Annotated in this window: 56 protein-coding genes and 1 riboswitch (2 of these 57 only partly in view); of the genes, 40 read left to right on the top strand and 16 right to left on the bottom strand. The window is 73.0% G+C overall.

Annotated features, from left to right (window positions below; translation table 11 throughout):
• Together JOD48_RS00525 and JOD48_RS00520 are read right to left on the bottom strand one after the other, a co-directional pair.
• Window positions 1-578 carry the 5' portion of a SulP family inorganic anion transporter gene (locus tag JOD48_RS00525; protein WP_204810196.1) on the bottom strand. 1183 nt of this gene lie to the left of the window's left edge, so 578 of the gene's 1761 nt are visible here — the first part of the coding sequence; it begins with the start codon at window positions 576-578; its stop codon lies off the left edge, out of view.
• Between the two features lie 98 nt (window positions 579-676).
• The gene (locus JOD48_RS00520) at window positions 677-1063 is read right to left on the bottom strand and encodes an ArsR/SmtB family transcription factor (RefSeq protein WP_204806687.1); all 387 of its coding nucleotides are present in this window, start codon (window positions 1061-1063) and stop codon (window positions 677-679) included.
• 89 nt (window positions 1064-1152) lie between these two features.
• Here JOD48_RS00520 and JOD48_RS00515 point away from each other — a divergent pair, with 89 nt between their 5' ends.
• Window positions 1153-1722, top strand: coding sequence for a GNAT family N-acetyltransferase (locus JOD48_RS00515; RefSeq protein ID WP_307823894.1), 570 nt, complete (start codon window positions 1153-1155; stop codon window positions 1720-1722).
• 239 nt (window positions 1723-1961) lie between these two features.
• On the top strand, window positions 1962-2402 hold the full coding sequence (locus JOD48_RS00510) for a DoxX family membrane protein (RefSeq protein ID WP_307823893.1): 441 nt from the start codon (window positions 1962-1964) through the stop codon (window positions 2400-2402).
• Between the two features lie 73 nt (window positions 2403-2475).
• Here the strand turns inward: JOD48_RS00510 and JOD48_RS00505 are convergent, their stop codons facing one another.
• Window positions 2476-3834 (bottom strand): FNR domain-containing protein, encoded by a 1359-nt coding sequence (locus JOD48_RS00505; RefSeq protein WP_204806682.1) that lies wholly within the window; start codon window positions 3832-3834, stop codon window positions 2476-2478.
• Window positions 3835-4030: 196 nt separating this feature from the next.
• On the opposite strand from JOD48_RS00505, the gene JOD48_RS00500 reads away from it, so the two are divergent.
• From JOD48_RS00500 to JOD48_RS00480, 5 genes are all read left to right on the top strand, one after another.
• Complete coding sequence (locus JOD48_RS00500; RefSeq protein WP_204806680.1) at window positions 4031-4648, top strand: DUF305 domain-containing protein; 618 nt, start codon at window positions 4031-4033, stop codon at window positions 4646-4648.
• A gap of 101 nt (window positions 4649-4749) precedes the next feature.
• Window positions 4750-5583 carry an alpha/beta fold hydrolase gene (locus tag JOD48_RS00495; RefSeq protein WP_204806678.1) on the top strand — a complete coding sequence of 278 codons (834 nt, stop codon included), beginning with the start codon at window positions 4750-4752 and terminating at the stop codon, window positions 5581-5583.
• 48 nt (window positions 5584-5631) lie between these two features.
• Window positions 5632-5922 (top strand): DUF4287 domain-containing protein, encoded by a 291-nt coding sequence (locus JOD48_RS00490; protein ID WP_191791182.1) that lies wholly within the window; start codon window positions 5632-5634, stop codon window positions 5920-5922.
• 201 nt (window positions 5923-6123) lie between these two features.
• A riboswitch (cyclic di-AMP (ydaO/yuaA leader) is annotated at window positions 6124-6290 on the top strand.
• 1 nt (window position 6291) lies between these two features.
• Window positions 6292-7086 (top strand): C40 family peptidase, encoded by a 795-nt coding sequence (locus tag JOD48_RS00485; RefSeq protein WP_204806676.1) that lies wholly within the window; start codon window positions 6292-6294, stop codon window positions 7084-7086.
• A gap of 131 nt (window positions 7087-7217) precedes the next feature.
• Window positions 7218-7520, top strand: coding sequence for a hypothetical protein (locus JOD48_RS00480; RefSeq protein WP_191791180.1), 303 nt, complete (start codon window positions 7218-7220; stop codon window positions 7518-7520).
• 55 nt (window positions 7521-7575) lie between these two features.
• Here the strand turns inward: JOD48_RS00480 and JOD48_RS00475 are convergent, their stop codons facing one another.
• Both JOD48_RS00475 and JOD48_RS00470 read right to left on the bottom strand, forming a co-directional pair.
• The gene (locus JOD48_RS00475; protein ID WP_204806673.1) at window positions 7576-7992 is read right to left on the bottom strand and encodes a VOC family protein; all 417 of its coding nucleotides are present in this window, start codon (window positions 7990-7992) and stop codon (window positions 7576-7578) included.
• A 227-nt stretch (window positions 7993-8219) separates the two neighbouring features.
• The gene (locus tag JOD48_RS00470; RefSeq protein ID WP_191791178.1) at window positions 8220-9023 is read right to left on the bottom strand and encodes a sulfite exporter TauE/SafE family protein; all 804 of its coding nucleotides are present in this window, start codon (window positions 9021-9023) and stop codon (window positions 8220-8222) included.
• Window positions 9024-9115: 92 nt separating this feature from the next.
• On the opposite strand from JOD48_RS00470, the gene JOD48_RS00465 reads away from it, so the two are divergent.
• From JOD48_RS00465 to JOD48_RS00455, 3 genes are all read left to right on the top strand, one after another.
• On the top strand, window positions 9116-9916 hold the full coding sequence (locus JOD48_RS00465) for an AraC family transcriptional regulator (protein ID WP_204806671.1): 801 nt from the start codon (window positions 9116-9118) through the stop codon (window positions 9914-9916).
• A 4-nt stretch (window positions 9917-9920) separates the two neighbouring features.
• Window positions 9921-10553, top strand: coding sequence for a nucleoside/nucleotide kinase family protein (locus JOD48_RS00460; protein WP_204806669.1), 633 nt, complete (start codon window positions 9921-9923; stop codon window positions 10551-10553).
• Between the two features lie 101 nt (window positions 10554-10654).
• Entirely contained in the window at window positions 10655-11125 is a 471-nt protein-coding gene (locus JOD48_RS00455; RefSeq protein WP_191791175.1) for a hemerythrin domain-containing protein, read from the top strand.
• Window positions 11126-11173: 48 nt separating this feature from the next.
• Here JOD48_RS00455 and JOD48_RS00450 read toward each other — a convergent pair whose 3' ends face one another.
• Window positions 11174-11587: a winged helix-turn-helix transcriptional regulator gene (locus JOD48_RS00450; protein ID WP_191791174.1), complete on the bottom strand. Its 414-nt coding sequence runs from the start codon at window positions 11585-11587 to the stop codon at window positions 11174-11176.
• Window positions 11588-11673: 86 nt separating this feature from the next.
• On the opposite strand from JOD48_RS00450, the gene JOD48_RS00445 reads away from it, so the two are divergent.
• Entirely contained in the window at window positions 11674-12534 is an 861-nt protein-coding gene (locus JOD48_RS00445) for an NAD(P)H-binding protein (RefSeq protein WP_204806666.1), read from the top strand.
• A 36-nt stretch (window positions 12535-12570) separates the two neighbouring features.
• Here the strand turns inward: JOD48_RS00445 and JOD48_RS00440 are convergent, their stop codons facing one another.
• Window positions 12571-13305 (bottom strand): DUF4097 family beta strand repeat-containing protein, encoded by a 735-nt coding sequence (locus JOD48_RS00440; protein WP_204806664.1) that lies wholly within the window; start codon window positions 13303-13305, stop codon window positions 12571-12573.
• Window positions 13306-13604: 299 nt separating this feature from the next.
• Here JOD48_RS00440 and JOD48_RS00435 point away from each other — a divergent pair, with 299 nt between their 5' ends.
• From JOD48_RS00435 to JOD48_RS00410, 6 genes are all read left to right on the top strand, one after another.
• Complete coding sequence (locus tag JOD48_RS00435; protein ID WP_204806662.1) at window positions 13605-14855, top strand: ROK family transcriptional regulator; 1251 nt, start codon at window positions 13605-13607, stop codon at window positions 14853-14855.
• Window positions 14839-15828 carry a polysaccharide deacetylase family protein gene (locus JOD48_RS00430; RefSeq protein ID WP_191791170.1) on the top strand — a complete coding sequence of 330 codons (990 nt, stop codon included), beginning with the start codon at window positions 14839-14841 and terminating at the stop codon, window positions 15826-15828. The genes JOD48_RS00435 and JOD48_RS00430 overlap by 17 nt, the downstream gene beginning before the upstream one ends.
• A complete protein-coding gene (locus tag JOD48_RS00425) occupies window positions 15825-17213 on the top strand; it encodes an MFS transporter (RefSeq protein WP_204806660.1) in 1389 nt (462 codons plus the stop codon). Before JOD48_RS00430 ends, JOD48_RS00425 begins: the two co-directional genes overlap by 4 nt.
• Window positions 17214-17331: 118 nt before the next feature.
• On the top strand, window positions 17332-18147 hold the full coding sequence (locus tag JOD48_RS00420) for an MBL fold metallo-hydrolase (RefSeq protein ID WP_204806658.1): 816 nt from the start codon (window positions 17332-17334) through the stop codon (window positions 18145-18147).
• Between the two features lie 87 nt (window positions 18148-18234).
• The gene (locus JOD48_RS00415) at window positions 18235-19035 is read left to right on the top strand and encodes a class I SAM-dependent methyltransferase (RefSeq protein WP_204806656.1); all 801 of its coding nucleotides are present in this window, start codon (window positions 18235-18237) and stop codon (window positions 19033-19035) included.
• Between the two features lie 103 nt (window positions 19036-19138).
• Window positions 19139-19777, top strand: coding sequence for an SRPBCC family protein (locus tag JOD48_RS00410; protein WP_138827071.1), 639 nt, complete (start codon window positions 19139-19141; stop codon window positions 19775-19777).
• A gap of 106 nt (window positions 19778-19883) precedes the next feature.
• Here the strand turns inward: JOD48_RS00410 and JOD48_RS00405 are convergent, their stop codons facing one another.
• The gene (locus JOD48_RS00405) at window positions 19884-23027 is read right to left on the bottom strand and encodes a DUF5979 domain-containing protein (RefSeq protein WP_204806654.1); all 3144 of its coding nucleotides are present in this window, start codon (window positions 23025-23027) and stop codon (window positions 19884-19886) included.
• 210 nt (window positions 23028-23237) lie between these two features.
• Between JOD48_RS00405 and arfB the strand changes: the two genes are divergently transcribed.
• On the top strand, window positions 23238-23675 hold the full coding sequence (gene arfB / locus JOD48_RS00400; protein WP_191791165.1) for an alternative ribosome rescue aminoacyl-tRNA hydrolase ArfB: 438 nt from the start codon (window positions 23238-23240) through the stop codon (window positions 23673-23675).
• Between the two features lie 158 nt (window positions 23676-23833).
• On the opposite strand, the gene JOD48_RS00395 is transcribed toward arfB, so the two are convergent.
• A complete protein-coding gene (locus tag JOD48_RS00395; RefSeq protein WP_191791164.1) occupies window positions 23834-24637 on the bottom strand; it encodes an SCO4651 family lipoprotein in 804 nt (267 codons plus the stop codon).
• Window positions 24638-24889: 252 nt separating this feature from the next.
• Here JOD48_RS00395 and JOD48_RS00390 point away from each other — a divergent pair, with 252 nt between their 5' ends.
• The 3 genes from JOD48_RS00390 to JOD48_RS00380 are packed head-to-tail and all read left to right on the top strand — an operon-like array spanning window position 24890 to window position 27005.
• Entirely contained in the window at window positions 24890-25711 is an 822-nt protein-coding gene (locus tag JOD48_RS00390) for a mechanosensitive ion channel domain-containing protein (protein ID WP_204806652.1), read from the top strand.
• Between the two features lie 57 nt (window positions 25712-25768).
• Window positions 25769-26779 carry a quinone oxidoreductase family protein gene (locus JOD48_RS00385; RefSeq protein WP_204806649.1) on the top strand — a complete coding sequence of 337 codons (1011 nt, stop codon included), beginning with the start codon at window positions 25769-25771 and terminating at the stop codon, window positions 26777-26779.
• A 43-nt stretch (window positions 26780-26822) separates the two neighbouring features.
• The gene (locus tag JOD48_RS00380) at window positions 26823-27005 is read left to right on the top strand and encodes a hypothetical protein (protein WP_191791162.1); all 183 of its coding nucleotides are present in this window, start codon (window positions 26823-26825) and stop codon (window positions 27003-27005) included.
• 99 nt (window positions 27006-27104) lie between these two features.
• Here the strand turns inward: JOD48_RS00380 and JOD48_RS00375 are convergent, their stop codons facing one another.
• On the bottom strand, window positions 27105-28043 hold the full coding sequence (locus JOD48_RS00375; protein ID WP_204806647.1) for a pentapeptide repeat-containing protein: 939 nt from the start codon (window positions 28041-28043) through the stop codon (window positions 27105-27107).
• A gap of 324 nt (window positions 28044-28367) precedes the next feature.
• On the opposite strand from JOD48_RS00375, the gene JOD48_RS00370 reads away from it, so the two are divergent.
• From JOD48_RS00370 to JOD48_RS00350, 5 genes are all read left to right on the top strand, one after another.
• Window positions 28368-28814: a hypothetical protein gene (locus JOD48_RS00370; protein WP_204806645.1), complete on the top strand. Its 447-nt coding sequence runs from the start codon at window positions 28368-28370 to the stop codon at window positions 28812-28814.
• Complete coding sequence (locus JOD48_RS20010; RefSeq protein ID WP_204806643.1) at window positions 28811-29611, top strand: CPBP family intramembrane glutamic endopeptidase; 801 nt, start codon at window positions 28811-28813, stop codon at window positions 29609-29611. The genes JOD48_RS00370 and JOD48_RS20010 overlap by 4 nt, the downstream gene beginning before the upstream one ends.
• A gap of 99 nt (window positions 29612-29710) precedes the next feature.
• Window positions 29711-30403: an Lsr2 family DNA-binding protein gene (locus tag JOD48_RS00360; RefSeq protein ID WP_204806641.1), complete on the top strand. Its 693-nt coding sequence runs from the start codon at window positions 29711-29713 to the stop codon at window positions 30401-30403.
• A gap of 188 nt (window positions 30404-30591) precedes the next feature.
• The gene (locus JOD48_RS00355) at window positions 30592-31836 is read left to right on the top strand and encodes a sensor histidine kinase (protein ID WP_204806638.1); all 1245 of its coding nucleotides are present in this window, start codon (window positions 30592-30594) and stop codon (window positions 31834-31836) included.
• Window positions 31833-32531 carry a response regulator gene (locus JOD48_RS00350; protein ID WP_239527510.1) on the top strand — a complete coding sequence of 233 codons (699 nt, stop codon included), beginning with the start codon at window positions 31833-31835 and terminating at the stop codon, window positions 32529-32531. The genes JOD48_RS00355 and JOD48_RS00350 overlap by 4 nt, the downstream gene beginning before the upstream one ends.
• Window positions 32532-32535: 4 nt before the next feature.
• On the opposite strand, the gene JOD48_RS20005 is transcribed toward JOD48_RS00350, so the two are convergent.
• The 5 genes from JOD48_RS20005 to JOD48_RS00325 all read right to left on the bottom strand — a co-directional run bounded on the left by JOD48_RS20005 (window position 32536) and on the right by JOD48_RS00325 (window position 37944).
• On the bottom strand, window positions 32536-34143 hold the full coding sequence (locus JOD48_RS20005) for a SpoIIE family protein phosphatase (protein ID WP_204806636.1): 1608 nt from the start codon (window positions 34141-34143) through the stop codon (window positions 32536-32538).
• A 159-nt stretch (window positions 34144-34302) separates the two neighbouring features.
• Window positions 34303-34956, bottom strand: a complete 654-nt coding sequence (locus tag JOD48_RS00340; protein WP_191791155.1) for a response regulator transcription factor — start codon at window positions 34954-34956, stop codon at window positions 34303-34305.
• Window positions 34953-36326, bottom strand: a complete 1374-nt coding sequence (locus JOD48_RS00335) for a sensor histidine kinase (RefSeq protein WP_204806635.1) — start codon at window positions 36324-36326, stop codon at window positions 34953-34955. The genes JOD48_RS00340 and JOD48_RS00335 overlap by 4 nt, the downstream gene beginning before the upstream one ends.
• Before the next feature lie 175 nt (window positions 36327-36501).
• Window positions 36502-37506, bottom strand: a complete 1005-nt coding sequence (locus JOD48_RS00330; protein ID WP_204806632.1) for an NADP-dependent oxidoreductase — start codon at window positions 37504-37506, stop codon at window positions 36502-36504.
• 51 nt (window positions 37507-37557) lie between these two features.
• The gene (locus tag JOD48_RS00325) at window positions 37558-37944 is read right to left on the bottom strand and encodes a DUF1304 domain-containing protein (RefSeq protein WP_191791152.1); all 387 of its coding nucleotides are present in this window, start codon (window positions 37942-37944) and stop codon (window positions 37558-37560) included.
• A 146-nt stretch (window positions 37945-38090) separates the two neighbouring features.
• Here JOD48_RS00325 and JOD48_RS00320 point away from each other — a divergent pair, with 146 nt between their 5' ends.
• Together JOD48_RS00320 and JOD48_RS00315 are read left to right on the top strand one after the other, a co-directional pair.
• The gene (locus JOD48_RS00320; protein ID WP_191791151.1) at window positions 38091-38708 is read left to right on the top strand and encodes a TetR/AcrR family transcriptional regulator; all 618 of its coding nucleotides are present in this window, start codon (window positions 38091-38093) and stop codon (window positions 38706-38708) included.
• Window positions 38709-38770: 62 nt separating this feature from the next.
• Entirely contained in the window at window positions 38771-40594 is a 1824-nt protein-coding gene (locus JOD48_RS00315) for a cation:proton antiporter (RefSeq protein ID WP_204806629.1), read from the top strand.
• Between the two features lie 110 nt (window positions 40595-40704).
• Here the strand turns inward: JOD48_RS00315 and JOD48_RS00310 are convergent, their stop codons facing one another.
• The gene (locus tag JOD48_RS00310) at window positions 40705-41127 is read right to left on the bottom strand and encodes a hypothetical protein (protein ID WP_204806628.1); all 423 of its coding nucleotides are present in this window, start codon (window positions 41125-41127) and stop codon (window positions 40705-40707) included.
• A gap of 145 nt (window positions 41128-41272) precedes the next feature.
• On the opposite strand from JOD48_RS00310, the gene JOD48_RS00305 reads away from it, so the two are divergent.
• The 12 genes from JOD48_RS00305 to JOD48_RS00250 form a co-directional block, all read left to right on the top strand.
• A complete protein-coding gene (locus tag JOD48_RS00305; protein WP_191791148.1) occupies window positions 41273-41923 on the top strand; it encodes a GntR family transcriptional regulator in 651 nt (216 codons plus the stop codon).
• A 121-nt stretch (window positions 41924-42044) separates the two neighbouring features.
• Window positions 42045-43241, top strand: a complete 1197-nt coding sequence (locus tag JOD48_RS00300; protein ID WP_204806625.1) for an MFS transporter — start codon at window positions 42045-42047, stop codon at window positions 43239-43241.
• Window positions 43242-43398: 157 nt separating this feature from the next.
• Window positions 43399-45459 (top strand): hypothetical protein, encoded by a 2061-nt coding sequence (locus JOD48_RS00295; protein WP_204806623.1) that lies wholly within the window; start codon window positions 43399-43401, stop codon window positions 45457-45459.
• 107 nt (window positions 45460-45566) lie between these two features.
• The gene (locus JOD48_RS00290; protein WP_204806622.1) at window positions 45567-46673 is read left to right on the top strand and encodes a sensor histidine kinase; all 1107 of its coding nucleotides are present in this window, start codon (window positions 45567-45569) and stop codon (window positions 46671-46673) included.
• A complete protein-coding gene (locus tag JOD48_RS00285; RefSeq protein ID WP_191791144.1) occupies window positions 46670-47332 on the top strand; it encodes a response regulator in 663 nt (220 codons plus the stop codon). Before JOD48_RS00290 ends, JOD48_RS00285 begins: the two co-directional genes overlap by 4 nt.
• A 120-nt stretch (window positions 47333-47452) precedes the next feature.
• Window positions 47453-48562 (top strand): LacI family DNA-binding transcriptional regulator, encoded by a 1110-nt coding sequence (locus JOD48_RS00280; protein ID WP_191791143.1) that lies wholly within the window; start codon window positions 47453-47455, stop codon window positions 48560-48562.
• A 192-nt stretch (window positions 48563-48754) separates the two neighbouring features.
• A complete protein-coding gene (locus JOD48_RS00275; protein WP_225227179.1) occupies window positions 48755-50410 on the top strand; it encodes an ABC transporter substrate-binding protein in 1656 nt (551 codons plus the stop codon).
• Between the two features lie 134 nt (window positions 50411-50544).
• Window positions 50545-51525: an ABC transporter permease gene (locus tag JOD48_RS00270; protein ID WP_204806621.1), complete on the top strand. Its 981-nt coding sequence runs from the start codon at window positions 50545-50547 to the stop codon at window positions 51523-51525.
• 5 nt (window positions 51526-51530) lie between these two features.
• On the top strand, window positions 51531-52499 hold the full coding sequence (locus tag JOD48_RS00265) for an ABC transporter permease (RefSeq protein ID WP_191791140.1): 969 nt from the start codon (window positions 51531-51533) through the stop codon (window positions 52497-52499).
• Window positions 52496-54226 carry an ABC transporter ATP-binding protein gene (locus JOD48_RS00260; RefSeq protein WP_204806619.1) on the top strand — a complete coding sequence of 577 codons (1731 nt, stop codon included), beginning with the start codon at window positions 52496-52498 and terminating at the stop codon, window positions 54224-54226. The genes JOD48_RS00265 and JOD48_RS00260 overlap by 4 nt, the downstream gene beginning before the upstream one ends.
• Window positions 54223-55173 carry an alpha/beta fold hydrolase gene (locus JOD48_RS00255; RefSeq protein WP_204806617.1) on the top strand — a complete coding sequence of 317 codons (951 nt, stop codon included), beginning with the start codon at window positions 54223-54225 and terminating at the stop codon, window positions 55171-55173. Before JOD48_RS00260 ends, JOD48_RS00255 begins: the two co-directional genes overlap by 4 nt.
• A gap of 63 nt (window positions 55174-55236) precedes the next feature.
• Window positions 55237-55846, top strand: partial view of a glycoside hydrolase family 1 protein gene (locus JOD48_RS00250; RefSeq protein ID WP_191791137.1) — the 5' portion only. Its footprint extends 566 nt past the window's final position; 610 of the gene's 1176 nt are visible here — the first part of the coding sequence; its start codon is at window positions 55237-55239; the stop codon falls past the right edge of the window.

Genomic DNA, 55846 nt, shown 5'->3' with positions numbered 1-55846 from the left:
GCGGGTGCGACGCGCGGCAGGACCAGCATCACGACGGCGACGAGCGCCACGGTGCCGAGCGTCCACAGGGCCGCGGGGCCGTTCGCGAACGCGGCGACGACCGAGTCGACGGCGACGACCAGCGGGTTGCCGCCCACCGTGCCCGTAACGCCCAGGGCCGCGGGGACCTGCTGGAGGAAGATGATCGCGGCGATCCCGGCCGTGAACCCCTCGACCACGGGCCACGGGATGAACGTCACGACGCGCCCGAGCCGCGTCACCCCGGCCAGCAGCACGACGACGCCCGCGAGGATCGCGACGAGCGGTACCGCCGCGGGGCCGTGCTGGGCGACGATCGGGGCGAGGACGACGGCCATCGCGCCGGTCGGCCCGCTGACCTGGACGCGCGAGCCGCCGAACACCGCGGCCACGATGCCCGCGACCACGGCCGTCACGAGCCCAGGACCGGGTCCGACCCCGGCACTCACACCGAACGCGAGGGCGAGCGGCAGGGCGACCACGCCGACCGTGATCCCCGCGAGGAGGTCGGCGCGCAGCGTCCGGGGCCGCAGGTCGACGTCGGCCCGCGAAGGGAGCAGGTCGCGCGGGGACCGGGCGGAGCGCGGTGAGCGGGCCGAGCGGGTCGGCGGGTTCGAGCCGACGGGCAGGGGCGGGCCTGACGGCCGGGGCGCCCGGGTCACTGCCCGGTCCGTTCGCTCTCCCCCTGGAGGGGAGGCAGCTCGTCCGCGGCGGCGAGCTGTCGCCCGGACGAGTCGAGAGTCTCGCGCAGGAACGCGCGCGCGACGACGAGCAGCTCGGCGACGAGCGGCCGGCTCAGCCGGTAGACGACCGTGTTGCCCGTGCGCGACGACGTCACGACACCGGCGCGCTTGAGCACCGCGAGGTGCTGGGACAGGACCGAGGCCTCGACGCCCGTCGCGGCGAGCAGGTCGCTCACGGGGGCCTCGTGGCCGGTCGCGGCGCTGAGCACCTCGAGCGCCTGGATGCGGGTGGGGTGCGCGAGGGAGCGGAACAGCTCGGCCTTGATCGCGTAGAGCGGCGCCGTGGTGGCGGTGGTGGGCACAGGACCTCCTGGAGACTTGGCGAGTTTAGCAACTCCTCAATCCATCGTTCTTCTCCGCTCGCCTCCTTCTCCCGTGGCATCATCGCGGCGTGCCCCTCCTCACCGAGCCCACCGTCCGCCCCGGCCACCTCAGCGCACAGCCGATGCCCGTCCTCGCGGGCGACGGGCTGACGCTGCGCCCCTGGGTCCGGGCCGACGCCCCGACCCTCCTCGCCGCGTACCAGGACCCGGCGATCCAGCTCTGGCACGCCCGCGCGATGGCCGACCTCGCGGAGGCGGAGGGGTGGGTCGACTCGCGGCACGAGCACTGGGTGCAGGAGGCGGCCGGGGACTGGGCGGTCGAGTCCGACGGCGTCGTGGTCGGCCGCACCGCCCTGCACCACCTGGACCTGCACGAGGGCGGGGGAGAGGTCGGCTACTGGGTCCTGCCTGCCGCGCGGGGCCGCCGGGTCGCGCCCCGGGCCGTCGGGCTGCTGGTCGCCTGGGCGTTCGAGGACCTCGGCCTGCACAGGCTGCGACTCGTGCACTCGACGCGCAACGAGGCGTCCTGCAAGGTCGCGCTCGCCGCGGGATTCGTGCCCGAGAGCACGCTCCGGGAGAGCGGCAAGCACGTCGACGGCTGGCACGACATGCACCTGCACGCCCGCCTCGCGGGCTGATCCCGGCCTCATCTGGCCCTCATCAGCGGTGGCTACGCTCGCCGAGCCATCACCTATCCGGACGTCACGGTGCTTTCTCCGCAGAGCGCCGCCTGTCCGCACGCTCTCGACGAGGAGACCAGATGCCTGCTGCCGGACCCCAGACCTTGCCCTCGCCTGCCTCGCCTGCCTTGCCTGCCTCGACGGCCCTGACCGGCGACCGGCCCGCGCGGCCTGGTCTCCTCGGGCGGTCAGACGCCGTGGCCGTCGCCCTCGCCGCCCACCTGACGCGGTGGTCGGTCCCCGCGCTCCGGGTCACGCTCGGCCTGGTGTTCCTGGGATTCGGGGTGCTCAAGTACTTCCCCGGGGCGAGCCCGGCGGAGCATATCGTCACGCAGACGGTCGGGGCGCTGACCTTCGGCGTCGTCGAGGGGACGGCGGCGGTCGTCCTGACGGCGGTCGTGGAGACCGTCATCGGGTTGACGCTCCTGACGGGGCGATGGTTGAAGGTGGGCCTGGTCGTGCTCGCGGTCGCGCTGGTCGGCATGCTGTCACCCGTGGTGCTCTTCCCCGGCGAGCTCTTCGGCGACGGCATGACGCTGCTGGGCCAGTACGTCCTCAAGGACGTCGTGTTCGTCGCCGCGGCGGCCGTGGTCGCGGCCGTCACGCTGGGGGCACGGCTGACGTGCGACGCGCGCTGACGCGCTGAGACCTGCCGCAGCCCGACGGCGCCACGATCGTGACGCCGTCGGGCGGGGGGAGGAGCAGCGCGCCTCAGGAGTCCCAGATGGCGCCGAACGCGGGGATGCCCCGCGACTCGAGGCCCTCGACGACCTGGAACGTCGTCGGACGGTTCGAGATGCAGATGACGGCCTCGGCGCCGGTCGTGCGCACCGCGTCGAGCGCGAGGGCCACGAGGTCGGGCTTGCCCAGCGCGCGCGTGTCCCACACGAGAGCGTCCGGCAGCGACTCCGTGATCTCGCCGACGAGCCCGGGGCCGAACGTGGCCTCGGGCGTACGGGTGACCCAGACCAGGTGGGCGGGCGCACCTGCGAGCAGGCTGGGCAGGCACGGGCCGATCCCGCTGCCCGTCGTGATCCACACGACCTTGCGGAAGAGCTTGCCGACGTTCCCCGCCCCGGCCGTGGGCACGCCGCGGACCCACACGTGGTCCGGCGGGGAGTCGATGAACGACCCCGTCCAGTCGCCCGCCCGGGAGATCGCCAGACGCAGCTCGGGTCGGCTCGGCGTGACGAGGTTGGCGAACGGGTGCCACTGGCCGAGCGGGTGCCGGGCGATCGTCGTCGAGGAACCCACGAACGTCTTCGGGTCGTGGTGCAGACGCACGATCGCGACGTGGGACGAGGGCGTGTGCACGTCCACCGCGACCTTGCGCAGGTGCAGCCACGGAAGCCCCACGCACACGACCACGACCGCCAGGACCCACGTCGCGGGGGCGGAGAGGATCGCACCCGACGGGTCGTCCGGCGACAGGTCGCGCGCGAACAGGACCGTCAGGGCCGCGAAGCCCGCGAGGGTCGACCAACCACCGAGCCGGTGGCTCATCTCGAACAGGTCGTGGCGCCTGCGGCGCAGCGGCGCGGTGGCCAGGGCGGCGATCGTCAGCAGCAGCAGCGCGAGGACGACGACGACCCCGAGCGTCGGCCCCGACAGCTCGCCCCGCCCGTCCGGGCTCAGCGCGGTCGCGGCGAACACCGTGAACCACGCGGTCGCGGAGATCGCCGCGCCGACGTGGATCCCGCCCAGGTGGTAGACCTTCGCGAGCCCTGCGCGGACGCGCAGGGGCCACGTCACGGGCGCGCTCGTCGCGAGGCGGAACAGCAGGTTGACGACGTGCTGCTGCCGGATCACGGCCGCGGCCCCGAGGTTCAGCGCGGCCGCCGTGAGGGTCAGGTCGAGACGCGCGGGCGACGACGTGCCGGGGAGCACCGTGACCGCCACCGCCACGTTGATCGCCAGGACCAGGACGACGAGCCGCACGTACGGCATGAGCGCGGGGCGCGTCCACAGGCGCCGCCACCCCGTGAGCAGGGGCGGCAGGTCGGCCTCGTCGGAGGCGCGCGCCAGGGTGGGCGTCGCCGGAAGGTGGTCTGTGGACAGGGGGGAAGTCATACGGTGGCCTCCTCGTCGAGTGCGCTGACCATACTGTGACGGGGACCGCCGGGGCGCGGGATCCACAGGGTGATCTGGCGGCGCACCGCCCCGTGGGGACACAGCCGGCTCCCAGACTTCGCACCTACCCTGGTCGGACGCTCGCCGGAACCGGCGCCCGCGTGCCCCGGCGATCCCGAGACACACCGGAGTCCTCATGAAGAAGCTGCCCGCCGTCCTCACCGCGCTCGTCCTGACCGCCGCCCTCGCGGGGTGCTCGACAGCCGACGGGTCGCCCGCATCGGGGGACGACAGCGCGTCCGCCGCGAGCGGCCCGGCGGGCACCCCGGCCGAGGTCAACGACGTCGACACGCACTTCGTCGCGATGATGACCCCGCACCACGAGCAGGCCGTCGAGATGAGCGAGATCATCCTGGCGGTCGACGGCGTGAGCGAACCGACGCGCGACCTCGCGCAGCGGATCCTCGACGGGCAGGCCGAGGAGATCGAGACCATGCTCGGCTGGGCCGACGCCTGGGCCATGGACGACCTCATGCAGATGCACTCCGTGCACGTCGCGAACGGCATGCTCACGAGCGACCAGATGGGGTCTCTCGCTCGCCTCGCGGACGCGAGCGCGGGTGACGCCACGGCGGTGGCCGCGGCCGAGAAGACGTTCCTCGAGCTCATGCACTCGCACCACGAGGGGGCGATCGCGATGACGCAGGGCGAGATCGAGGGCGGCGGGCACGCCGAGCTCCGGGACCTCGCGCAGGTCATGGTCGACGTGCAGACGGCCGAGATGGCCGAGATCGACACGCTCCTCGGGCGGTAGGTCGCGCTGCGTCGCGGGCGCGGGCGGTGGACCGATGAGTTCCGGCCCTCCGCACGGTCCACCCCCTCGACCACCCGCCGTGCGCACTCCTGGAGGTTCCCGTGACCGACACCCCGACCGTCCCTGCGACCGCCCGGACGCTGCGGGTCCCGGGCGCCACGCTCCACCACGAGGTCAGGGGCCGGGGGCCGCTCGTCGTGCTCGTCGGCGCGCCCATGGACGCCGACGCGTTCGCGCCGCTCGCCGACCTGCTCGCGACCGACTACACCGTCCTGACGACCGACCCGCGCGGGATCCACCGCAGCACGGTCGACGACCCGGACCAGGACACGCCGCCGCAGGTCCGTGCCGACGACCTCGCGCGGCTCCTGACCCACCTCGACGCGGGCCCCGCGACCGTCGTCGGGTCGAGCGGTGGCGCCGTGACCGCGCTCGCTCTCGTCCAGTCGCGCCCCGACCTGGTCAGGACGGTCGTCGCGCACGAGCCGCCGCTCGACGCCCTGATGCCGGACCGTGAGCGGCTGCACGCCGCGACGCGCGAGCTCGTGGAGGATCATCGCGCGGGTGACGTCGTCGGGGCCTGGCGGAAGTTCTTCGCGATCGGCGACATCGACGTCCCGGACGGGATGGTCGAGCAGGTGTTCGGCGGCGAGCGCGACCCGCAGCAGGTTGCGGACGAACGCTTCTGGTTCGCGCACGACCTCCTGGGGACCACGCTCTTCGAGCCCGACGTCGAGGCCCTGCGTGCCTCTCCCGTCCGCGTGGTCGTCGGGGTCGGCGAGGACTCGACCGGTCAGCTCTGCGACCAGACGTCGACGGCGCTCGCAGCCCTGCTCGGCACCACGACGACGCTCTTCCCGGGCGACCACACGGGCTTCGTCGACGACCCGTCGGCCTTCGCCCAGCGTTTGCGCAGGGTGCTCCGCACCGCTTGAGCCGCCCCGGATCGACCGCCCACCCGACCCACAGACACGAGGAGCACCATGTCATTTCAGGCCTACCTGGACGCCGTCGAGGACAAGACCGGGCTCACCCCCCGCCAGCTCGTGACGATCGCGCAGGAGAAGGGCTACGACGACCCGTCCGTCAAGGCCGGCGTGATCGTGGAGTGGCTCAAGGAGGACTACGGCCTGGGGCGCGGCCACGCGATGGCGATCGTCCACGTGATCAAGAAGGGGCCGACGATCGACAGCAAGCACGTCGGCTCGACCGGCACGCACCGCGACGAGTCGGACACCCTGTGGCTGGACGGCAGGGCGACCAAGCCCGCCTGAGCCCGGCTCGGCCGGTCTGCCCGACGACGGCTCGCACCTTCCGCGTGCGGGTGCGGTCCGTCGTCGAGGTGGACATGTGTCCGACTCGCGAGGTTCGTTACCTCATTGTGACAATCCCGTGGTTGCCATGTACGGTCGATTCTGCTCCGCAGAGAACCTTCTCGCTGGAGTGCTCCGGTGGACGCCGAACCCTGTCACCTCCGGAGCCACGAACTACACCCATGGCAGGGGTGGGGGACCCAATCTTGTGGGCACCGGAGACGGTGTCCTTGGGGTGAAGCCGGTCGGACCTCGGTCCGCCCGGCCGGGCAGAAGATTCTCCGGCCCGAACCCGACAGCTGACCTCTCAGGCGTCCAGGAGAAACACACGTGACCTCACGCCCACGTGCGCGCCACCGTGCCGCGCACCGCCCCATCACCCCCTTGACCTCGCTCGGCCGGTCTGCCGCGTCCGGCGCCAACGCCGTCGTGCGTCGTAGCGCGGTCGTCGCCGCCTCGTCCGGCCTGCTGATCTCGGTCTTCACGGCCCCCGCGAACGCCGCCCCTGCCTCGGACGAGTCGAAGTCCATCGGCTCGGTCGACCTCGCCGCCGTGACCTCCCAGGCCCGCGAGGCCCTCCAGACCAGCCCCGCGATCACCGTCGCCGCCGACGCGGTGCTGCCGATCGAGCAGGCCTCGGTCGCGGTCACCCCCGCTCCCGAGCCCGAGCCCGAGCCGGCGCCCGCGCCGGTCGCTGCTCCCGCCCCCGAGCGTTCCGCGGCCGCTTCGCGCAGCGTCGAGCGCGCGCAGCCCGCAGCGGCCAAGGCCGTCGCCGCCCCGGCGGCCTCGGCCTCCGGCTCGGCCGCCGTCGACATCGCCCTGAAGTACGTGGGCGTGCCCTACGTCTACGGCGGTTCCTCGCCGAGCGGGTTCGACTGCTCCGGTCTGACGCAGTACGTGTACGCGCAGCTCGGCGTCTCGCTGCCGCACCAGTCGGGTGCCCAGCGCGACGCGGGCACGCCCGTCTCGGCCGCCGAGGCCCGTCCGGGCGACCTCATCTGGACCCCCGGCCACGTCGCGATCTACGCCGGCAACGGGATGCAGATCGAGGCCACGACCCCGGGCAGCACCGTCAAGCACAGCAAGATCTGGCAGAACAACCCGACGTTCATCCGCGTCGGCTGACCCGCTGCCCACGAGGCCCCGTCCACAGTCCTGTGGACGGGGCCTCGTGCGTTCCCGGCGCGTCCTGACCGCCCGACGGCAGCCGGTTCCTCGCTGACGGGGAGCGGGCGGGCGTCGGTATGCTCCACGCCATGCGGATCCCCAAGGTCGTGGTCGGGTGGACGGTCGCGGCCGTCGTCCTCGTCGGGCCGTTCGTCGTCTGGGTCGCGACCTGGACGACGACCGAGCTGACGTGCTTCACCGAGGACGACCTGGTCTCGCACACGAACCGCTCCACGACGTACTACGAGGTGCGGACGTCCTGCGGGGTGCTCCGGGTCACCGAGAACCGCCAGAGCCGGTTGGACGACGCGATCGACGCCGGGCAGACGTACCGGATGACGATCGAGGACCGGACCATCGTGCGGTGGCTGATCGATGTCGAGGAGACGTGAGGGTGCCCTCGCGTGCGCCTCGCGGCCCGGCCCGCTCGAGAGCGCGGGCGGAGGGTCAGCCCACGAAGAGGCAGAACGGGTGCCCGGCCGGGTCGGCGTAGACGCGCAGGGGCTCGACCGGGTCGTCCGACCGGTCGCGCAGCAGGCGGGCCCCCAGGGCGACGGCGCGCTCGTGCTGGACGTCGAGCGTGTCGCGGTCGGGGACCGTGCAGTCGAGATGGACCTGTTGCGGGACGGCCGGGTCGGGCCAGGACGAGGGCGGCAGGTGCTCGACCTGCTGGAACGCCAGGGGGACGCCCCCGGGCGAGCGCAGCACGAGCCAGTCCTGCCCGTTCGGGTCGGCGGCGCCCTCGGCCGGGGGCTCGTCGCCCAGGCGGTACTCCAGCCCGAGCAGGGCGCGGTAGAACTCGGCGAGGCCGCGGGCGTCGGTCGTGTCGAGCACGACCTGTCGGACGGTCGGGAACGTGGTCATCGGGCACCTCCGTGGGAGGACGGTCTGGCGGGACGACGTCGTGGTGGCGCCGGACCAGGGTCTGCTTCCTGACCTTCTCGACCGGTCGGCGGGCGACCGGACGACCCGTGTCCGTCCCTGCCGTCAGGTCGGCCACCTCTCCGGAGTGTGGCACGGGCCCGGCGACGGCACTCGCCGAGGGAGGTGCCCACCGTCCGGCCGGTGCCTGACGGAACGGGCCGAGCCCGTCACACGACGACGGTCGCCACGAGGACCACCGCGAGCAGCACGAGGTAGGCCCGGGCGTGCACGCGGTCGGGCATCCGGCCGACGAACCGGCGCGTGAGCACGATCCCCAGGACGGATCCGACCGCCAGGCCGACGAATGCCGAGAGGTCGACGTAGCCGAGGTGGCCGGCCCCGACGACCGACGCCGACGCGCCCCCGGCCACCACGTAGGTGATCGAGGCGGCGACGGCGACGGGCAGGCCGAGCGGGTTGGCGAGACCGGCGGAGTCCGTCATGGACCAGCCGTGGCGGCGGAAGAGCGGGACCGTCATGACGCTGCCACCCACGCCCAGCAGTGCCGCGACCGCGCCCACCGAGGGCCCGACGACCAGGGTCGTCGTCCGGCCCAGCGGGCGCGCGGGTCGTGCCGTGGCGAGGAACCCCGGGCGCAGCACCGCGTGGAGGAGCGTGACGGCGAGGTAGACGACGAACGCCCATCGCAGCACCTCGCCCGGCACGAAGCCGGCGACCGAGGCGCCGAGCGCCGCGCCGATGGCGATGAACGCCGTGAGGGGCCAGAGCGCGTCGGTCCTCAGCGTCCCTGCACGGTGCTGGGCGAACGTCGCGACGCCCGCGTTGACGACCATGACCGCGGACGAGGTGGCGACCGCGACGTGCATCCCCAGGTCTTCGGTGAGCGGTGCGGATCCCGGTCCCGAGAGGAGCCAGAGCAGCAACGGGACGATCATGAAGCCGCCGCCGAAGCCGAAGAGGACGGTGGTGACGCCGGTGAGGCATCCGGACAGGAGCAGGACGAGAAACATCAGGGTCCACGCTAGGAAGCGAACCCGTGGCGTGCATCCGCGGAAGTGCCAGGTTCCTTCGCGATCACGCCAGGGCTCGCTAGGGTCGTGGTGTGCGCAACACCCCGATCGACCAGGTCGACGACGTCCCGCGAGACGTCGTCCCGATCGGCACCGACTACGCGATGGGCGAGGTGCTCCCCCCGCACCGTCACCGCCGGGCACAGCTGTTGTACGGGGCGACCGGGGTCATGCACGTCGAGACGGACGACGGCAGCTGGGCCGTCCCGACGCACCGCGCCGTGTGGATCCCGCCGGAGACCGTCCACCAGGTCACCATGTACGGCGTCAGCACGTGCAGCCTCTACGTCGAGCCCGTCGCCGCGCCGTGGGGACCGGCCACGTGCGAGGTCGTGACGGTCTCGCCCCTCGCCCGGCAGCTCCTCCTCGAGGCGGTCGACCTGCCCGCGGAGTACGACGAGCACGGCCGGGACGGCGCCCTGGTGCGGCTGCTCCTGTTCGAGGTGTCGCGCATGACGCCCCTGCCGCTGCACGTCCCGCTGCCGAACGACCGTGCGCTGCTCGCGATGTGCCGCGCCTTCCTCGACGCCCCGGACGCCCATGCCTCGCCCGCGACCTGGGCGGCCGCGCTGCACGTGAGCCTGCGGACGTTCAACCGCCGTTTCGGGGCGCAGACCGGCCTGACCTTCGACCGGTGGCGACAGCGTGCGTGCGTGCTGGCCGCCCTGCCCCGGCTCGCGGCGGGGGAGTCCGTGACGCGCGTCGCCGGCGCGCTGGGGTGCGAGAGCCCGGCTGCCTTCTCGACCATGTTCCGCCGGGTGCTCGACGCGAGCCCGCAGGACTACCTCGGCACGGGTGCGCGCCCTGGTCCTCGCGGCCCCGTGGCATCCTGACCGGGTGCGCGTCGAGCCGGTCAGCCCCGAGGTCCTGGTCGCGCGGGTCGCCGCGCTCGTCGCGGGCCACCCCCGTGCCGGTGGTGCGGTGCGCGTGCTCGTCGACGGCCACCCCTCGACGCACCCGGAGACGCTCGCCGACCAGCTCGTCGAACCCCTGCGCGTCGCGGGCCGCCCGACGGCGCGCATCGGTGTGCGGGACTTCCTGCGCCCCGCGTCGCTGCGGCTCGAGCACGGCCACGAGGACCCGGACTCGTTGCTCGACGAGTGGATCGACGTCGGGGCGCTGAACCGGGAGGTGCTGACCGCCGTCGGGCCGGACGGGGACGGGCGCTACCTGCCGAGCCTTCGCGACCCCGTGACGTCGCGCTCGACGCGCGCCGACTACGTCGAGGCGCCCCCGGGGCTGGTCGTGCTGCTCGACGGGTCGCTGTCGCTCGGGCGCGGGCTCGACGTCGACCTGACCGTCCACCTGGCGCTCCAGGACGCGACCCTCGCGCGGCGCACGCCACCTGCGGACGCCTGGACGCTGCCCGCGTACGCGCGGTACCGGGCAGAGGTCGCCCCGGAGCGGGACGCCGACGTGGTCGTGCGCGTCGACGACGCACGGCGCCCCGCGTGGGTCGACGTCCGGTAGGGTCTGCGCAGCGTCGCGTGCCGGTGGCAGACCGTGCCAGGCATGGAGGCGCCGGACACGAAGGAGCACGACGATGACGACGTCGACCCCTTCGCCCTCGCGTGACTGAGGGCGAGAAGACCAGGCTCGTCGCCTGGAGCCGCGAGCTGCGCGCCGTGCACGCCCGGCTGCGCGAGGCGCTGCGCGCGACCCGGGCCGCGCTCGACGACGGAGAGCCCGCCGAACCCGCGACCCGCGACCTGCTGCTGTTCTGCCACGGCTTCTGCACCGCCCTGACGGGCCACCACGAGGGCGAGGACCGCGAGCTGTTCCCCGCGATCGCGGCCGCCCACCCCGAGCTGGTCGGGACCCTGCGCAACCTGAGGCAGGACCACTCGATGATCGCGCACCTGCTGAGCGGGCTGCTGGCCGCGGTCGACCGGGCGGCGACGCCGGACGAGCTCGACCGTCACCTCGAGGGGGTCGCCGCGATCATGGAGTCCCACTTCCGCTACGAGGAGCGCGCGCTGCTCACGGTGCTCGACTCGCTCGCGCTCGACGCCGACGTCCGCGACGTCCTGGGACCGCTCTAGCGCGCCCGGGCGGCGCGTGCCCGACGGCGGCGCGCCCGGCCGCGTGCCTCAGCGCACCTCGGAGCCCGGGTTGAGCGCGTCCCACCGCTCGCGCGAGGCCGCGATGCCGTCGCGGTGGTCGGCCGACCAGTCGGCCAGGACCTTGACCAGCCGCGTGAGGCTGTGGCCCGACGCGGTGAGCTCGTACTCGACCTGCGGGGGCACGGTCGCGAACACCGTACGCGTGACCAGGCCGTCCCGTTCGAGCCGGCGCACGGTGAGCGTGAGCATGCGCTGCGAGATCCCCGGGACCGCGCGCTGGAGCTCGCGGAACCGCCGGACCCCCTGGGCGAGCTCGACCACGACGAGCACCGACCACTTGTCGCCGATCCGGTCGAGGACGTCACGGATGCCGCAGTCCTCGTGCGGTTCGCCGCACGAGACGACGGGGGACGTGGTCACTGCGGTGTGCCCTGCTGACATCGAAGTGCCTCCTTACGGTCGGTCCTGGTCCGCGGCGACGATGGTCCCGCTCGTGAAGACAACCACACCATCGGAAGGACCTGCCCATGCTGCTCGTCACCGGAACCTCCGGCGCCCTCGGTGGGGCGGTCGCCGCCCGCCTCGCCGACCGGGACGACGTGCTGAGGGGGTCTCGAGAGCCCCGGGGGCCCGGCGCGCGGCTGGTCGACTTCGACCGGCCCGAGACCCTGCCCGCCGCGCTCGACGGGGTCGACGTGCTCCTCGTGGTCTCGGCGGGGTACGCCGAGGACGACGTCGTGCGGGCACGGCACGGGGCGGTGGTCGACGCCGCGGCGACCGCCGGTGTGCGGCACGTGGTCTACACGAGCCTCGCGGGCACGGCCGAACGGTTGACGATCGCGCTGGCCCACCGGTGGACCGAGGCCCGGCTCGCGGGCGCGCCGTTCGACGTGACGATCCTGCGTAACGGCCTGTACGCCGAGGTCCCGGTGGCGCTCGCGGTCGGGTTCACGGCGCAGCCCGACGGCGTGTTCGCGGCTCCGTGGGGAGACGGCGCGGTGTCCGTGGTCCATCGCGACGACCTCGCGGACGTGGCCGCACAGGTGGCCGCCGAGGTGCACGACGACGTCCGCGCGGGTCGGAGGTCAGGGCATGCGGGACGCGTCTACGAGCTCGCCGGGGACGCGCGCCTCACGGGGTCGGACGTCGCCGCGCTCGTCGGTGGCAGGTACGAGGCGGCTCCGCTCGGCGGAACCTGGGACGCGCTGGCCGCAGGGGTCCCGCCCTACCAGGTGGCGCACGCGGCGTCGATCTTCGCGACCCTCGGTGCGGGCTTCCTCGCGCGCGGGGACGACGACGCGGACCACCTGGCGGAGCTGCTCGGACGCCCTCCGCGCCCGGTCACGGACGTGGTGCGGGGAGTGCTGGGTTCCCGCCCGGCACCATGACGCGCGTGGCGCGTGCGACGGCGTCCCGGCGCCACCTCAGCCGCGTGAGACGGTGACCCGCCCGTTGGACGAGGACGCGTCGATCGTGAACTCGCCGTCGGGGTCGTCCGGGACGCTGACGTCCGTGCCGCCCAGGTCGGTCTCGGCGTGCACCCGGTAGCTGCCGTCGGGGACCTGGACCTGGACCTTGCCGTTGTCGGTCGCCGCGCGGACGTCCTGCGGGGTCGTGATCGAGATCTCGACCGACCCGTTCGACGTCTCGGCGTCGATGCCGTCGGTGCCTCCGAGCCGGGTCCCGGTGATCTTGCCGTTGGAGGTCCGCGCGACGATCCGCGCGTCGACGTCGGTGAGGGTGATGGACCCGTTCGACGTCTCGACGTCGACCGCGCCGGTCGCGTCCAGGTCGATGCTGCCGTGCGACGTCTCGCCCGTGACGGGCAGCCCGGCGGGCAGGTCGATCGAGTAGCTCGCCGAGCAGTACCGACCGCACCCGGACAGGACGAGGACGCCGTCCTCGACGCGGTGCGTCTCCTGCTCGGGGTAGGAGCCCGCGTAGTCGACCGTGCGCTCGATGCCGACCTCGGTCGCCGAGCCGTCCCCGCGCAGCGTGACGGAGCCGGCCTCGAGGTCGAGGCGCACCGCGGTGATCTCGTCCGTGACGGTGTAGGTGTCGGTCGCGATCGACCGCGGCCCGAACCCGCACGCCCCGAGCGTGACCGCCGCGACGGCCACCAGGCCCGCCGTCACCAGTCGCCGGTTCGTGGTCCGCATGTCGATCCCCTGTTCGTCGTGTCCGAGGCGTTCGTGGAGTGGTGGGGGCCCCGCCCCCCGGCGGGGCCCACCACCATCGAGGCTAGGGTGCGCGGACCTCTCGGCGACATGGGGTGTTCCCCCCATCTCGCCCTCGGGGTGAACCCCGAGAGCGCTCCGCACCGCAGGCCCGGACACGGGGGTGAACACTCTCCGCTCGCCGAGCGCGCACGAACCCTGGCGCGGTACTCTCGCCCGGGTAGGGAGGTTTCCGACCTACTCATGTCCAGGGGAACGACCGTCGACGGAGACCGGTAGACATGCTTCTTGCAGGAGATCAACGACTGCTCCGGGAGATCAACGCCCGCGCAGTCCTCGAGGTGCTCGACGCCCACGACACGCTCGGACGACCCGAGATCGTCGCGGCCACGGGCCTGTCCAAGACCACCGTGGCGCTCGCGCTGCGCACCTTCGTCGAGCACGGGCTCGTCGAGGAGGCCGGTCTCGACCACGACAGACGCGGCCCCGCAGCCACGCTGTACCGCGTCGACCCCGAGCACGGGTACGCGCTCGCGGTCGACATCGGTCACGTGCGCGTCCGTGTCGCGCTGGTCGACCTCGTCGGCCGCGTCCGAGCCCGCGCCGAGCAGCCGCTGTCCGCGAAGGAGCCCGAGGCGCGCGCGAGCACGGTCGAGAAGCTCGCCGCGCACTGCGTCGCCGCGGTGCGCCACGACACGGGCGCCGAGTCCGTCGCGGTCCGGTGCGCCGTCGTCGGGCTCCCGGCGATCGTGGACGCCGACCACGCCATGGTGCGCCGCGTGCCCGGCCTCGAGAAGGGCGGGCCCACGTTGCACGCGGCCCTCGAGGAAGGCCTCGGCTGTCCCGTCGTGCTCGAGAACGACGTCAACCTCGCCGCGATCGCCGAGCAGCGCACGGGCGCGGGCAAGGGGCTCGACTCGTTCGTGCTGCTGCGCCTGGGGATCGGGCTGGGCGCGGGCATCGTCATCGACGGCAGGCTGCACCGCGGCGCGTCCGGCGGGGCCGGCGAGGTCGCGTTCCTCCCGCAGCCCGGCCGCGCCCTCGGCGCCGAGAGCATCGGCGCCGCGTCGCTCGCGACCTCGGCCAAGGAGGCCGGCCTGCCCGCAGGTCTCGCACCGCACGAGGTCCTCGACCTCGCGGACGACGGCGACGAGCGTGCCGTCGCGGTCGTCGACGAGCTCGCCGGACGCCTCGCCGTGCTCGTCGCGTCGGTCGCGCTCCTGCTCGAACCGCAGAAGATCTTCCTCGCGGGCGTCGCGCGCGAGGACGCGGTCCTGGGCCGCGTCCAGACCTACCTCGCCGAACGGGTCGGCATCCTGCCGATCGTGGTCGAACCCAGCGCCGTCGCGGCCGACGCCGTGCTGCTCGGCGCCGCGGCCCTCGCGCGGGACGCGCTGCGCGACCAGGCGTTCACGGCCGCGGTACGGCGCGCCGCCGAGTCGGAGGACCTGCCCGACGACGACGCGCCCCTCGACGCAGACCTCACCACCGGCCTCTCCTCCCGAGGAGCCGACGATGCGCGCACCCTCTGACCTCGTGACCCGGCTCGGCCTCCCGCCGGACGCCCGGGCGCTGATCCTCAACGCCGACGACTTCGGCATGTGCCGCGCCGCCAACCGCGCGATCACCGAGCTGCTCGTCGCGGGCCACCTCGACTCCGCGACGCTCATGGTGCCGTGCCCGTGGGCCCCCGAGGCGCTCGCGTTCGCGGCCGACCGCACCGACCTCGACCTGGGCGTGCACCTCGTGCTCACGAGCGAGTGGACCCGGTACCGGTGGCGCCCTCTCACCGGGATCGGGACGACCCTCGTCGACGACGCCGGGTACTTCCCGGCCGACTGCCGCAGCGTCGAGCTCCGGGCGAGCGACGCGGACGTCGTGGCCGAGCTCGCCGCCCAGCTCGACGCGGCGCTCGCCGCCGGCATGGACGTCACGCACCTCGACAACCACATGGGCTCGGTCTACGGGCTGGAGACGGGCCGCAGCCTCCTGCCGCAGGTCTTCGGGCTCGCGGCCCGTCACGGCCTGCCGTTCCGGCTGCCGCGCACGGTCGGCCTGGGGCTGCCCGACACGTACCGGTCGGTGCTCGACCAGGCCGCGGCGGCGGCCGACTCGGCCGGCGTCGTGATCCTCGACCACCTCGCCACCCACCCCTTCGAGCTCCTCGGGGAGGGGACGCCCGACGAGGAGGACTTCGCCTCGATGAAGGCGGGCTTCCTCGACCTGCTCCGCGCGACCGAGCCGGGGGTCACCGAGGTCTTCCTGCACCCCATGCTCGACGACGACGAGCTCGGCGACGTCGCCGACCACTCGGTCGCCAAGCGCGGCTTCGAGCGCCGGCTGCTCGCCGACCCCGACGTCGCCGCGACCCTCGCCGAGGAAGGGATCGTGCGCGTCGGCTGGCGCGACCTGCGCGACGTCCAGCGCGGGCTCGAACCCCGGGCGCGAGACGCCTCGGGCGCCCTGTCCGCGCGGGCGAGCGACGCCGTCGGGGGTGCTCGATGAGCGCGCTCACGGCCCTGCGCGACCGCCGTCTGACCGGTCTCCCCACGCGCGGTCAGACCCTCGCCTACGGCGCCTCGGCGTTCCCCGCGAACCTCATGGCGCAGACGTTCTCGGCGTTCGTGGTGTTCTTCTACGTCGACCACCTGCGGCTCCCCGCGGGCTGGGTCGCGGGCGCGATGGTCGCGCACGGCATCCTCAACGCAGTCCTCAACCCGCTCGTCGGCGCGGCCTCCGACCGGCACCGCACCCGCTGGGGGCGCCGCGTCCCGTGGATCGGGCTGGGGATCGTGCCGCTCGTCGCGGCGTTCTCGCTCGTGTGGATGCCTCCCGAGGTCAGCCCCACGGGGCTGCTCGTCTGGTTCCTCGTGGTGGTCGCGGTCTACGACGTCGCGTACGTCGCGGTCGTCCTCAACACCTCGGCGCTCTTCCCGGAGATCTTCCGCACGACGGCGGAGCGCGCCCGGGGCAACACGCCGCGCCAGATCTTCGGCCTGGTCGGGATGATCCTGGGCACCGCCGCGGCACCGCTGCTCTACGGCTCGCCGCTCGGGTGGGTCGGCATGGGACTCGTGCTCGGTGCGCTGTGCCTCGCGTTCTACCTGTGGTCGCTCGCGGGCATGGTCGAGAGGCCCGTCGACGAGGTCGAGGTCAAGGCCCGCGAGGCCGCGCTGCCGCTGCGCGAACAGCTCCGGTACACGTTCGCGAACAAGGCGTTCGTGACGTACGTCCTGGGGTCCCTGCTGCTCCAGTCCACGACCGCGCTCCTGCTCGCGTCGGTGCCGTTCTACGTGCGCTACGTGCTGGGCGGTGCCGAGGCCGACGCGACGCTCGTGCTCGCGCCGATCTTCGTCGTCGCGATCCCCGCGATCGTCGGCTGGTCCTGGGTGGTCCGCAAGGTCGGGCCGCGCCGGGCGTTGCTGTGGTCGGTCGCGGCGTACGGCGTGGCCGTGGGGCTGTTCATGCTGCCCGGGTCGCTGCCGGGGGCCATGGCCGTGGCCGGGCTCGTGGGCATCGGGGTCGCGGGCATGATGCAGCTCCTCGAGGTCGCGCTCGGCCAGGTCATCGACGACGACGAGCGGCGGACCGGGCTGCGCCGCGAGGGCATGTACTTCGGGGTCAACGGGTTCGTGGTGCGCGGCTCGGTGATCGTGCAGGCGGTCGTCATCGCGGCGGTCCTCGGCGCGACGGGCTACGACGCCGGTCTCTCGGTGGCGGACCAGCCCGAGGCCGTGTCGACCGGGATCCGCGTGCTCATGGGCGGCGTGCCGCTCGTGGTGGCCGCGCTGGCCTGGCTCTGCTTCTGGGTGTACCCGTTGCGCGGGCTGGACGTGCCCGGCGCCGCCGGTGACGACGAGCCGCGGAGTGTCGAGGCGCTGAGCCGCTGATCCCGACGCCTCGATGACGTGTCGGAGATGACGTGTCAGAGTGGGCGTGACCCATGGGTCACGCCCACTCTGACACGTCGGTCAGGACAAGGGCTCGACGAGGGAGAGGACGACCCCGATGACGTGGTGGATCTGCCGGACGTGCGCCGTCGAGCACGCGGACCGTCCCGAGGTGTGCGCGATCTGCGCCGACGAGCGCCAGTGGGTGCCCGCGGACGGTCAGGCGTGGACGACGCTCGACGAGCTCGCGGCCGAGGGGCACGAGGTCTCGGTGACCGAGCTCGAACCGGACCTCTTCGCGCTCGCGGGGCACCCCGGGGTCGGCATCGGGCAGGAGTCCAAGATCGTGCGGACCCCGGCCGGGATGCTGCTGTGGGACCCGGTCGGGTACCTGGACGACGACGCCGTGCGCCAGGTCCGGGCGCTCGGCGAGGTCGTGGCCGTCGTCGCGAGCCACCCGCACATGTTCGGGGTCCAGGTCGAGTGGAGCCGCGCGCTGGGGGACGTGCCCGTCCTCGTCGCCGAGGCCGACGCGGGGTGGGTCGCCCGCCCCGACCCGGTGATCGAGACGTGGTCCGAGGACCGCGAGATCCTGCCGGGCGTGACGCTCTCCCAGCCGGGCGGGCACTTCCCCGGCAGTGCCGTCGTCCACTGGGCGGCCGGTGCGCAGGGGCGTGGCGTCCTGCTCAGCGGTGACACGATCTTCGCGAACCCCGACCGCACGTCGGTGAGCTTCATGCGCAGCTACCCCAACCGGATCCCGCTGTCGGGGGCCGTGGTGGACCGGGTCGCGACCCATGTCGAGCGCTTCGCGTTCGACCGGCTCTACAACAACTTCGAGGGCGTGATCCCCGTGGGTGCGCGGGGCGTCGTGCGCCGGTCCGCGGACCGGCACGCGGCGTGGGTGCGCGGGGACTTCGACCACCTCACGTAGGGCTGCGGCTCGTCGCCGAGCGCTTCGCCGACGGACGGCCCGAGCTGCACGCTCGACGTACAGGGATATCGGCGACAGGATGTCCGCGTGAGCACCGGACCAGCGCTGGACCCCGAGATCCTGGACTTCTACACCGACCGCTACCGCGAGGAGCGTCGCCTCCATGCGACCGCTCACGGTCGCCTCGAGCTGCTGCGCACGCGCGAGCTCCTGAGCAGGTTCCTCCCGGCAGCCCCCGCAAGGGTGGTCGACGTCGGGGGTGCGACCGGGGTGCATGCGGCCTGGCTCGCGGACGCCGGGTACGACGTCGACCTGATCGACCCCGTGCCGTCGCACGTGGCCCGTGCGGCGGAGATCCCGGGGGTACGTGCGCAGGTCGGGGACGCGCGGGAGCTGCCCTTCACGGACTCCTCGGCGGACGCCGTGCTCGTCCTGGGCCCGCTCTACCACCTCACGGAGCGGCTCGACCGGTTGCTCGCACTCCGTGAGGCGGCGCGCGTGGCGCGCAGCGGAGGCGTCGTGGTCGCCGCGGCGATCAGCCGGTACGCGGGGCTCCTGGAGCTCGCGGCCGTGGGGGAGGTGTCGGACGAGACGGAGGCGTCGCTGCGTCGCGCTGTCGAGACCGGCCTGCACGACCCGCGGTCCGGCTTCACGACCGCGTACTTCCACCGTCCCGACGAGCTCGCGGGGGAGCTCGAGGACGCGGGGCTGGGGACGGTCGCGGTCTACGGCGTCGAGGGGCCGAGCGCCCCGGCGCTCGACAACCTGCCGCTGGACGAGGCCGAGCCCCTGCTGGGTTCCGCGGTCCGGGCGGCGCGCCTGCTCGAGCAGGACCCGGCGATGATCGCCGCGAGCCCGCACTTCCTGGCCGTCGGCCTCGTGGGCTGACCGTCCACGACACGCTTGTGCAATCCGTCACAAGCGTCGCGACTTCGGTCCCCGGAGATGCGACGATCGAGACAGCCGAGGTCCCACGACGGAGGAGACTGCCATGAGACCGCTCGTACGACGGACCGCCGCTGCGGCGCTCCTGGTCGGAGCGCTGCTCCTGACCCGACGCCTGACCATGACCTGGGGGACCCGCGACGGCGAGCCGTCCGAGCCGCTCGCGGGCGACGAGATCGTCCCCGACGCCGACGCGGTCGCGACCCGCGCCGTCACGATCGACGCCCCGCCGCGCGAGGTGTGGAAGTGGGTCCTGCAGCTCGGCCAGGGGCGCGGAGGCTTCTACAGCTACGAGTGGCTCGAGAACCTCGTGGGCTGCGACATCGAGAACGCGGACCGGGTCGATCCCCGGTGGCAGCGTCTCGCGGTCGGCGACGACGTGCGCCTCCACCCCGACGTCGCGCTGCGCGTCGCCGCGATGGTCCCGGACCGGCACCTCGTGCTGCGGGGAGCGGTGCCGGTCGGTGCGTCGGCGCCGCCGTACGACTTCACCTGGTCGTTCGTGCTGCGCCCCGTCGCCGACGGCGCCACGCGCCTCGTCGTGCGCGAGCGCTACGGGTACACGCGCTGGTGGTCCGGGGCGATCGTCGAACCGGTCCAGCCCGTCAGCTTCCTCATGAGCGCGCGCATGCTGCGCGGCATCCGCGACCGCGCCGAGGGGCGCGTGGGCGAGAAGGCCGCCTGAGGCGAGCGGCGCCGTCGGGCGGGAGATCTTGCCCGACGGCGCCGCTCACCGTCAGCGGTGCGTCCTGCGCCCGTCGCCCGCCAGCACGGGCGTGGGCCTCAGTGCGTCACGACCGGCGCCGTCGAGCGGCGACCCGCAGCGTCGCACCGCCCGCGACCAGGAGCACCGCGCCCCCGAGGAGAGCGAGCGGCACCGTGACGCCGGTGTTCGAGAGCCGGTCGACCCCCGGGCCCGGGCGTGCCGGGTTCGTGTCGAGCGTGTTGGTCACGACGACCCCGACCACGGTGCCGTCGCCGACGCGGACCTGCTCGGTGCTGAGGACGGCCTCGGTCCAGGTGGCACCGGCGACCGGCGCGGGCGCCTCCTCGACGAGCGTCACGAGGGCGCCGTAGGGGAGGGGCTCGCTGACGCCGGGCACGCCGTCGGCCGTGACGACCACGGTGCCCTCGCCCGCTGCGAAGCCGTCCCCCGCGGGGTACGTGTAGCGCACGACGAACTCGGCGTCGGCCGGCAGGAGGTGCGCACCCGTGCCGACGACGTCCTTGCGCACCGAGAGGTACCCGGTCGTCCGCTCGATCGAGTTGACGACGTCGAGCGCGTAGGTCGAGTCCTTCGTGACGACGAAGCTGTTCGCCGCGCCGTACGTCGGGGCCGACCAGGTGCCGCCCTCGACGGCCTCGGGCGAGTCCTCGGCGACCGTGACCACGGCCCCGGCGGGGATGTCGCGAACCGTCACGGTGGTGCCGTCACCAGGCACCGAGACCGTCGTCGCTTCGAGGGCCGCCCAGGTGTCCCCGGCAGGATAGGAGTAGGTGAACGTGTACTCGTCCTCGGGCGCGACGAGCGCGGCACCTGACCCCTCGACACGCTTGGAGAGCGCGAACGCACCCACGTCCCGCGAGATCGAGTTGGTGAGCGTGACCTCGCTCGTCGTCCCGTCACCGATCGTCACGACCCTGGGCGCGAAGGTGCCGACCTCGCCCCAGGTCGCTCCTGCGACGTCGGCAGGGGGGAGCTCGGAGAGGGTCAGGACCGCACCGTAGGGCAGGGGACCGCTCGTGACGACCTCGCCGTCCGCCGGCACGACGAGCCGACCGTCGCCAGCGGCGAAGCCCGTGCCCGCGGGGTACGTGTACCGCACGACGAACGTGTCGTCGGCGGGCACGAGCCCTGCGCCGGTCCCCTCGATCGCCTTGCGGACCGAGACGAACCCCGCGTTCAGGGTGATGACGTTGTCGAGGTCGACGGCCACGACGTCGTCCTTGATCACGGTGAACGTCTGCTCGCTGAACGCCGTTTCGCCCCAGGTGCCGCCCTCGACCTCGTCGAGGACCTCCGTGAGCGTGACGCGGGCGCCCGCGGGCACCTGGTCGACTACGATCGCGGGCTCGCCCGCCGTGACGGTCACCTCGCCGGTGCCCGCCTCGTCGATGCCCTGCGCCGGGTCGGCGGGGTAGGACCACCGGACGGTGAACGTGGGGTCGGTCACGAGCCCGGCCCCGTCCCCCGCGAGGCGCTTGGTGAGGCTGAACGCGCCGAGGTCCCGCGTCACGGTGTTGGTGACGGTCACGTCCACGGTGCCGCTCGCGTCGGTCACGAACACCTCGGAGGGCGAGACGGCGGGCGACGACCAGGTGCCGCCCGGGACCTTCGTCGGGGCGGGCTCGGTGAAGCGGACGGTCGCCCCGACCGGGAGGTCGGGGACCGAGACCCGGTCACCCGTGGCGGGCAGGGTCACGCGGCCGCTGCCCGCCCCGATGCCGCGGCCGGGCACGGCGTCCCAGGCGTAGGCCAGGGTGAACGACAGGTCCTGAGGGAGGCGGAGGCCGTCGTCGTTGACGACGACCTTGTGGGCCTGGACGGCTGCGCGGGCGAGGGTCGCCCGGTTGACCAGGCGGATCTCGGTGACGCCACCGAGGTTCGACCGGTCGGCGCCGAAGGTCAGCTCGAGGCGCTCGGAAGTGGTGCCGTCCGGCTGGACGAAGACGGGGTCGGCCCAGGTGACGTTCTCCGGTCCGGTGGGCGCGATCTCCTCGAGGCGGACCGTGGTGCCCTTGAACAGCTCGTCGGTGAGGAACGTCTGGCCGTCGCGCAGCTCGACGGTGCGCTCGTCGGTGACCTGGCCGTCGAGCAGCGCCGTGTAGCGCACGCTGAACGCCGAGGTCAGGGTCGTGTCGCCGTGGAGCTCCTTGGTGAGCTGGAGCTTGCCGAAGTTGCGGCCGACGACGGTGCCGGAGCCCGACCAGCGCGTGGCCTGTCCCGTGACGACGTGCGAGACGTCTCCCTCGATCGTGTACCGGGCCGTGTTCGCGTAGGTGGTGGCCTTGCCCTCGTCGAGGGCGCGGACCGTCCACTCGACGCGGTAGACCGACCCGGTCAGACCGGTGTGACCTGGGGGGAGCGACTCGCCCGCGGCACCGGCGACCGAGGTGAACTCGACCCGCAGCCCGTCCGCGGAGACGGTGACGTCGGAGGGTCCCTTGGCCCGGAGGTCGGCCTGCTCGCGGCCGAGCCGGTCGTAGCTCGTGGAGCGGCCCTCGTAGACGGTGGGCGTGCCGATGAGCTCGTAGGCCGTGGGGTCGAGCACGTCCTCGACGACGACGTCGAGCCCTGCGGGCATGCCGTCGCTCGGCGCGGGGACGGACACCGTCCAGGTGATCGTGTCGGTGAGGTTGTCGTACCAGCCCCACTTGCCCTCGTGCTGGCCCTGGTAGGTGCAGCTCTCCGTGCAGCGGTCGGGGTTGGGCGTGACGGTCACGGTGACGGGGCCGTCGACGGTACCGAAGTCGAACACGTGCTCGACGGTCGAGAGGTTCTCGAGCCAGACGTCGGCCCGGACGGTGAACTCCCCGCTCATGGCGACCTCGTGCCCGTCGACGTACGCGGGGTCCACGGTGCACGTGATGGTCGTGGCGCCCACGACGCACTCCCCGGCCGGATCACCGTCGGGAGAGATCATCGCGAACCGGTCCGCTCGCCCGGTGAGTCCCGCGGGCAGGTCGACGCTCACGCTGACGGGGTTCGTCGCCTCGCCGGGGACGCTCCACCGGACGGTGAGCTCCTGGGTGCTGCCGTCGGCGAGCTCCTGCTTGCTGAACGAGATGCTGTCGACCGAGATCGGGGTCCCGGTCGCCGCATGGGCGGCGGGGATGGTGGTCAGTACCGAGGTGAGCGCGAGGAGGAGGGTCAGCAGGAAGGCGACCGGTGATCGTCGTCCTGTGTGCGTTCTCCGGTCGGGCAGGGCAGTCACGTCTCGCGGGTCCTCTCGTCGCGCGGCGGTGCCGCGGCGCGCCCGGCCGGTCCGGGCACTCCGGGGGAGACATCACCGGTGCGCGGACATGACGTCATATTCCGGTGATACCGGTCACAGAGTTAGACGTGCGTACCAGAATCCGCGCGGAGGGGGCGCTCACGCCGCTCGACCGTCCGCCGCCCCTCGCCGACGCGCGATGATGGTCGGATGACCACCGTCCCGCACCGAGGCCTCGCAGTCAGCCCGGCCCTGACGATCCCCGAGGGCGAGCTCGCCTGGCGGTTCTCGCGTTCCTCGGGCCCGGGCGGGCAGGGTGTCAACACCACGGACTCGCGCGTCGAGCTGTCGTGGGACGTCGAGGCGTCGGCCGTCCTGTCCGACTCCCAGCGCGCGCGCCTCCTCGCCCGCCTCGACAAGAGGCTCGTCGCCGGGGTGCTCACCGTGACGGCGAGCGAGAACCGCGAGCAGCTCCGCAACCGGGCCGCCGCGCGGACGCGCCTCGCGGTGCTCGTCGCCGAGGGCCTCGCTCCGCCGGCGCGGCAGCGCCGGGCGACCCGCCCCACGCGCGGCTCGCAGGAACGTCGCCTCGCGGCGAAGAAGCAGCGGACCACGACCAAGCAGATGCGCCGCCGCCCCACGGACTGACGGCACCCGACGGACCGACGGCGCCCGACGGCGGCGCGCACCGGCGCGCCCGCCTCACGGTTCGTCCGGCGGCCGGGACAGCACGACGGCGGCGCACCGGTCCGTGGACCGGCACGCCGCCGTCGTTCGTCGGGCTCAGAGCCCCGGGGAGCTGTGGATCAGAAGAGCGGCTCGGTCGTGATCTCCTCGGCCGACGGGGCCACGACCTGCAGGTCCTCGCCCCAGTTGGAGAACGTCATCTCCATGCTCGTCCCCATGAGGTCCACGACGACCTTGCGCATGAGGTCGTCACCGTCGATCCAGTACTGGTACGTCAGCGTCTCGGGGAGGGCGGCACCTGCGGCGTCGGCCTGCTCCGCGATCGAGCCCGTGAGCTTCGTGGTGTCGACCACGACCGTGTAGGGCTGGGCCTTGACGCCGTCGACGTCGACGGGCTCGCCGTCCTTCTCGACGCTCTTGATCGCGCCGTCGAGCGCCTCGACGCTCGCCGTCGGGTCCATCTGCTCGGTGAGGCCCTCGAACGAGGACGCCATGGGGTTGGTCTCGTCGGCGGGGTCGATCGCGACGAACTTGTTCTGGCTGAGCTCGCCCATGTTCATGTAGAAGACGCCGTCGACGAAGCGGATCTGCATCTCGCCCGAGCCCGGGACCGTCATGGTCATGGCGAGGTTCTGCGAGCCGTCCGTGAAGACGATGTCGCCGGTCATGTCCATGGTGGTGCCCTCGACAGCGGTCGAGGTCGCCATGGTCACGCTGCCCGCCGCGAGCTGCGCGTCGGTGATGCGCTGCACGAAGTTCTCGGCGGTGAGGTCCGACGACGAGTCCTTCGCGGGAGCCTTCTCCCCCTCGGGCGTCGCGGACGAGGAGGACGCGGGGGCGTCGGTTCCCGACGAGCAGGCGGCGAGGCCGAGGACCCCGACGGACGCGACGGACAGGACGGCGATACCGCGGACGAGACGCACGAAGAAAGCTCCCTCAAGGGTGGTGGGGTGAATGGTGGCGTGGACCACGAGGTCAACTCTGGGGGGTGGAGGGGGCCCACCGCAATGGGGAGCGCTCCCCATGGTGGGTGATGTCTGCCGGGGGATGGGGCCCTGAGCCGCCGGCACCGGATGCCGACCCCGTCCCACGGTGCGAGCATCGACCTGGCGGGGGCCGCCGTCGGGCAGGCCGCACCGCGCGCGAGCACGGTCCCGAGGACGAGGAGGACGCGCGTGGTCGACACCGTGAGCAGCTGGTTCGCCGACAGCGACGTCTCGGGCTGGGACGTAGTCCTCGCGCTGCTCGCGGTGCTCGGTGCGTGGCTCCTGTCCCGCCTCGCGCGCCGGGGCGTGCGCGCCCTGGGTGCGCGTACCAAGGGCCTGTCGCCCCAGGTCCTCGCGGTCGCGGAACGGGTGGTCCACTACGCCGTGCTGCTCGTGGGGATCGGGCTGGCCCTCGCGTTCCTGGGCTTCCGCACCGAACCGATCCTCGGCGCCGTGATCGTCGTCGTGATCGTCGCCGTCCTGGCCCTGCGCGGCATCGCGGACAACTTCGGGGCCGCGATCATCCTCCAGACCAGGACACCCGTGCGGCTGGGCGACGAGATCGAGTCGCTGGACTGGACGGGCGTCGTCAAGGAGCTCAACGGCCGTTCGGTCGTCATCGCGACGGTCGACGGGCGCGAGGTGCACCTGCCCAACGCGGCCGTACTGGGCGCCCCGCTGGTCAACCACTCGGTGCACGGCGCCCGCCGTTCCACGGTCGAGGTCCGTCTCGAGGACGCGCGCCCCGGCGAGATCGCGACCACCGTCCTTCCTGCGGTCGTGGGCGCGCACGGCGTCCACAGGCATCCCGCCCCCGACGCCCTCACGATCGCGGCCGAGCCGACCCGCACGACAGTCCACGTCCGCTTCTGGCACGCGCCCAAGAACGAGCCGCACGCGACCTCGGCCGTGGTCGCTGCCGTGGGAGAGGCGCTGCGCGACCGCCACGGCGAGTGGGTCGTCACGGGCGAGATCCCCGCGCAGCCGTTCGTCCCGCCCTCACCCGTGTGACCCGCCCCCGCCCCGTCCGAGCCGGGCCTCGTGGCTCGTCCGCAGAGAGGTAGTCCCGTGCACGCAGCCCTCGTCACGTCGTTCGACCAGCCGCCCCGCTACGCCGAGATCCCCGACCCCGTGCCCGGCCCGGGCGAGGTCCTCGTACACGTCCTGGCCGCGGGTCTGCACCCGCGCGTCCGGTCGGGCGCCGCGGGCACGCACTACACGAGCGACGGCGTGCTGCCGCTCGTCCCGGGCTTCGACGGCGTGGGCCGCACCGAGGACGGGCGGCGCGTGTTCTTCGCCGGCCTCCACGCCCCGCGCGGGAGCATGGCCGAACTCGTCGCGGTGCCCGAGGACCACCTCGTGGACCTGCCCGAGGGGCTCGACGACGTGACGTTCGCCGCCGCGATGAACCCGGCGATGTCGGCGTGGCTCGCCCTGCGGCGCCGCGCCGACGTGCGGTCGGGCGAGAGCGTCCTGGTCCTGGGGGCGACGGGCAGCGCCGGGCGCCTCGCGGTCCAGCTCGCCCGTCACCTGGGCGCGAGCCGCGTCGTCGGGGCCGGGCGCGACCCCGCCTCGCTCGAGGTCGTCAGGCGCCTCGGGGCGGACGCGGTCGTGCCGCTCACGGCCGACGACGCGGCCGAGCGTCTCGCCCGCGAGGCCGCGGACGTCGACGTCGTGGTCGACTACGTGTGGGGAGCGCCGACCGAGGGGGCGCTCGCAGCCGTGACGGGGGCGCGGACGGACCCTGCACACCTGCTGCGATGGGTCCACGTCGGTGCGACCGCGGGGCCGACCATCACGTTGCCCGCGGCGACGCTCCGGAAGACGAACGTGCAGGTCAGCGGCAGCGGTCAGGGGTCCGTGCCGCCTGCGGGGATGGTCGCCGCCGTCCGTGAGCTCGCGGCTCTGCTGCCGCAGGTCCGGCCCGAGGTCGACGTCGTGCCGACCCCGCTGCGCGACGTCGAGGCGGCCTGGGGCGCCCGGACGGCGTCGGGCACGCGGATCGTGCTCGTTGCCGTGACGCTTCACCCGCTCCTGGGTGCGCAGCGAGCGGCCGGGCCGGGGCAGGATACGCACTGACCCGGTACCGCCCGGTCCCGGGAACCGACGGAAGGACGAGGACATGAGCGAGTCGAAGGGTGGCGCACTGGGTGGCCTGGGCGGCATCGTCGCGAAGGCCAAGGAGGCGCTGACGGACGAGCGCATCGACCAGGTCGCGGACCTGGTCAAGGGCCGCACGTCGGACTCGGTCGACAAGCACGTCGACACGGTGGCCGAGCAGGCCAAGAAGCTCAACGACAAGTGAGCGGCGAGGGGCGGTCCCGTCGGGGCCGCCCCTCGGTCGTGGGCCGTGGTTCCTGCCGGACGCCGCAAGGTCGGCGCTGCGGGTGCCCGACGGCGTCGCTCACCGCCGGGGGCGCCCCGACCTGCGCGGGTGGTCACCGCGGGGGTGCCGACCGTGCCGTTGCGGCGCCGGGGCGGTGCCCGCCGGCGCGGCGGCCCAGTGCTCGGGGCGGTCGAGCCCGGTGGGCAGGCGCGTCGCGGCGTCCCCACGGGCCGCAGCGACCTGGGCCTGGGTGAGGAACAGCGCGTCGGTGAGGTCCGCGCCGCGCAGGTCGGTGCCGCGCAGGTCGGCCCCGACGAGGTCGGCGCAGCGCAGGTCAGCCCCCTGCAGGTCGGCGCCGACGAGCAGGGCACCGCGCAGGCTCGCGCCGCGCAGGTCCGTCCCGGCCAGGCGCCGGCCGACGAGGTCCGCGCCCCGGTGGTCGGCGCGACGGCCGCGCGGCTGGTGCGCCGAGCGTGCGCGCGCTCCCTCGCTCGCCCGCAGCAGGAGCGGGTTGACGCTGCCCCGCAGCGCGTCGAGGTGCAGGGCGAGGAGGTCGTCCGGAGTGCCGAGGGAGAGGCGTTCGACCCGGTCCAGGGCAGCGCGCAGGTCTGTGGTCAGCGCGGGGTCGTGGCCGGCGGTCAGCGCCACGGCCTCGGTGAGGTACCACAGCAGCTCGTGGACGTGGCGCAGCACGGGCAGCAGCGCGAACATCGACGTCCGCACCTCGGGGTGCTCGCGCCAGTCCTGCCCGGCGAACGTGACCCGGGAGATCTTCTGGCCCGCACCGAAGCAGTCGTAGACCGTGCACCCCGCGAACCCGCGCGCGCGGAGCTCGGGGTGGATGCCGCACCGGTGGTCCGGCCGCAGGTTGCGGCAGGGCTCGCCCACGTCCTTGTCGATCGGGAAGTCCGACGAGCGCGTGAACGCGAGCGCGACGCAGCACAGGCCGAAGCAGCTCGCGCAGTCGGCGTGCAGGCCGAGGCGCTCACGATCGGTGGAGGGACTCGGCGACGGCATGGGACTCCTGGTGGTGCGGGCGGGTCTCCAGTACATCGCGCTGCCGCTCGGGAGTCGAGCGAGTTCCGGGTGTCCGGTTGTCGCCCTGCGGGTGACGCGGGTACGCCGCAGGGCCGACGAGCCCGCCGGGAGCCCTCGCCCGGACCTCGCCCGCAGGGTCGATGTGCGCCGCGGTCCGCGCGCCTAGCGTGGGAGCAGCGCACCACCCGCCTCCCGTCCTGCGGACCGGAGGTGCCACGGTGTGCCCGACGGCGCTGCACCCGGCGACCGTCCCCGTCGGCCCCGGCGCACCACGCCTCGGCCGCAGATCCTTCGGAGCGTGCTGTGCAGAGCAAGGTCGGTCCAGTCCTCGTCGTCGTCAGTTCGATCCTGGGCATCGCCCTGCTCGTGGTGGGCTTCCTGGCGTTGCGCACGGCGATCATCGACCGGCCGATCGACTCGTACTTCCTCACGTACGAGGTCACGTCGGACACGGGGGTCGAGTCGGTCGTCTGGACGCAGGCACCCGCGGGCGACCGCACGGGGACGTCGGTCGAGCAGAGCGCGCCCGGTCCCGTCGGGTCGCCCTTCACGACCGAGGCCGTCGTGGCCGCCGGACAGCCGGCGCGGATCGAGGCGACCCCCGCCGGGGAGGGCATCGTGTCGTGCCGCGTCCTCAAGGACGTGGGGCGCACCAACGAGGCCGTGCTCGTCGAGGCCACCTCGACCGTGCCGGGCGCTCCCGTGACGTGCGACGTGACGATGCCGGCGGACGGGACGTTCGAGAAGTGAGCCGGTCGTCGACCGACGTAGCGCTGCCCTGGTCCCGGCCGACGTCGGTCCTGTGGGGCGCGACGACGATCGTCGTCCCGTACGTGGTCGCGTTCGGGCTCTACGTGTACGGGGCCGTGCAGATCCTGTCCGGCACGGCGTCGTCCGGGTCGCCCGACGCCGGTGCCATGGCGATCCTGTGGGGCACCGCGCTCGTGGCCATCGCGCTGGCGGTCGTGCTGGCCGCTCGGGGTGGCGTGGACCGCGTGGACCTGGGGCTCGTCCGTCGTGAGCGGTCGGGCTGGTGGGACAGGCTCGGGCTCTTCGCCGTGGCGTACCTGTTCCTGTGGGTCGCGTTCCAGGCCGCGTCCTTCGCACCGGTCCTGGAGCAGGCGGGGTCCGGTGGGGGTGAGCGCCCCGGGGCGCTCATGGTCCTGCTCTACGCGCTGCACGCGGGCGTGGCCGAGGAGATCCTGATCCTGGCCGTCCCGGTCGCGGTCCTCACGCGGCTGCGGGCGCCGGGGTGGGTACAGGTCGCCGTGATCGTCGTGCTCCGAGGCCTCTTCCACCTCTACTACGGCGTCCCGATGACCGTGACCCTGGTGCTCGTCTGGTCCGTGCTCTTCTGGCTGCTGTACTCGCGCCACCGCGACGTCTGGCCGTTCGTGGCCGCCCATGTGCTGTACGACGTCGTGGTCGCGAACTCGGCGTTCGGCCCTGCGGGCAAGGTCGTGGTGCTCCTCGCCGTCGCGACCCTGGCCCTCGGCGTCGTCAGGTGCATACGCTCCGCCCTCACGTGGCGGCGGTCGTCCCGCTGACCGGTGGGCCGTGGGCGTCCTACCGGCGGTTGTCCGAGATGTGAAAGAGTTGCCGCGCGCACGTCGACCGGTGTGCGCATCGTTCGCCGAGAGGTCGTCATGGGTTTGCTGAGCTGGTTCAAGGGTCGTCGGAAGAAGGCGGAGGCCGCGCCGGTGGTGAGCGTCGCGTCCCTGTTCGACGCCACCCAGGGGACCGCCGCCGACACCGCTCCTGAGCAGGCGCCCGCCCGCACGACGGCGCCGACCGCGCCTGCCGCAGCGGTCGAGCCTGCGACGACGCCGGTCGCCATCGCCGTGCTGGAGCCGGAGACCGCGCCGAAGGTCGAAGCGCCGGCCGTCGTCGAACGGGAGCCGGTCGCAGCCGCAGAGACGGCCGAGGTCACCGAGGTCACCGAGGTAGTCGAGACGGTCGAGGTCGCCGAGGTCACCGAGCCCGTCGAGATCGAGACGGAGACGGAGACCGGGACCGAGACCGGGACCGAGACCGTGGTGGTCGCAGCGGTCGAGGTCGTGGAGGCGCCCGAGGAGGTCGAGGTCGTCGAGACCGGAGCCGTCACGGTCGAGGTCGTCGAGTCGGTCGTCGTCGAGGAGGCGCCCGTCGTCGAGCCCGCAGCCTCCCTGGCCCCCGCGGCCCCGAAGAGCACCGGCTATCTCCTGCCGGGCGAGACGACCGCCGAGATCCGCACCTGGGCGCTCGCGAACGGGCACACGGTGAGCCCCAAGGGCCGCCTGCCCAAGGCCGTCCTCACCGCGTACCGCGCGGCGAACGGCGAGACCCCCGCAGCGGACTGACCCCAGCATCACCCGTCGGTCCACGGACCGGCCCGCGACGGCGGCGCACCCGGGCTCGATCCCGGGTGCGCCGCCGTCGTCGTGCCCGCGGCAGCCGGCGACGGGACGACGACCTGATCCTTTGGGGTGACCCCGGGTCGTCCCGACTGGCGATGTGTACCGCCCGCCCGCGCGCATAGTCTCGCCACATGCCTCCCGCTCCGCCGATCCGCTACGTGCCCTACTCGGCCTTCGACATGTCCTGGCGGCTGGCGGCCGCGTTCGGGTTCGGCGCCCTGCTGTACCTCGCCAACGCGCTCCTGACCGCGGAGGACCCTCAGGGGGCGACCTTGGAGCAGTGGGCCACGATCTTCCTGCTCGACCTCCTCCTCGGCGTCGTGGCGCTGGTCCTCCTCCCGGCGGTCCGTGCGGCACCGCTCACCGTGGCGCTCCTCATGGGGGCGGTCGGCGGCTTCACGACCTTCGGTGCGGGGGCCGTCGTGATCGCGCTGATCTCGCTCGCGACCCGTCGACGGTGGCGCGAGATCGCGGGCGTCGGGCTCGTCTGCATGGCGTCCAGCCTGGGGAACGAGGCGCTCTTCCGCTCGCTGATCCCCGAGTGGGCGCAGACGCCCTGGTGGGTGTGGGTCGTCGTCGGGGCGCTCGTGTACGCCCTGCTCGTCGCGATCGGTGTCTCGATCGGGAACCGCCGCGACCTCGCGGAGTCCTGGCGCGTGCGGGCCGTGACGGCCGAGCGTGAGCAGGCCGCGCGTGTCGACCAGGCGCGCTCGACCGAGCGCACCCGGATCGCGCGCGAGATGCACGACGTCCTGGCGCACCGCATCTCGCTCGTCGCGATGCACTCGGGCGCGCTCGCGTACCGCACGGACCTCACGCCCGAGGAGTCCGCGGCGGCCGCGGGCGTGATCCGCGACAACGCGCACCTCGCGATGACCGAGCTGCGGGAGGTCCTCGGCGTCCTGCGCGAGACCGACGTCCCGGGCGGGACCCCCGAGCGCCCGCAGCCGACGCTCGTCGCCCTGCCCGACCTGCTGGCCGAGGTGCAGGGCCCGGACGGCTCCGACCCGGTCACGTGCGAGGTCTCCCCGGACACGGCCGAGCATCTCGCCGGGCTGGGCGACCAGGTGAGCCGGAGCGCGTACCGCATCCTCCAGGAGTCCCTCACGAACGCTCGCAAGCACGCGCCGGGCGAGGCGGTCCGCGTCGAGATCGACGGCGCCCCGGGGGAGGGGCTCACGGTGCGGGTCACCAACCCGCTCGTCGCGGTCCGCGTGCCCGACGCCGGCGACGAGCCGCGCCCGTCCGGTGCGCCGTCGTCGGGCCTGGGGCTGACGGGGCTCGCCGAGCGCGCGCGGCTCACCGGCGGCGAGCTGACCGCACGGCCCGACGGGGCGGGGCGCTTCGTCGTGAGAGCGTGGCTCCCGTGGACCTGACCCCCCTGGCGCCTGCCGTGCCCGAGACCGCGCCGGCGAACGCACCCCTGCGCGTCGTCCTGGTCGACGACGACACGCTGGTCCGCGCGGGACTGCGCCTCATCCTGGGCGGCGACCGGGCGATCGAGATCGTGGGCGAGGCCTCCGACGGGATCGCCGCGGTCGCCGAGATCGCGCGTACCCGGCCCGACGTCGTCCTCATGGACATCCGCATGCCGCGTCGCGACGGGCTCGCTGCCCTGGAGATCGCGCGCGCCGCCGACCCTGCGCTCAAGGTCATCGTCCTGACGACGTTCGACGCCGACGACATGGTGCTGACCGCGCTGCGGCTGGGCGCGGCGGGCTTCCTGCTCAAGGACACGCCGCCGGCCGAGCTCGTCGCGGCGGTCCGGCTCGTCGCGCAGGGGCGGTCGATGCTGTCCCCGTCCGTGACGCAGCAGCTCATCACGGCCGTCGCGCGTCAGCCCGTCGACGACCGGGAGGCCGCCGCGAAGGTGCGCCTCGCGCGGCTGACCGAGCGCGAGCTCGAGGTCGCGCTCGCGATCGGGACGGGGCTGTCCAACGCGGACATCGCGGCGAGCCTGTTCCTGAGCATCGCGACGGTCAAGACCCACGTGGGGCGGGTGCTCGACAAGCTCGGGGCCGACAACCGTGTGCAGGTCGCGATCTGCGTGCACGACGCGGGGCTCGCCTAGCGGGTCAGGGCACCTCGTAGAGCAGCAGTGCGACGTCGTCCCGGGCGCCGTCGGCGAGGAGCTCGGCGAGCAGCGCGTCGGGCAGGTCGGACGCGGGGTGCTCCTCGCGGATCGCGAGGGCCGCGTGGGCGAGGCGGCGCAGGCCCTCCGAGAGGTGCTCGCCGCGGCGCTCGACGAGCCCGTCGGTGTACAGCACGACGGCGTCGCCGCTGTCGAGCGCGGCGGTCGCCTCGGGGCGTGGTGCGGTGCTGAGGGCCAGCGGCGTGCCCCGACCCTCGTTGAGCCAGCACGTCTCGGCCTTGTTGACCACGAGCGGCGGCAGGTGACCAGCGGCCGAGTACGTCAGGGTGCGGGCGTTCTCGTCGACGATCGCGCACAGGACCGTCGCGAGCTCGGCACCGGGCAGCGTCCGCGCGAAGCGGTCGAGGCCCTCGAGCGTGGCCGCGGGGCCCAGGTTCTCCAGGAGCAGGGCGCGGCTCGCGCTGCGGAGCTGACCCATGACGGCCGCGGCGCGCAGGCCCTTGCCCACACAGTCGCCCACGACCAGGCCGAACCGCCCACCGGACAGGTCCACGACGTCGTACCAGTCGCCGCCGATGAGGAGGCTGTCGTCAGCCGGGCGGTAGCGGGTGTGCCACCCCGGGGCCGTCGGGTCGTCGGGCAGCATCGCGTCCTGGAGGGCGTTCGCGACGTTGCGCAGCTCGTCGACCTGCCGGATCTGGGTGAGCGTGCTGCTCAGCGCGGTGCCGACCGCGGAGGCCACGAGCTGCAGGAACGAGCGCTGGTCCTCGTCGTCGGGGCGGAGCGGGTTCCCCTCGAGGACGATCACGCCCGCGACGGACCGGTCGCGGCTCGCCGCGAGGGGGGCGACGAGCGCCGTACCGACCTGCTCGAGCCGTCGCTCGTCGGCGACCTCGCGCAGGACCTGCGACGGGACCGACTCGTCGTGGCGCTCGTGTGTCGACGCGAACGCCACGAGACCGGCCGAGGTGTCGAGGTAGAGGTCCGCGCGGGTGACGTCGACGCTGCGCCCGAGCACCCCGACGGTCGCGGCGGCGAGCTCGTCGACGTCGCCCTGGAGGCGCTGCAGGGTCGCGGTCAGGGTGCCGAGCGTCTGGAGTCGTCGAGCGTCGACCACGTGGCCCGTGGTCTCGGTCGCGACGTCCATGACCCCGCAGATCGTCCCGTCCTCGTCCCGCAGGGGGCTGTACGAGAAGGTGAAGGCCGTCTCCTCGTCGAAGCCCGAGCGGTTCATGATCAAGGCCTGGTCCTCGGACCAGGTGGGCACGCCGGTCTCCAGGACGGAGGCGAACAACGGCTCGATGTCGTCCCAGATCTCGGCCCACACCTCGCCTGCCGGGGCACCCATCGCGCCCGGGTGCTTGTCCTGCCCGAGCATGGGCCGGTAGCCGTCGTTGTAGATCATGGTGAGGTCGGGACCCCAGGCGATGAAGATGGGGAAGCGCGTGCTGAAGCACAGGCGCACGGCGGCGCGCAGCGTCTTGGGCCAGGTGTCGGGGGAGCCGAGCGGGGTGGCGGACCAGTCGATCGACCGGGCCAGCTCACCGCTCTCGGTGCCCTGGGTAGCCAGGTCGAACCAGTCGGAACTCACGACTCATGATAGGAGGTTCCGGCAGCGCGCCGTGCATCCTGTGCAGTGCACACCGGTCCCGCTCAGGGCGCTGACTGCGCCGAGTGCGCAGTCCGGGTCGTCAGACCTGCCCGGTGGACGACCCGAGCTGCGCACCCGGCGTCGCCGACGCCCCCGGCGTCACCCGCGTTCCGGCACGCCGACGAGCCCCGACTCGTAGGCCGCGATCACGAGCTGGACGCGGTCGCGGCACCCGAGCTTGCGCAGCACCTCCGACACGTGCGACTTCACGGTCTGCTCGGTGATGAACAGCTCGGCCCCGATCTCGGCGTTCGACAACCCCCGGGCGACCGTGAGCAGCACCTCGCGCTCGCGGCCCGTGAGGTTCTCGATCCCCGGGGCGGCCCGGGTCGTGCGCTGCGCGAAGTCGCCGACCAGGCGGCGTGTGATCGTCGGGCCCAGGAGCATCGAGCCGTCCGCGACGAGACGCACACCCTCGACCAGCCGGGGTGCCGGGGTGTCCTTGAGCAGGAAGCCCGAGGCCCCGGCCTGGAGCGCGTCGAACACGTACTCGTCGAGGTCGAACGTCGTGAGGATCAGGACGCTCGTGCCCGGGTGGCGTGCGCAGATCTCGGCCGTCGCGGTGATCCCGTCCATGACGGGCATGCGCACGTCCACGACCGCGACGTCGGGCCGGTGGGCGGCGACGACGTCGAGCAGCTCGGCCCCGTTCCCCGCCGACCCGACGACGTCGATGTCGTCGGCCGCGTCGAGGATCGCGGCGAAGCCGTACCGGACCACGGGCTGGTCGTCGGCGACCACGACGCGGGTCACGCGTCGGTCCCGTCCACGGCGTCGGGAAGCGGGGCGGCCAGGTCGTCGCCCGTGGAGCCGTACCGGAAGGTCTCCGTGCGCTCCGGTGCCGTGGCCGGTTCCGGCTCGCCGACCGGGAGCGTGAGGTCGACGACGAACACGCCGTCCTGCTCGCCCCCCGTGAGCGAGCCGCCGATCGACTCGACGCGCTCGCGCATCCCGAGCAGCCCCCGCCCCGGGGCGGCGGGGGAGGTGCGGGGGACCAGGAGGTTGGAGAGGCGCGCGGTCACGACCGTGCCCGACGACGCCGCTCCCGTCCCGAGGGCGAGCGTCACCGGCTGGCCCGGGGCATGGCGGCGCGCGTTCGTCAGCGACTCCTGGACCGCGCGGTAGAGCACGAGCCCCTGGGTCGGCGGGAGGTCGGGCACGTCTCCCACGACCGTCACCTGCTGCCCGGCCGAGCGGGCCGCGTCCACGAGCGCCACGACGTCACCTGCCCCGGGCTGCGGCGCCCGGTCGGCGCCCTCGGTGCGCTGCAGCACCGCGAGCACCTGACGCAGCTCTCCCAGCGCGTGCCGGGCGTCGTCGGCGATCTCCGCGAGCACGACCCGGGACTCGGCGTCGATCGACGGGTGCACGTACGGTGCCGACTCCGCGCGGACGGCGACGAGCGAGATGTGGTGCGCGACGACGTCGTGCAGGTCGTGCGCGATCCGGGCCCGCTCGACGGCGACGGTCTCGACCGCGAAGGCCTGGTCGGAGGCGCGAGCTGCGGCGGCCGTGCGCGCCCGTGCGCGGCGGCTCGCGCCGACCGCCGCGCTCGTGGCCAGCACGGCGACCGAGTAGACGACGTAGAGGACGAAGGTGATCCACGCGTCCCTGCCCGGGGTCACCGGGCCCACGGGCAGCAGCGCGTAGATGCCCGTGACGCAGTACCCCGCGGCGATTCCCACGGCGAGGACGAACGGTACGACCGCCCGTCGCCACCCGTCGTACGCGCAGACCACGGCGATCGCGAGCAGCGCGAGCCACCAGGCCCAGACGAAGGTCGCGACCAGCGGAGTCAGGAGGAAGGGCCAGCCCGCCAGCACACAGGCGAGGGCACGGGAACGACGCGAGAGGAGAACGCCGACGGTCGCGCTCAGACTGCCCACCTGGAGGACCGGTGTGATCAGCGACAGGGACGCGAGGCTGTCCCCCCACAGCCCCAGGGGGGACCCGAGGAGAGGCATGAAGGGGGTGATCGTCGCGAACAGCCCCACGAGCAGGGCGAGCACCCCGGGGAAGGCCCAGGGACGCCAGGCTCCGGTCCGGTCGGAGCGGCCGGGGACGACGACCCCGGCGGTCGGCGGTAGGGCGATGGGCTCGGTCGGAGGGGCGGCGGTGACCATGTCGACGATTGTTGCGGGTCCGGTCCGTGGCGCGGCACCGGCGCGCGACGGACCGTGCCTCCCTCCTGCGGGGGAGGCGCTCGCGGAGGCATCGAATGCCGAGAAGTGAGTAGATGCCCCCGGATCCGGCGATCCAGGGGCATCTACTCACTTCTTGGCCGGGCTCCGACGAACGTCAGACGCGCACGACCATCTTCCCGGTGTTCGCGCCGCGCATGAGGTCGAGGAACGCGTCGACGGACTTCTCGATCCCGTCGACCACGGTCTCGTCGAACACGACCTCGCCGGCCTGGAGCCACGCGCCCATGTCGCGCGAGAACGCGGGGAAGTGCTCGAGGTGGTTGCCGATCGTGAAGCCGCGGAGCATGAGGCTGCGCGTCACCATGTTGCCCATGTTCCGCGGGCCCACCGCAGGCTCGGTCTCGTTGTACTGCGAGATCGCGCCGCACAGGGCCGCGCGGCCGAAGTCGTTGAACGCGCCCAGCGCGGCCTCGAGGTGCTCGCCGCCGACGTTGTCGAAGTACAGGTCGATCCCGTCGGGTGCGGCGACGGCGAGCTGGTCGGCGACCGGCCCGTCCTTGTAGCTGAAGGCCGCGTCGTAGCCGTAGCGCTCGGTCAGGAGCGCGACCTTCTCGGGGGTCCCCGCCGATCCGACGACGCGCCCCGCGCCCTTGAGGCGCGCGATCTGCCCCGCGGCGGTGCCCACGGCCCCCGCAGCGCCCGAGATGAACACGGTGTCACCCTCGCGCAGGCCCGCGATCTCGAGCAGCCCGACGTACGCGGTGAGCCCCGTCATGCCCAGGATCCCCAGGTAGGCGGACAGCGGCACGCCCGGGATCTCGGGGACCACGCGGAACGCGGCCGCCTCGCCCTGGGCCACGTCGCGCCACCCGAGCTGGTGCAGCACGACGTCGCCGACGGCGAAGCCCTCGGCCGTCGAGGCCTCGACGCGCCCGACCGCGCCGCCCGTCATGGTCTCGCCCAGCACGTAGGGCGGGGTGTAGGACTTCACGTCGTTCATGCGTCCGCGCATGTACGGGTCGACGGACACGAACTCGTTCCGGACGCGTACCTGGCCGGGGGCGAGCTCACCGAGCTCGACCTGGACGGTGCGGAAGTCGTCGTGCGTGGGCCAGCCGGTGGGGCGGGCGACGAGCTGGATCTGCGTGGAGGAGGTCATGCGTCGGGGTTTCCTTCGGTAGGGGTTCTGCGGGGGGTGGCTTGGTGGCCGTCAGGACACGAGGGTGATCACGAGCAGCACGACCGCGATCGCGGGCGGGACGGCCTGGACGAGCGCGGCGCGGGCCTTGGCGGGCGACGAGACGATCAGCACGAGCCCGGCGAGGACCATCGAGCCGGTCGCGCTCAGGACGAGCGCGGCGCCGATCCCGGTGTGCTCGCTCGTGACCAGCACGATGCCGATCACGGTGATGGCCGCGAGGAACAGGTTGTAGAAGCCCTGGTTGAACGCGAGCTCCTTGGTGGCGCGTGCCTCCTGCTCGGTGGTCCCGAACGTGGCGCGGGTCCGTGGTGAGGTCCAGGACACCGACTCGAGCACGAAGATGTAGACGTGGATCAGTGCGGCGAGGCCGGCGAAGACCAGTGCTGTCGCGGTCATGGGTGGTGTCCTCCAGGGTGAGGGGCGTGCTCTCGTGCCCGCCGCTGCCGGCGCGAACGCCTTTCTGAACCAGTCGGTCTACTATTCGACGGTACAGTTGTGTACCGGTCGGTGCAATACGAGATGCGGAAAGTGAGGCGGTCCACATGGGCAGGTCGCAGTCGTTCGACACCACCACGGTGGTCCAGGCGGCCCGGGACGTGTTCTGGGACCAGGGCCTGGACGGAGCATCCCTCCCGGACCTCGAGCGCGCCACCGGGCTCAACCGGTCGAGCCTCTACCACGCGTTCGGATCCAAGCGAGGGCTGTTCGACGCGGCCGTCGAGGACTACCTCGACACCGTGATCCGCCCCCGCCTGCGCCCGCTCGTCGCCGCAGGCCAGGGGAGTGCCACCGTGCCCGAGGCCGGACGAGCGGTGGTGACGTACTTCGACCGGCTCGCCTCCGCCGTCGGGCAGCTGCCCGCCGACTCACCCCGGCTCGGCTGCCTCCTCGTGGGGTGCGCGACCGGGGCCGCCGGGCACGACGAGGCGCTGCGCGCCGCGGTCGAGGCCTACCGGGCCGAGCTGAGCGACGCCCTCGCCGGGGCGCTGCGCGCCGCGGACCCGGCGCTCGCGGACGACGCGGTCGAGCGGCGTGCGCGCCTGCTGCTCTCGCTCCAGCTCAGCGCGCTCGCGCTCGCGCGCGTCAACCAGGACGAGGCCGTCGCGATGCTGCGCGCCGCCCGCGACCAGGCGGCAGAGTGGGTTCCGCGCGACGCGTAGCGGTGCGGGGCGCAGATGCTTCGTCTGATAGGAAGTAATTCCCCGAACGAGACGAGAAGCCCATGGAGTTCGCCCCCTACCTGATCGCCGGCGTCCTGGCGGTCGTCGGCGTGACCGCCCTCGCGCCACGCCTCGGGGTCGCCGCCCCGCTGATCCTCGTGCTCCTGGGCGTCGCGGTGTCGTTCCTCCCCGCGGTCTCGGCCGTCGAGGTCGACCCCGAGTGGATCCTCGCGGGCGTGCTGCCACCGCTGCTCTACTCGGCGTCCGTCAGCATGCCCGCGATGGACTTCCGGCGAGACCTCAAGGCCATCAGCGGCCTGTCCGTGGTGCTCGTCGTCATCAGCGCCGTGGTGCTCGGCCTCCTGTTCCACCTGCTCGTCCCGGGGATCGGGCTCGCGACGGGCATCGCGCTCGGCGCGATCATCAGCCCCACCGACGCTGTCGCGACCTCGATCGTCAAGAAGGCCGGCGTCTCGCCGCGCGTCGTGACCGTGCTCGAGGGCGAGAGCCTGCTCAACGACGCCTCTGCCCTGGTGCTGCTGCGCTCGGCCATCGCGGCGACCGCCGCGACCGTCTCCGTGGGGCAGGTCGCGGGCGACTTCGTCTACGCGGTCGTCGTCGCCGTCGTCATCGGCTTCCTCGTCGGCAAGGCGAACCTGTGGCTCCGGTCGCGCGTGCGCGAGGCCACCTCCAACACCGCGATCTCGTTCGTCGTGCCCTTCATCGCGTTCCTGCCCTCGGAGCACCTGGGCGCCTCGGGACTCGTCGCGGTCGTCACGGCCGGCATCGTCACGGGCCTCGGCGCCCCCAAGCACCTGAGCCCGCAGGACCGCATCGCCGAGAAGGCGAACTGGCGGACCGTCGAGCTCCTGCTCGAGAGCGGGGTCTTCCTGCTCATGGGGCTCGAGGTGTTCGGGCTCGTCGAGGAGGTCCGCGCGGAGCACGGCAGCCTGTGGACGGCTGCGGGGCTCGCGCTCCTGGCCGCGCTCGTCGTCGTCGCGCTGCGCTCGGTGTTCGTCGCGGCGCTGCTGTGGCTCATGAAGCGCTCCAACCGGCGCAACCCCGAGGTGCGCGAGAAGCTCGCGGCCGCGACCGACAAGCTCGACCGCGGCGAGCTGCCCACGACCGCGGACCGCGGACCGGGCAGGGGCGGGCAGCGACGCCGCGCGCCGCGCCGCGCCGGGGCCCGCGGCCCTGGGCGTCCCGCCGGTCCGGGGGAGGCGCCCTCGCTCGACGACCCGCGCGTCCAGAGCCGCATGGCCCGCGTCCAGACGTTCCTCACGCGCCGCATCGCCGACATCGACTACCTGGCGGCCGAGCCGCTCGGGCGCCGCGAGGGCGTGCTGCTCGTGTGGGCCGGGATGCGCGGCGTCGTGACGCTCGCGGCCGCCCAGTCCCTCCCGGCCGACACCCCGCACCGCGCGCTGCTCGTCCTCATCGCGTTCTTCGTCGCGGCGGGCACGCTATTGGTCCAGGGCGGCACGCTGCCGTGGGTCGTGCGACGCCTCGACCTGACGGTCGACACCTCGACCGAGAACGACGAGCGGCTCGCGCTCCTGGGCGAGCTCTCGCGCGTGGCCGCCGAGGTGCTCGACGCGCCAGGCCTCGCCCGTCCGGACGGGACGCCGTACGCCCCCGGGACGATCGAGCGCGTGCGCCAGGAGATCGCGCACGACGACCTCGTGGACCGCGAGGCGACCGAGGCCGACGAGCAGCACCGGCAGTACCGCGAGCTGCGCCTCGCGGTGCTCGCGGCCCAGCGCGAGGAGCTGCTGCACGTGCGCGACCACGGCACCTACAGCTCGGGGGCCATGGACGAGACGCTCAAGGTGCTCGACGCGAGCCAGATCAGCGTCGAGATGCACGCGCCGTCGGCAGAGCGGTAGCCCCGCGCGGCACCGCCCGTGCCGAGAAGTGAGTTGGTGCCCCTGGATTCGGCGATCCAGGGGCACCAACTCACTTCTCGGCGGGGTGCGGCCGGAGTGCAGGGCGCGCGCTACGCCGTCTGGTCCCGGGCGATGCGCACGAGGTGCAGCAGCGCGTCCAGGTCGATGTCGGCGAGGGCCTTGAAGCTCACGCTCGAGCTGCCGATCTTGGCGCGACCGAGGGTGTGCGCGTACTTCTGGGCGACGTACTGGTCGTCCTCGACGGCGTTGACGTACACGCTCAGGTAGTTCTGCTGGACCGCGAGGCCGACCGCGAACCACTCGACGCTCCCGCCGCGGGGACGTGCCTGGAGCAGGTCGCCGTACCCGATGATCCGCTGGTCGGTGCCGCCCCAGGAGACGCCCTCCCACAGGACCCGGGAGCGGCCCGCCATCACCTCCGAGATCTCGGCGTCGAGGCGCACGGCGTCGTCGCGGAATCGTTCGGGAAGGGTCGTCAGGTACTCGTCGGGGTCGGTCCCGGTCTTCTGCACGGAGAGCTCCATCCGGTCGGGGCGGCTGGTCGAACGAGGCTATGCGGGGTCCCGGGGACAGGCGACCGGGCGCGCCAGAACGTGACCAGACCGTAGCCGCGCGACCCCGGGTGCCCCCTTGCATCTAAGGTGCTATGGTCGAAAGATGTCGCCTCGCAAGAAGTCCGACGACCAGGCCCCCAGCGCCGTCGAACGCGCCTTCGCCGCGGTGTCCGCGTCGATCATCACGGGCGAGACGGCCCCCGGGGCGCTCCTCACCGAGGGCGAGGTCGCCGACGAGCTCGGCATCAGCCGCACCCCCGTCCGGGAGGCGTTCCTCCAGCTCCAGACGTGCCGCCTCCTCACGCTGTTCCCCAAGCGCGGAGCGATCGTCGCCACGGTCGCGGACAAGGAGGTCGCGGACCTCCTCGCGGTCAGGATCATGCTCGAGTCGTCCGCGATCCGCGCCCTGGACGGGAATCCCCTGCCCGACGGCGTCGCGCACGACCTCGACGACCTCGTCGCCCAGCAGGTGGTCGCCGAGCAGGACGGCGACCTGCTCGCCTTCTCGCAGGCGGACTTCGCGTTCCACTCCCGGGTCATCCGCGCCGGCGACAACGACGTGATCGAAGACCTCTTCGCACAGCTGGGCCCACGCCTCGAGCTCCTGACCCATCGCGCGGTCCGTCGCGACGCGACCTCGCCCACGCGGCTCCTCGCCGACCACCGCGTGCTGGCCACGCTCGCCCGCGCCGGAGACGCGCAGGCCTACGAGGCCGCGCTGCGCGCGCACGTCCAGCGGGGCAACTACGGCTGACGGGCCCCGCCCGCCCGGCACCGCCGCCCCCTCGACCTCCCGCTCGGCCTCCTGTCGTGGCCGCGCCCTGCCCGTCGACGAGCCGCCACCGTCTCACCGTCGTCGTCCCCCGAGAAAGAACATGAACCGCCAACGCCCCTTCCCCGGCTGGCTGCGCGTCGCCCCGGCCCTCGTCGTCATGGCCTGGGGCGGGAACCACTTCACGCCGCTGCTGCACATGTACCAGGACCTCGGCGACTACTCGGTCGTCATGGTCGACCTGTTCCTCGGCATGTACGTCCTGGGGCTCGTGCCCGGCCTGCTCGTGGCCGGCCCGCTGTCCGACAGGTACGGGCGCAAGCCGCTCGCCGTCGTCGGCGTCCTGGGCGGGATCGGGGCCAGCGCGCTGCTGGCCCTGGGGTTCGGCAGCGAGGTCGTCATCTGCCTGGGGCGCCTGCTCGCCGGACTGAGCGTGGGCGTCGCGATGTCGGTCGGCACCAGCTGGGTCAAGGAGCTCTCGAGCCCGCCGTTCGACCTGGGGACCGACCCGACTGCGGGCGCCCGCCGCCCGTCGCTGTCCCTGACGCTCGGCTTCGGGATCGGCGCAGGGGTCTCCGGGGTGCTCGCCCAGTGGGGGCCATGGCCCACGATCACGCCCTACGCCGTCCACGTCGTCCTCAGCGTGGTCGCGCTCGTCCTGCTCGCGAGCGCGACCGAGACCATCGGAGGGCACCGGTCGACGACCTCGCTCCTCGCGGACCTGCGGGTCCCCGCCGCCTCGCACCGCCGGTTCGTGCGCGTCGTGGTGCCCGCGGCACCGTGGATCTTCGGGGCCGCCGGGATCGCCTACGCCGTCATGCCGCAGCTCGTGGTCGAGCAGACCGGCGACCTGTCCCTGGCCTACGCGACCCTGCTCACGGTCCTCACGCTGGGCACGGGAGCGGCGGTCCAGGCGTTCGTCCCGGCGATCGACCGCGTCACGCGCGGACGGGCGCTCGTCGTCGGGATGGGCCTGATGCTGGTCGGCATCGTCCTCGCCACGGCCAACGCGGCCGTGCTGTCGCCACCGCTCGGGGGGCTCGCCGCGGTGACGCTCGGTGCTGCCTACGGGATCTGCGTGGTCGCGGGACTGGTCGAGGTGCAGGCCGTCGCGACGCCCACCGACCTCGCGGGACTCACGGGCGTCTACTACAGCCTGTCCTACGTGGGCTTCCTGCTGCCCGTGGTCCTGGCCGCGGCGACCGCGCTCGCCGGGTACACCGTGCTGCTCGCCGTGGTCGCGGTGGCCTGCGCGGGCTGCCTCGTCGCAGTCGCCCGAGGGCTGCGCGCCACGACGTGAGGGCACGCTGTCGCTCGCACGCCATGGCGCAGGTCGAGACGTTCGGATGAGGTCGGTCGGTCCGAAGGGGTGAGTCGGCACCCCCCTGCCGGGCGAGAACGTAGAGGGGTCAGGGCGCGACCAGCGCACACACCCATCACGTAGGAGCTCGACGATCATGAAGGTTCTTCGCACCGTCACCACCACTGCTGTCTCCGCCGCGCTCGTGCTGGGTGGTGGGGCTGCGGCGTTCGCCGCCGAGGGGACGGGAGCCCCCGAAGCCGGCGCCCCCGCCACGACCGACCCCGAGGCGCTCGCCGAAGAAGCACCTGCCGCCGAGGCGCCCGCCCCGCAGAGCACGACGCCGGTCGACCCGGTCGTCGCCCCGGCCCCCGAGGTGCCTGCTGTGCCCGAGGTGCCCGAGGTGCCCGTGGTCCCTGAGGTGCCGACCGACGAGGCAGCGCCCGCCGACCCCGCGCCGGAAGCGCCCGTCGAGGAGGGCGAACCCGTCGCCGAGACGCCTGCGGCGGACCCCGGGGACCAGGCCGCGACCGGGGCGGACGCCGTCGGGCAGGAGACGGACTCCGCCGCGACCGAGACCACGGGCACCCCGCTGGCCGCTGCGTCGGCGTTCGGCGCGCTGCAGTCGACGCCCGTCTACCCCGACGCCGACTACCACCCCCACTGGGAGGACGGTGGCGAGGACGGGTTCGGGTGCGACTACTGGTACTTCATGGAGTTCGGTGACGTGACCTCGGGCCGTGACTGGCAGGGCTGGAGCGGGAACCCGCAGCTGCACATCCTGCACCACACGCTCAAGGACGAGGACGGCACGGTCCACATGGTCTACGACCGCGACATCGCGAACTACTGGTACCACGTGTGGTCTGGCGACGAGACCGTGACGCCCGACGCCGAGGGCATCCACTGGGAGAACACCTCGGCCCAGCAGACCGTGCTCGTCAACGGGTACAAGGGTGGCGCCGACGAGGCAGCCCGGGGGATCGACGCCCAGGCGCTCTTCGCGCGGGCGGGGGTCGTGCAGAGCTCCGTCACGATCGAGCAGTACCAGTCGTACATCGACAACGGCTGGTGGACGCAGGCCCAGGCCGAGGAGTACGTCGCGTCCGAGAACGCGCGCCGTGCCGACTACACCGCGTACGAGGCGACCCAGTTCGCGGTCTGGTACTTCTCGACCGGTCACGACGTCATGGGCCTGTTCTTCGACGTCGACGACGCCGGGCACGTGACCCTGAGCCAGAAGGCGCTCGACCAGTTCACCGCCCAGGAGATCCCCGAGAACCCCGACGAGACCTTCCAGCAGGACTGGACGCGCACCTGGGACCAGAACAGCCAGAGCGACCGCATGGCCACGCTGCAGACCGCGGCCTGGCTCATCGAGCAGGGGCTCACCGCGAACGTCGTCATGCCGCAGCCAGGGTTCGTCTCGCACGGCTACGTCAGGAACACCGACGGGTCGACCGACTACGGCTTCACGGCCTCGCTCGTCGGCGGGACGGGGGACATCCACGTCGAGCTGCGCACCGCGGACGGCCAGGCCGTGCCGGCCGGCGTGACCCTGGTCGACGCGAACGGCCACCCGATCTCGTCCGTGACGCCGGGGCAGCGCGTGTTCGTCCGCGTCCCCGCGGGCCTCGACGTCGCGAGCCTCCCGCAGTTCCAGCTGTGGGGCTCGGCGCAGGGCACCGAGCAGGGCAGCCCGCACTTCTACACCGGCAGCGACCACAACAACCACGGGACGACCGACGAGAACGGCGAGTGGATGCCTGCGACGTTCCCGCACTGGCTCATCGGGCTGGGCGAGCTCGACCGTCCGTCGACCGCCTGGGACTGGGTCGGCATCAGCCTGGCCGACGAGCCCGAGGCGCCCGTCACCCCGGAGGAGCCCACGGATCCTGAGAACCCGGTCACGCCGGAGGACCCCACGACCCCGGTCGCGCCCGAGGGCCCGACGACGCCCGTCGTCACCGACGCCGTGGACCCGGTCTTCGTCGGGACCGACGGGACCGTCCGGACCGCCGCCTCGACCGACCCGACGAACCTGGGCCTGACCGACACCGTCCCGGTGGCCGCCGCGGTCCAGCGGACCGACGCCGCGAACCTCGCCTCGACCGGCGTGAACACCGGCGTGCTCGCGGTCGCCGGAGCCTTCATCGTCCTGACCGGCACGGGCCTCGTGCTCGCGGGCCGTCGCAAGACCCACGCCACCGAGAGCTGACCGTCGCTACCGGCACAGGCCGTCCCCTCCCACCGCGGAGGGGGCGGCCTGCTCCGGTGCGCACTCTTCGACCGCCCTCGCGCGGTGTTCCTGGCTAGCCTGGCAGCATGCGGATGCCCGCCCTGGGGTCGATCTCGCGGCGCGACGTCGCGGTCGCGTCGTTCGCCGCGCTCGCGGGCGTCGCCGTGGCGATCTCCCGCTCGGTGGTGGGCGTCCAAGGCGCTCCCTTGTGGGCTGAGCTGGTCGCGCAGCTCCTGGGCGCAGCCTTGCTCCTGCGGCCCGTGCTCGTCGGGCCGGCTCTGGTGGGTTGCGCGCTCCTGTCCTGGATCTCGCCGATCCCCGCCCTGGTTCTCGCGGCGTTCGCCGTCGGAGAGCGGCTCACCCCACGGCGGGGCGCAGCGTGGGCGGTAGCCGGTGCCCTCCTGGTGCTCCCTGCCGCGCCGCTCGCGTTCGGCAGGTCTGACGTCGCGATCGCGACAGTGCTGGTCCTGCTCGTGCTCGGGCCGTGGCTCGCGGGGCGGAGCCGACGCGCGGAGAGGGTCGCGGCGGCTGCGCTCCGTGACCGCAGAGCCCAGGCCGCCGAACACCTCGCTGCCCAGGTGCGCACGACCGAGCGTGAGCGGCTCGCCCGGGAGATGCACGACGTCGTCGCCCACCGGATCAGCTACGTCGTGCTCCAGGCCAACCTCCTGGAGACCAAGGTCGACGACCCGCAGGTCCGCGACGACGTGGACCGGATCCGGGACACCGCGCGCGAGGCGCTCGAGGAGATGCGGGGGGTGCTGCACCTGCTCAGCCGGGACGGGAGCCCGGCGGGGCTCGAGCAGCCGTCGTTCCGGGACGTCGCCGTGCTGGTGGCGGAGGCGCGGGCCGTGGGACAACCGGTCGAGGTGGACGCCGACGTCGACCCGGGGGAGCCGCCGGGCGTCACCGAGCGCACGGCGGTGCGCATCGTGCGCGAGGCGCTGACGAACGCGGTGCGCCACGCCCCCGGCGCCGAGACGTCCGTGGCGGTCCACGAGGGGGCGGACTCGTTGCGGGTCGAGGTCCGCAACGGGCCGACGGCGATCCCCGAGGTCGAGCTGCCCACGGGCGGGCACGGGCTCCAGGGCATCCGCGAGAGGGTCCAGCTGGTCGGCGGGAGCTCCACGATCGGACCCACGTCCGACGGCGGCTTCCGCGTCGAGGCCGTGCTGCCGTGGGGACCCGCATGATCCGGGTCGTGGTCGTCGACGACGAGAGCCTCTTCCGCGAGGGGATGGCCGCCCTCGTCGACGCGGCCGACGACCTCGACGTCGTCGGGACTGCCGAGAACGGCCGCCTGGGGGTCGAGGCCGTGATCGCGCGCCGCCCCGACGTCGTCCTCATGGACATGCAGATGCCCGTCATGAACGGCATCGAGGCCACGCAGGAGATCCGTCGGGTGGCGCCCGAGGTCGCCGTCGTCATCCTGACGAACTTCCAGTACGACGAGTACGTCGTGCCCGCGCTGCGCGCCGGTGCCGCGGGCTATCTCCTCAAGGACAGCACGGTGAGCGAGGTCCAGCGCGGGATCCGGGCCGCGGCCGAGGGCGACGCGATGCTCTCGCCGGCCGTGACGCGTCGGTTGCTGGACTCGCTCGGTCCCGCCATGACCACCCGGCAGGCGGAGGCGCGGGCCCGGGTGGGCGAGCTGAGCGAACGGGAGCGGGCCGTCGTCGGGCTCCTCGCCACGGGCCTGTCGAACGCCGAGATCGCGCGGGCGCTCTACATGGCCGAACCGACGGTCAAGACCCACCTCACCCACGCCATGGTCAAGCTCGGGGTCACGAACCGGACGCAGGCCGCGATCCTCGGTCACGACGCGGGCCTGCCCGACACGGACGCCGGCTGAGCGAGGCCTCCCCGCGGCATCGGCGGTCCGGGGGCGGACCGGCCTCAGCGAGACGCCCGCCGTGCGCCGTAAGGTGTCACCGAGTGCCGCTGACGATCCGCGGCGAGCGGAGGAGTGCTGGTGAAGACGCCCACGGTGTACGACGTCGCGCAACGGGCCGGGGTGTCGATCGCCACGGTCTCGCGCGTGCTGCGTCGTCCCGACGACGTGCGTGAGCAGACGCGACGCGTCGTCCACGAAGCGATCCTCGAGCTGGGCTACGTGCCCTCGGGGTCCGCGCGCGGGCTGGCTGCCCGGCAGACGGGCGTCCTCGGTCTGTGCTTCCCGGACGTGGACGGCATCGACGACGTGGACGACCTGCCCGAGCCCGTCCGGGTGGGCCAGCACGTCGAGGTCGTCCGTGACGTGGGGACCGCCCCGACGTCGCGCTGGAGCAACCTGTACATCGGCGAGGTCATGCGCGGCGCCGAGCTCGAGGCCTGGCGCACAGGACTCGCCGTGATGATCACGGTCGCCCGAGGACTGCGCGGGACCGAGGCGGTCTCGGACCTCGCGGGTCGCGTCGACGGCCTGGCGGTGCTGTCGGCGACCGTGCCGGACGACCTGCTCGCGCACATCGCGCGCCGCATCCCCGTGGTGGTCATGGCGGGTCCGCGACGCGGCGACGCGCACGACCACATCAGCGTCGACAACTCGGCCGGGGTGCGCGCGCTCGTCGAGCACCTGGTGCAGGACCACGGGATCCGGGACCTGGCGTTCGTCGGCGGACCGGTCGAGGCGCCCGACGACCAGGAGCGCTTCTCGGGCTTCCGGTCGGCGGTCGCGGACGCCGGACTGCCGGTACCCGTCGCACCGCTCGTCCGGGGCGACTTCACCCGGACCGTCGCGCGCGAGATCGCGAGGAGCCTGCTCGCCGAGCGGCGCGCGTCGGGGACCCCGCTGCCGCGAGCGCTCGTGTGCTCCAACGACCAGACCGCGCTCGGCATCCTCGACGTCTTCACCGAGGAGGGCATCGACGTCCCGGGCGACGTGGTGCTCACGGGGTTCGACGGGATCGACGCGACCCAGGTTTCCATCCCGCGGCTGACGACGGTCCGCCAGCCCATGGTCGAGCTGGGGCGGGCGGCGGTCGAGCGGCTCCGGGTGCGCATGGCCGACCCGGCAGAACCTCCGGCGACGATCAACCTGCCGGTGCGCGTGCTCCTCCGGGAGAGCTGCGGCTGCCACTGAACGTCGCCGGCCTGGTCGGCCACCGTCGGCGTCCTCGCCGGTCACCGTCTGCGGTGGGTACGGTCGCCGTCGGCGTCCGCCACGGTTTGCCTCCCCTGAATGTATGCGCATACACTCGCCGGATCACAGCGCGCTGACCCGGCGTGCACAGCCCCTCGCAGGAGAGGCCTCAATGAAGAGGAGTGGATGTCCATGACGCGCACGACGCGCTCAGTGCGACAGGTCGTCGCGATCGCGGCGACCGCCGCGGTGCTCGCCACCGCATGCTCGGCCCCCGTGCAGAACCAAGGGGCCTCGGGCGGGACGGGCAGCGAGTCCTCGATGCTCATCGCAGCGGACAACGGCTCGCCGACGTTCGACCGGAACTTCAACCCGTTCTCGTCGGGCAAGCGCAACACCGCGACGTACATGTACGAGCCCCTCGTGATCATCAACGAGATGACGGGCGTCGAGACCCCGTGGCTCGCCACGGGCTACGAGCAGCCCGACGCGCGCACCGTCGTCTTCGAGATCCGCAAGGACGTCACGTGGTCCGACGGCGAGCCGTTCACGCCCGCCGACGTCGTCTTCACGTTCGACCTCCTCAAGGCGCACCCCGAGCTCGACCTCAAGGGCATCTGGAGCCACATGGAGTCCGCGGAGGTCGACGGCGACAACGTGGTCGTCCACCTCTCCGCCGACGACGTCCCGGCTGCCAAGATCATCGCGGGGGCGCTCATCGTCCCTGAGCACCTGTGGAAGGACGTGCCGGACCCGGTCACGTTCACGAACGAGGACCCGGTCGGCACCGGCCCGTACACGCTGGGCGCGTTCACCCCCAACCAGTACACGCTCGTGAAGAACGAGAAGTACTGGCAGGCGGACAAGGTCGCGGTCACCGAGCTCGTGCAGCCCGCGGCCAACTCCGAGCTCGACATCGTCAACAAGGGCTACGACTGGGCGTACGCGTTCATGAGCGACGTCGAGGACACGTGGGTCGCTGCGAACCCCGACCACAACACGTACTGGTACCCCGCCGGCGCGACCATCGCGCTCATCCCCAACATGACCAAGGCGCCGTACAACGACGTGAACTTCCGTCACGGCATCGCCTACGCGCTCGACAAGCAGCAGATCGCCGACAAGGCCGAGCAGGGCTACGTCGACCGAGCGAGCCAGACCGGCCTGATGCTGCCCAACCAGGAGGCGATCCTCAACGAGGAGATCCCCAACGAGGGCTACATCGACAAGGACGACGCCACGGCGCTCGAGTACTTCGAGAAGGCCGGCTACACCAAGCAGGGCGACAAGCTCGTCGACGCGTCGGGCCAGCAGCTCACGATCAACATCACGACCCCGAACGGCTGGTCCGACTGGCTCCAGGGCGTCCAGCAGGTCAAGAACCAGCTCAACGCCTTCGGCATCGAGGTCAGCATCGTCCAGCCGCAGCCGGCCGCGTACCAGCAGGAGATGCGCTCGGGCGAGTTCGACATGGTCATGGGCACCGTGGGCGGCACCGGCCAGCCCTACCAGGACTACAACGGGATGATGGGCTCCGAGTTCATCGCGGACATCGGCACGACGGCGTCGGGCAACTTCGGCCGCTTCCAGTCCGACGAGGCCGACGCGCTGCTCGCCGAGTTCAAGGTCACGGTCGACGAGGCCCGTCAGCAGGAGATCGTCGACGAGCTCGAGCGGGTCACCTACGAGCAGATGCCCATGATCGCGCTGTTCTACGGCGGCTCGTGGGGCCTGTTCTCCGAGAAGAGCTTCACGGGCTGGCCCAGTGCCGAGGACCCGTACGCGTCCCCGAAGACCTGGGACTCGACGCCGCTGCTCATCCTGACGAGCCTCAAGCCCGCGAGCTGACGCCCGTCCCTCGTCCGTGAGCCGGCGCCCCCCGCGCCCCGGCACGTACCGGCCCCGGCCGTGGCGCCGGCTCACGAACCCCCGCACCACCGAACACCCCGAGAAACCCAACCGACCCGACCCCGGGAGGCTCCGTGCGCTACGCGCTACGCAAGCTCGGCCTGCTGGTCCTGACGCTCTGGGCGGCGGTGACGCTCAACTTCGTCATCCCCCGCCTGATGCCGGGATCACCGGCCGACGCGGCGATCGCCAAGCTCGCCCAGAACGGCCCCGTCACCCCCGCCGTGCAGAAGGCGATCGAGGCACAGCTCGGCGTCCCCGACGGCAGCTGGTGGGACCAGTACGTGCAGTACCTGAACAACATCGTCCATCTCGACTTCGGGGTGTCGTACACGTTCTTCCCCCAGCAGGTCTCGACGCTCGTGGCGGGCGCACTGCCCTGGACGCTCGTCATGGTCGGGCTCGTGACGATCGTCGCGTTCGTGCTCGGCACGCTCATCGGGATCGGGGCGGCCTGGAAGCGCGGGACGTGGATGGACTCCGTCCCCACGGTCGCCGGCAGCTTCCTCTCGGCGTTCCCGTACTTCTGGACCGCGCTGCTCATCCTCTTCTTCCTGGGGTACGTCGCGGGCTGGTTCCCGACGTCGGGCGCCTACTCGGCCACGGCCGTCCCCAACTGGTCGTGGGAGTTCGTGGGTGACGCGCTCTACCACGCGGCCCTGCCCGCGATCACGATCTTGCTGACGTCTCTCGGCGGCTGGATCCTCGGGATGCGCAACACCATGATCAACACGCTCGGTGACGACTACGTGACGTTCGCCGAGGCGAACGGCCTGCGCGGTCGCACCGTCGCGGTGCGCTACGCGGCCCGCAACGCGATCCTGCCCAACCTGACCGGTTTCGGCATGGCGCTCGGCGGCGTGGTCGGCGGTTCCCTGCTCGTCGAGCAGGTCTTCCAGTACCCCGGCATGGGCTACCTGCTCTACAACGCCGTGACCAACCAGGACTTCCCGCTCATGCAGGCGCTGTTCCTCATGATCACCGTCAGCGTGCTCCTCGCGAACTTCCTGGTGGAGATCCTGTACGGCGTCCTCGACCCCCGGACGAGGCGGTGACCGACATGACTGATCCCATCTCCACCCTGACCACTCTCACCCCGGACCCGGAGGGCCCGGCCCCCGAGGCCGTGCGCCCCCCGAGCCGGCCGGCGAAGACCCGTCTGGGTCGCACGGCCCAGGTGATCGGCCGCGCGTTCGCGACGGTCTGGTCCAACCCGAAGGCCCGCGTGGGCCTCGTGCTCCTGGGCGTGTTCGTGCTCATGGCGGTCTTCGCGCCGCTGCTCGCTCCCTACAGCCCGCACGACGACTCGTTCGGCCGCAACGAACCGGGCAGCGCGGCGCACTGGCTCGGCACCACGGGTGCGGGGCAGGACGTCCTGTCGCAGGTCATCTACGGCGCACGCGTCTCGTTGCTCGTGGGCTTCGTGGCCGGTGGCCTGTCCACGGTCGTCGCGGTCGTGATCGGCCTGTCGTGGGGGTACCTGCGCGGCTGGGGCAACGACGTCGTGAACTTCCTCGTCAACCTGTTCCTCGTCATGCCCGGCCTGCCGCTCATGGTGATCATCGCCGCCTACCTCCAGAACGGCGGCCTGCCGATGATCATCCTCGTGGTGGTCATCACGGGCTGGGCGTGGGGCGCGCGCGTGCTGCGGTCCCAGACCCAGTCGCTGCGCTCGCGCGACTTCGTGACCGCGGCGATCTTCTCGGGCGAGAGCTCGGTGCGCGTGATCTTCCGCGAGATCCTGCCGAACATGACGTCGATGATCGCGGGGTCGTTCTTCGGTGCGGCGACCTCGGCGGTCCTCGCGGAGTCGGGCCTGTCGTTCCTGGGGCTCGGTGACATGTCGACCGTGAGCTGGGGCTCGATGATCTACTGGGCCCAGAACTCGATGGCGATCCTCACGGGCCAGTGGGTGCTCCTGTTCGCTCCTGGTCTGTGCATCGCGCTGCTCGCCACCTCGATGACCCTCGTGAACTTCGGCGTCGACGGGTTGTCCAACCCGCGGCTGCGGGAAGGAACCGGACGATGAGCCTCCTGGAGATCAAGGACCTGTCGGTCGTCTACGAGCCCCGTGGGGCCGAGCCGACGTACGCGGTCAAGGACGTGACCCTCTCGCTCGAGCAGGGCGAGTTCGTGGGCCTGGTCGGGGAGTCGGGGTCGGGCAAGTCGACCCTGGGCTTCGCGATCACGCGCCTGGCCAAGCCGCCCGCGCGCATCTCGTCGGGCCACATCGTGTTCGACGGCAAGGACATCGCGCACCTCGACGCCGAGGAGCTGCGCGTGCAGCGCCGCGGCGGGTTCGCGATGGTCCTGCAGTCGGGCATGAACGCGCTCAACCCGGTGCGCACGATCGCGCACCACTTCGGCGACGTCTTCGCGGCGCACGGTCACGTGCCGAAGACGGGCCGTCGTCAGCGCGCGGTCGAGCTGCTCGACAAGGTGCAGCTTCCCTCGACCGTGCTGGACCGCTATCCGGGGGAGCTCTCGGGCGGCATGCGCCAGCGCGTCTCGATCGCGCTCGCGCTCTCGCTCGAGCCCCGCCTCATGGTGTTCGACGAGCCGACGACGGCGCTCGACGTGCTGGTCCAGCACGCGGTCATGGACACGATCCGCGAGCTCCAGGCGGCCGAGGGCTTCACGGCGGTCCTCATCTCGCACGACCTGGGGGTCGTGCTGGAGTCCGCGCAGCGCGTCGTCGTGATGCACGAGGGCGAGATCGTCGAGGACGGTGCCTCGCGCCAGGTCTTCGAGGCGCCGCGTCACGAGTACACGCAGATGCTGCTGTCGCACTACGCGGACCCGCGTGCGGAGGTCGTCGAGCTGCCGGGCTTCGTCCCGCGAGCGGGCGGCCGCCCCGGGGCCGACACAGCCGGCACGAGCGCGACCGCCGCGGCGGACCGGGGCGCCGAGACCGCCCGCAGGCAGGACGGCTCCGTGCGCCGCGCGGCGCAGGACGCGATCGTGGTCGAGGGCGTGTCCAAGGTGTACCCGGCCCCGCGCCGGGGCGAGCAGCCCGTGGTGGCCGTGGACGACGTGTCGTTCCGGCTCGAGCCGGGGGCGGCCATGGCTCTCGTGGGGCAGTCGGGCTCGGGCAAGTCGACCATCGCCAAGATGGTCACCGGGGTCGAGCGGCCCACGTCGGGGTCGGTCACGTTCGGCGACCTGCGTGTCGACCGGCTGCGCCGACGCCAGCTCAAGGTCCTCCACAGCGATGTACAGATGGTGTTCCAGGACCCGTACTCCGCCCTGAACCCGCTGCACACGGTCGAGTACACGCTCACGCGGCCGGTCGAGAACTTCACCGGGCTCAAGGGAGAGGCGGCCCGGGCTCGCGTGCTCGAGCTGCTCGACACCGTGGGCCTCACGCCCGTCGAGCAGTACGCGGCCAAGCTGCCGCACCAGCTCTCGGGCGGTCAGCGGCAGCGCGTCGTCATCGCGCGGGCGCTCGCCTCGAACCCGCAGGTCCTCATCGCCGACGAGCCCGTCTCGATGCTCGACGTGTCCCTGCGGGCCGGGGTGCTCGCCCTGCTGGAGGGGCTGCGCGCCGACACCGGCGTCTCGCTCCTGTACATCACGCACGACCTGCTCTCGGCGCGCGTGGTCACCGACCGGATCATGGTGCTGCACCACGGCAAGGTCGTCGAGCGCGGGGAGACCGCGCAGGTCCTGCGCTTCCCGGAGGACGAGTACACGACCACGCTGCTCGACGCGATCCCGCAGCCGGCCCGCCGGTTCTCGGGCGGGGGAGCGGCATGAGCGCGGGCACGGTCCGGGGGACGGGCCGCGTGCGGGCGGGCGCGCCGTTCTCGGTCCTGCCCGTGCCCGACGGCGTCACGCCCCTCGTCCTGGACCTGGCGGTCGGTCCCGTCTCGGCCTTCCGTGCCGACGTGCCCGGCGGTGTCCCGGCTCGTGGCGTCGCGCTGGTCGTGCCGGGGTTCACGGGTTCCAAGGAGGACCACCGGCTCCTGCTGCCGCTGCTCGCCGCGCACGGCTACGACGCGTGGTCGTACAGCCAGCGGGGCCAGGGGGACTCGGTGGCCCCCGAGGGGGTCGACGCGTACGGCCTCGACGACTTCACGGGCGACGCCCTGGAGGTCGCGGAGATCGTCCGTGACGTCACGGGGGCCCGCGACCTGCACCTCGTGGGTCACAGCTTCGGCGGTGTGGTCGCCGGGGCGGCGGCGATCCGCGACCCGCGCCCGTTCGCCGACCTCACGATGCTCTGCTCGGGGCCGCGCGGGTGGGCGGGCCGCAAGGACGTCGAGCGCGCCCGGCTCGTGGGGGCGGGGGGTGTCGTGGACCTGTGGACGCTCGACAACGCCGAGCTGTCCCGGCGCATCGAGGTGCGCCCCGCGGTGCTCGACGCGCTCGACGCCGAGACCCGCTTCCTGCGGGACCGGTCGATCGCGACGAGCGTCGACAACCTGCTCGGTGCGATCGACGTCCTCGAGGACCCGACAGACCTCACGCCCGGCCTGGCCGCGACGGGCCTGCCCGTGCTCGTGGCGCACGGCGTCGACGACGACGCGTGGCCTCAGGAGTGGCAGCACGACATGGCTGGCCGGCTCGGCGGGCGCTACGCCGTGATCGACGGTGCGGGGCACCTGCCGAACATCGAGAACCCCGACGCGACGGCCGCCCTCCTCGCAGACTTCTGGGCCGGCCGCCCGCCCGGGCCCCCCGGACCGCAGGGCGGCTCCTGAGGCGCGCGGCGCCGTCGGGCACACAGACAGACCGACCGAACCATCGAACGAAGGAACACCACCGTGCTGCACTTCCCCGAGGGCTTCCGCTGGGGCGCCGCGACCGCCGCGCACCAGATCGAGGGCAACAACGTCAACAACGACTGGTGGCCGCGCGAGCACGCCGCCGGGACCACGATCGTCGAGCCCAGCGGCGACGCCATGGACAGCTACCACCGCTACCGCGAGGACATGGAGCTGCTCAAGAGCTTCGGCCTCGACACGTACCGCTTCTCGATCGAGTGGAGCCGCATCGAGCCCGAGGAGGGCTTCGTCTCCCGCGCCGAGATCGACCACTACCGCCGCATGGTCGACACCGCGCTCGAGCTGGGCATCGAGCCCATGGTCACGCTCATGCACTTCACGGTGCCGCGCTGGTTCGCGAACGACGGCATGTGGCGCAACCCGAAGGCCGCCGACCGCTTCGCGCGCTTCACCGAGCTCGCGCTCCCGATCCTGGGCGACGACGTCAAGTGGGTCTGCACGATCAACGAGCCCAACATCGCCGCGATGATCGCGGGCGGCGAGGACCCCGCGAACCTCGTCGCGTACGGGCTGCCGGACCCCGACCTGCAGGTCGCCGACACCCTGCTCGAGTGCCACCACCGCTCGCGCGAGGTCCTGTCCGGGGTCG

It is taken from the genome of Oerskovia paurometabola (assembly GCF_016907365.1).
Taxonomy (GTDB): Bacteria; Actinomycetota; Actinomycetes; order Actinomycetales; family Cellulomonadaceae; genus Oerskovia; species Oerskovia paurometabola.
Note: the sequence above shows the minus strand (reverse complement) of the source record. Positions and strands in the feature narration are given on the sequence as shown.

Excerpts from the sequence above, each read along its gene's own strand:
- JOD48_RS00505 (WP_204806682.1), bottom strand. The coding sequence starts at position 3,834 with ATGACTTCCCCCCTGTCCACAGACCACCTTCCGGCGACGCCCACCCTG.
- JOD48_RS00500 (WP_204806680.1), top strand. The coding sequence starts at position 4,031 with ATGAAGAAGCTGCCCGCCGTCCTCACCGCGCTCGTCCTGACCGCCGCC.
- JOD48_RS00490 (WP_191791182.1), top strand. The coding sequence starts at position 5,632 with ATGTCATTTCAGGCCTACCTGGACGCCGTCGAGGACAAGACCGGGCTC.
- JOD48_RS00480 (WP_191791180.1), top strand. The coding sequence starts at position 7,218 with ATGCGGATCCCCAAGGTCGTGGTCGGGTGGACGGTCGCGGCCGTCGTC.
- JOD48_RS00475 (WP_204806673.1), bottom strand. The coding sequence starts at position 7,992 with ATGACCACGTTCCCGACCGTCCGACAGGTCGTGCTCGACACGACCGAC.
- JOD48_RS00470 (WP_191791178.1), bottom strand. The coding sequence starts at position 9,023 with ATGTTTCTCGTCCTGCTCCTGTCCGGATGCCTCACCGGCGTCACCACC.
- JOD48_RS00450 (WP_191791174.1), bottom strand. The coding sequence starts at position 11,587 with ATGTCAGCAGGGCACACCGCAGTGACCACGTCCCCCGTCGTCTCGTGC.
- JOD48_RS00445 (WP_204806666.1), top strand. The coding sequence starts at position 11,674 with ATGCTGCTCGTCACCGGAACCTCCGGCGCCCTCGGTGGGGCGGTCGCC.
- JOD48_RS00440 (WP_204806664.1), bottom strand. The coding sequence starts at position 13,305 with ATGCGGACCACGAACCGGCGACTGGTGACGGCGGGCCTGGTGGCCGTC.
- JOD48_RS00435 (WP_204806662.1), top strand. The coding sequence starts at position 13,605 with ATGCTTCTTGCAGGAGATCAACGACTGCTCCGGGAGATCAACGCCCGC.
- JOD48_RS00430 (WP_191791170.1), top strand. The coding sequence starts at position 14,839 with ATGCGCGCACCCTCTGACCTCGTGACCCGGCTCGGCCTCCCGCCGGAC.
- JOD48_RS00425 (WP_204806660.1), top strand. The coding sequence starts at position 15,825 with ATGAGCGCGCTCACGGCCCTGCGCGACCGCCGTCTGACCGGTCTCCCC.
- JOD48_RS00420 (WP_204806658.1), top strand. The coding sequence starts at position 17,332 with ATGACGTGGTGGATCTGCCGGACGTGCGCCGTCGAGCACGCGGACCGT.
- JOD48_RS00410 (WP_138827071.1), top strand. The coding sequence starts at position 19,139 with ATGAGACCGCTCGTACGACGGACCGCCGCTGCGGCGCTCCTGGTCGGA.
- arfB (WP_191791165.1), top strand. The coding sequence starts at position 23,238 with ATGACCACCGTCCCGCACCGAGGCCTCGCAGTCAGCCCGGCCCTGACG.
- JOD48_RS00380 (WP_191791162.1), top strand. The coding sequence starts at position 26,823 with ATGAGCGAGTCGAAGGGTGGCGCACTGGGTGGCCTGGGCGGCATCGTC.
- JOD48_RS00375 (WP_204806647.1), bottom strand. The coding sequence starts at position 28,043 with ATGCCGTCGCCGAGTCCCTCCACCGATCGTGAGCGCCTCGGCCTGCAC.
- JOD48_RS00360 (WP_204806641.1), top strand. The coding sequence starts at position 29,711 with ATGGGTTTGCTGAGCTGGTTCAAGGGTCGTCGGAAGAAGGCGGAGGCC.
- JOD48_RS00355 (WP_204806638.1), top strand. The coding sequence starts at position 30,592 with ATGCCTCCCGCTCCGCCGATCCGCTACGTGCCCTACTCGGCCTTCGAC.
- JOD48_RS00335 (WP_204806635.1), bottom strand. The coding sequence starts at position 36,326 with ATGGTCACCGCCGCCCCTCCGACCGAGCCCATCGCCCTACCGCCGACC.
- JOD48_RS00330 (WP_204806632.1), bottom strand. The coding sequence starts at position 37,506 with ATGACCTCCTCCACGCAGATCCAGCTCGTCGCCCGCCCCACCGGCTGG.
- JOD48_RS00325 (WP_191791152.1), bottom strand. The coding sequence starts at position 37,944 with ATGACCGCGACAGCACTGGTCTTCGCCGGCCTCGCCGCACTGATCCAC.
- JOD48_RS00320 (WP_191791151.1), top strand. The coding sequence starts at position 38,091 with ATGGGCAGGTCGCAGTCGTTCGACACCACCACGGTGGTCCAGGCGGCC.
- JOD48_RS00315 (WP_204806629.1), top strand. The coding sequence starts at position 38,771 with ATGGAGTTCGCCCCCTACCTGATCGCCGGCGTCCTGGCGGTCGTCGGC.
- JOD48_RS00305 (WP_191791148.1), top strand. The coding sequence starts at position 41,273 with ATGTCGCCTCGCAAGAAGTCCGACGACCAGGCCCCCAGCGCCGTCGAA.
- JOD48_RS00300 (WP_204806625.1), top strand. The coding sequence starts at position 42,045 with ATGAACCGCCAACGCCCCTTCCCCGGCTGGCTGCGCGTCGCCCCGGCC.
- JOD48_RS00295 (WP_204806623.1), top strand. The coding sequence starts at position 43,399 with ATGAAGGTTCTTCGCACCGTCACCACCACTGCTGTCTCCGCCGCGCTC.
- JOD48_RS00290 (WP_204806622.1), top strand. The coding sequence starts at position 45,567 with ATGCGGATGCCCGCCCTGGGGTCGATCTCGCGGCGCGACGTCGCGGTC.
- JOD48_RS00285 (WP_191791144.1), top strand. The coding sequence starts at position 46,670 with ATGATCCGGGTCGTGGTCGTCGACGACGAGAGCCTCTTCCGCGAGGGG.
- JOD48_RS00275 (WP_225227179.1), top strand. The coding sequence starts at position 48,755 with ATGACGCGCACGACGCGCTCAGTGCGACAGGTCGTCGCGATCGCGGCG.
- JOD48_RS00265 (WP_191791140.1), top strand. The coding sequence starts at position 51,531 with ATGACTGATCCCATCTCCACCCTGACCACTCTCACCCCGGACCCGGAG.
- JOD48_RS00260 (WP_204806619.1), top strand. The coding sequence starts at position 52,496 with ATGAGCCTCCTGGAGATCAAGGACCTGTCGGTCGTCTACGAGCCCCGT.
- JOD48_RS00255 (WP_204806617.1), top strand. The coding sequence starts at position 54,223 with ATGAGCGCGGGCACGGTCCGGGGGACGGGCCGCGTGCGGGCGGGCGCG.